We start from the raw sequence: 57,671 nt of genomic DNA on the forward strand, positions 1-57,671 counted from the left end.
GATCGCTAACTAACAGAAAAGTACTGGCAGCCTTGCCCAGTTGGGAATTGTGCGATCCGGGGATCGAACGAACCCTCCGATTACGCCTACGCTACGGTTCGTCCGGATAGAACTCGTCGAACAACATCTCGACGCGTCGCTCTATGTCGTCACGAATATCGCGGACAGTGTCGAGGTCTTGCCCGTACGGATGTCTAACGCCCAGTCTCTAACGTCGACGTTCTCCGCGTCCAGTTCCAGCGTCGAACAGCCCATCGTGGCGACGACATCGCACGATTCGAACTCGTCAGTCGAAACCCCCCGCGGTGTCCGGTTCGAGAGATCGATGTCTCGCTCACGCATGACCGTGATCACTTCGTCGTGAACGCTTTCAGCCGGGTGTGAACCGCCGGTAAGGATCTCGATATTGTCCCCTCATTCTCGCCGGTCGCGTTCCCGCTCAGCGAACGCAGCCGACATCTGGCTACGCCCCGCATTCTGTACACACACAACCCCCAACTTCGTCGATGATGCTGTATCCATGGACAATTCCCTCTTTGATACCGTGTTAAGCGCTCCTATGAGTATCGGCGCCCAGATCCAGATCGCCTGTTCGCCCTCTTTGACGTAGCGGTCGAACTCGTTTCGCCAGGTGTTGTACCCTGCAACCTTCGTCGCCTCCGGACACTGGAGTTCGATGAGGAGCGTATTTCGGTGTGAGTAGTCGTGGAATCGAGACTGGACGTCGAGCCACTGCTGGAACTCTTCGGTCGCCGTGGCTTCGTCGACGAGGTCGATGAGATCCTCGACCCATTCTTCTATCGTGCTGTGCATCTCGTCGCGTCGGGTGTCGGTGTCGCTGAACGACACCGGTGGGTAGTCACTCGTCGCCATGATTTCCGTCGAGACGTCCCGATTCGGAACGCCCCGCACCCTGTCAGGGGCCGATAAAATGTACTGAGCGCAGAGTGGTTCGTGAGCTCTACTCAATCGAACCCGTCGCAAGCAAGTTCTCGCGAACCGCGTCACGGCTGGTCATCAGTTCCCGTTATCGCTGATATTCGTCAGGGTACCAGTTCGTCGCAGTCCGAATCGAATTCGATGACGAGGAGCAGTACGAGCGGTTGAAAGCGTTGAAGAAACACCGTGGATTGACGTGGAAAGGATTGCTTCTCGAAGGCGAGAAGAAGGTTCGGGAGGATATCCCGGAGTAAGCGTCTAACGTGGTTCGTGAAATGTAGTGTCGGATTCACGCCCGGCCTAAAGGCCGGGGTTCTCTCCGTGAATCAGGTAGGTGCCATGAGGCCCGCTTTCATCGCGTCGGAGAACCCTGTCAGTGACGAGACGCTGAAGAACGCGAGTGGTCGGTTCGTGTGACCACTCCGCTTCTGAGGCGATCCAGTTCTCCGTCCTGGGCTCTGAGAGCTGACGAGCGACCATCCGAACTCGGTCTTCCCCCGTGGTCTGGTTCTTGAGAAGCCCTCTATGTTTATCGTCTTCGTTCTCCGCCATGCGCCAGCTTTCGAGTTGTATCTTGATATCGGTTGAGGAGATTCATCGTATTTCGAACTGCTGGTATAGGGGTTGACCGGGATACTATTGGAGTCACCGACGGCGCATCGAGCAACTTCTGAAGAGGGCTGTGGACTGCCGGTCAGTTACGCACGACTTCAGTCGTGGGTCACTGACAAACGCGCTCCGTGTCGTAGTTGTGGACCGTGACGTCGATAGTCCACGACGCTTGCTCGTAGTCTGGGTTCCCGACGACCAGAACCGGGGCCTGCTCTCGCAGGTGCACGTGGTATCGGCCGGTGTTTGGGAACCGATACTCTTCCTCGATTCGGTCGCGGAACCCCGATTGATACTCGCCCTCGATATCGGAGTCTGCCGGCTTGATATGAAGTCTGACTTCCGCCTCGTCGTTAGTCTCCGTTGCCGAGACGACCGACACCTCCAGTACGTCGCCCGCATCGACCTCGATGTACCACTCTTTTTCGTAGAAACTTGTCAGTCCCTCACCACGAAAGATCGGGATTGAACCGCGTCTAACCCGTTCGTTGCGACAGTTTTCGCCCCCGCTATCGCTGCTACAGCCCGCGGTCGCGACGGCCACCAGCAGCGCTCCCATTCGCAACACACGGCGACGCGACTTCGGGGTGCTGTCGCCAGGGAGAGAATTCATATTCAATCAATATAGTCCAAATGTCATAACAGTATCTTCTGTTGAGGTGGCCCGCTCACGTGTGTGACGACTGGGTGACAGAGGAAGGTGACTTTGAGAGGGACTACTGAGGGAGAGTGAGTTGTCGTTGGACGAACCCATAGAATCATGCTTGTTGTCACGTCATCTATTGCCGATGCGACTGCTGTGCTCAGTGTATGAACAAGAGGGAGTCACTGAAGCTTCCGAGGTGTGTTGGACGTGCGACAACGGATAGTAGGAGTCGGGCTGGCCGCGATGAGCGTCTTTACCTCACAGCCAGTAGTACGCCTTCTTTCATCTGCTGAGTTACCAGAGGTCGGCATCACGCTCTTGATCATCGCTCTAAGCACGTCCAATGATGGCGTGATCGGAGTGCAACTTTCCTGGGTCTTTCTCGGCTACCTCGTCTACGCGCTTGTTCCGAAACTGTATCCCAAAGAGATGCAACGACTATCAGTGACGGTCGGGTTCCGAGCCCTCACTGCGGTACTGACGGTGTATTTTGGCCTCGCTTTGACTGTCGGGTTGGGCCTGAGTCCCTCACAAGTTGCGTTTGGTCTCGTTGAGAGCGGAGTCGTTCTGGGCAATTTTTGGCGCGGAGTGATCGTCGGGACACTCGCATTCAGCATCTATCTCTCAGTTCTCCGTGATGAGCATCTCTTTGATGAAGAGAGTGTCGTGTTTCGAGCCTACTTGACGTTCGATACGTTCTCCGACGAGGCGATTGCATCCGAAAAACGCACGCTTAGAGCGGCACGGGAATTGCCGGACCACGTGCGTCGTATCGTACTCTCGTTGTACGACATTCCCTCAGGTGTTATCTTCGTCGGTCCCTGCTTTGGGGTTGGAATCGTCATTGGTGTCCTGAACACGTACTATCCCGTTCCGGAAGCGCTCTTTCTCTTCGGCGTCGTCGTGAGCTTCATCCCCACTGGTGGGCGAATCACTCGGGTTCGTACGAATCTTGAATCTCGCCTGGTAGATAATACTGTCAACTCAATCCGCAATTTCAAAGGGATGCTGATGGTGGTCGTGAGCGGGCTTGGACTCGGGTTCTGTGCGTACGTGTTAATCGGCAACCTTGGACTGACTACTGACACCGTTGGCAATCTCCTCGAGATAATCAGTGGGCAAGGATTCGACCACCCATCCGATGAGGCCGGTTGGACCGTTGCACGCAGTGCAGCCCTGAGTGCTGTGCTGCTGACCCCGTTCGTTTACAGCCTCATCGGGTTGCTGTATTGGTCTCGGCAGTTCTCACGGATACCAACGTTCGCTGAATATTGGGAGAGTGAAACGTACGACCTGCCCCCACCGGACGTACCCTCATCCCTCGCTACTCGGCCGAGGGGTGGCCTGCTTTTCGCCAACAGTCTGCTCCTGCTCGCCTCAGTGTTTGTCTGGCAGTTCTTCGATGAAAGTGCGTCACTCCTGGTGCTCGTAGGGTTCGATGTCGTCTGGTTCTTTCTTCTGTTTTTGGTACTGCAGTCGGTTCGCTACAGTTTCCACGGCGACCCGCAGCCGATCGAATCGGATGGTGAAGTCGTGTTTCTCGCTGCTATTGGACAGGCAATTTCGATTGCGTTCGCCGAAGGCCTGCTCAAAGGATACTTCTCAGATATCCTCGGGTCATATCCCGATGACGTGGAACTGGTCGTCGCGGTTATGGTTGGATTGCTCCTGATGATGATCATCATGCTGGCTAATGTCTGGGAGATGCCAGACAGACTTGCCGAACGGACTCACGAAGGGCAGACTGAGTCAGAAGAGAGTCTGTGGGCCTTGGTCGGGATTTGCGTCGTTCTGTTTTTTGTTTTCTATGCCGCGGCCGTTGTGGGGCTTGCTTCGTCACTTGACGTGGGTATCTACCTACTCGTAGTCGCGTATGTGCTGTTGCTGTGGTATATCGAATCTCACGTTATCCCTGACAGTGCGGGTGACGATGTGGACGCTTGACAACCGTCCCGGCCTGAAACGTGACTACGAGACAAGCGCCTTTCAGAGATCAAGCAGCCTGCGAAGTCGAGAGAGGAGTCCAACCTGCATGCCGAAGATTCGTTCCATCTCCTCGTCGCTGAGCTCGAAGTCGAAGGTGTCGAAGTCCTCTTCGATACGAGTCCGGCTCGAAGCCTTGGGAATCGCGGTGACCATCTCTTGTTGACTCAATCAGCGGAGTGCGACCTGCGCTGGCGGTCTTTCCGTACTGCTCGCCAATCTCCTTGAAAACCTCGTTTCCGATGACTCTCCCCTTGTCCAGTGGAGTGTACACGGTCAGAACGATACCGTTCTCGATGCAGAACTCGAGTATCTCGAACGAGGACTGTGATGGGATCAGAAAGACGGTCGTTGCGAGGGAGATCGTCCCGAGTAAAAATCTAGTTTATATTGAATATAAAAGAACTAGTATTTAATCGATGCGAGATTGCCTACGTGAGCCGTTTTGAGACGCTCACCAGTGTCTGCTTACGCCAAGTGAGACACCTGCAGCCGATGCAACCTCTTTTTGAGTCCTTTCCTCGCATTCTACCAGATAAATAACCGCTGCTGCTACGCCTGCTGGATTCCGTCCGATACTCAGGCCGGCTCTCTGAGATGCTCGTGTCAGTGTGATGTCACTAGTGACTGTAGCCTCATCACAGCCGAGTGCACTGCAAATTCCCTCCACATAGGCCTCTGGAAGGCATTCTGTATCCTGAATTTGAAGCTCGCGTTGGATCTGTTTGGTGAGTTTTCCGATAATCCGAGGGTTCTCTCCGGTCCGAGAGGCGATTCGATTAATCGGGAGTGGCTCCCCCACCTGTCTGGTTGCCAAACACACCACGGCATTGATTTACCTCCTCTGTTCGCCGTCCCTCAATCAGACCCTGCTGGACCGCCTCTGCGTAGATTTCCGCAGCCTGCAACCGTACGTCAGACGAGAGATTGGCCCGCTCTCCGATGAACTCAAGATACTCGAGTGACATAGCAAGTCGGTGCTCTGTACTGTTCCGCGCCTTGTGAAACTCTGACCATCTCGGTTTCTTCTCCGGAACCTCTGCTACATCCACACCAACGTTTCTATGCTCACGGAGAGTCTCATCTAACCGTTCTTGATGAATAACGAATCCACACGCGTTACAGAACGCATCAATCTGCTCAAAGGATTCATCAACAGGGCTCTCCTCGCACGCAGGGCAAACTAACCCACAATCCATGACGAATTTGCTGGGCACCATTTAATCACTCGACCCTTGAGTTTCGCTGAGACGATCCTGACTACGTAGCACCTGAGAATGTTGAACCGATGGTGAGGGTCCCCCCAGAGAAGCTGGCACTCCATCTGCAGCACAACTCGGACAATCCGGTAACCATGACAGCGATTGCTCCCACTCAATCTCTCCCCACAGCTGTCGCTCTCCACATGCTTCGCAAATCCAGTCGTACACACCATGAGATCGGGCAAGGTCCGGATACTCACCTGCGATTTCTGGCGTAAGCTTTGTCTCCGGGTAAGCCTCTAAATACTCGACGAGCTTCTTCCGTGGATACTCGATTAACCCCGGGAGTAACCCGACTGAGCCTACATCATTGTAACTCGTCTCACCCTGTCCGCAGCGCTCTCGGTATGAACAGAACTCACACTCCCACTGAAACGTCGGGTTCGGCGGTGGAAGTTCACTGTCCAGTCGATACGTGGTGTGCTGTACCGCCCACTCAACGACGGTGTCTGTCCAGAACTCCGGATCGAACTCCACATGAAAACACCTGAGGTCAAGCGACGTTCGTCCACCGTAGAGAATGACCGCGTCAGTGACCGACCGGTCGTACTTCTCAGACAACCCCCACATATACGCATGCGCCTGCGCACGATGATGTCGATTCGGCGCGTCCACATTCTCCACCGACTGCTTCGTCTTAATCTCAGTCAGCAGCAGTGGCTCTCCACAACGAGACTCACTTCGGTTATTCCTTACTGATGGACTTGCTTCGCACCCTGTGCCTCTGGAGAGCGGCTTGAGTGAAATCCTGCGGTTTACGCGGAGTTGGTGGTCCGTGAGCGAACTTGTGAACTCGCATAGGCTCTGATAGCGCTGATGGTACTTACTCAATCAGCCATTGACAGACTCAGTACTCTCGTCTTCATCCTGTGCGTCTGGTTCGTATAAAATATCGACAGTCGGTCGATTTGTCGCCACAAGCAGAACCGCAAGTTGAAGATTTTTTCCAGGGGACACAACTTGCCTCTGTGAGTCATAGATTATTATCCCCGCATCTGTGAGCGTGGGAAGATGCGTCTGAGAAAGCGCATTGTACGCGTTTCGATAGGGCTCCCCTGTCGCCTGCTCAACCGGGAGATCGTGCTCCCACGCGGTGATTTGACTTGCGAGAAACCGGACTGAGATTGCTTTGTTCTCTCTTTCAGCCATAAGTTGAATTACACGACGACGGCGAGCAGCTCGTAGTGCGTGATGAATAATGGACAGGTGTTTCTCCACCGTGTCTTCGTCACTCATCTTCTGATCACCCCTTCACTGATGTCTGCGAGGAGGTGTCCTGACCCGAACCGTCGCCCGTGAACGTTCTCGAGTTCGCCATTGGTCGTGATTATCTCCTTCGTGCGTGCTAATTAATTTACTCCTTTGAAAGAGCAAATTCCTAACACAGCTCCGACTCGCTATCCGGGTGATGAGTGATGGTGCAGGTCGGCCTCCGTCCGTTTCAAACAAAGAGATTCTTGACGTATTTCGAGAAGCAGCTGATCCAGTTCTCACGACATCCGAAGTGGCTGCTGAACTCCCAATCGAACGGCGTGGTCTTCTAGACCGGCTCAAGAATCTGGAAGCGGACGGAACGTTACAGTCGAAGTCTGTTGGAGGACGGAGTGTCGTCTGGTGGCATCCGAAATATACGAAGAAGATGCAACCCACAGAGGACGAATAGCGTATTCAGGTCCGCCATGAAATCTTGACTTCGTATCAGAAGTTGGTTATCGTATCTGACACGGCGTATTTACATTCAAATACTTGTTCGCAGACAGAACACTCATACATGGCGACACAAGAGGCAATCAAACCGCACCTCGCAGACGGAGAAACAATCAACAGTGCCCGCGCCAGCGGCACCGACGCCATCGTCGTCACCGACCGACGCATCCTCGACATCAAACAACACAACGCTAACTCCGGACGCGAGCACCAATTCGTTAACAGCACCCTGTTCACAGGCGATAACGTCGCCGGTGTCCGCATCACCGAGATCGGCAAGGAACCAGTCGACATCGAACGCATCCTTCTCGCCGTCTTCGTCGGCATTGGAGGCGTCATCGCAGGCTTTCTCGCCAACGAAATCATCCCAGACATCGGCAATCTACTAGCCGTCTTCATCGGACTCACAGGCCTCGCAATCGCCGTCGCGATGACATACGAAGCATTCCAAACCGAAGATGGACACATCAAGATCTCACTGCTCTCACTCAATGGTGACACGTTTGAGGCGCTGACCCTCGCCGAGGACGAAGCCGACGTCGCCGCCTCAATTTCGGAAGCAGTCGGCAACGCTCATCCGGCTTAATACGACGCAATCCCCCTTCGTAACCTCAATGAGAACTTGTGCTAGTCAATCATCTGGACGTCTCAGAGATGGGACGACGACCACCGTAAAGAGGCGCGTCATGACGTCGTCACACATATTAACCAACACGATGTCCTGTCTGCCAATTCTGTTGGTTAAGGTGATGACTGCCGAAAGGTACAGACGACTGAGTGATTTGTAACCACACCAATTGAACGATGAATACCGACTCCCTTTGCTTCCAGCTATTCCTATCCCGTTGTCAATTAGTTAAGCTCGCCGCATTTAAGCCTGGTCTGTTAGCCAGGGTTGATGAGAATGAGTAGTATTCATTCATTGAAACAACAGAACCGTTGGATTGCCTGGCGATTTCCCCGGTGTAACTCGCTCAACTGCAATAAACCACAGGAGCAGGGATGCGGTTCATGTCCCCTCAAAGAGAGACCAAAACCGACCGCGCCGATCCAAGCCTCTGACTGCACAGAATACGCATCGATGGAGGACCCCACAACTTGGGTCAGTTACGACGAAGCAGTCATCTACCACAAGCGCTCGGACACGACGACAGACGGTGTCGCGTACATGCTCTCACCGTCCGAACCAACAGTCGGACTCGTTCTCAAACGCTGCCACGACCCCGAGACAGGTACCATCGACACGTGGGCGCGAGAAATCGTTGATCGAGTAGACACATACACCGAGATTTCGGAAACCGGGACTGGTCTTCGACTGTTCGCAGCGACGACTGATCCGAATTCCTCAGGATCGACCTAGGTGGCGACATCTGAGCTATCAAGGAGTCTTGATATTGAACAAGATCAAATCTCAATACACGAAGACGCCACCTACCTCATCTACACCCGACAGCAGTTACCTGGCACTCCAGATGAAGTTCAAACCCGTCCTGAAGCCATCAACGAAATTTGCGCGACATATCTTAATGTAGACGACCGAGGTAGTGTTGTTCACTCATGACCTCTACTCAGCGTAGGCTAGACCGACGTCATTTGGCATAGCGACATCAAACTGGCCTACCGAGAAATACGACTACATCGACAGTCACATTAGGTGAGTATACGACCCAACGGCTGAGTTCGAATGAGCGACGACGGCCCTCGCGACTACGACAAAGAGTTCACCGTCCAAGTTGACCGCTGGGCCCGCCGTCGACTCGGAATCGACGTTGAACGGGGGAAGGTAACACGCTTTGTCGTACAACTCGAGTACCTCGTTGACCCGCTCGTCGATGAGTGGGCGACCGTCGTTCGATACGATCACGATGAAGAAGGAAGCGACGAAGCGACGCACGACGTCACCGAGGAGGGGTTACACATCGACATCTACCGCGCCGGCCAGAAGATCGATAGCCACGAACTCACTCCGCCGCTCTCAGCGAATCAGGCACTCGATGCTGCCGAAGACCATTTGAACACGCACCTGAATGGGTACATACGGAGATTTGAACAATGGCACGGGATCAATCGCGACGCCCCATGACCGACGCCAAAATCGAGGAACTGCGCGAGAAGATGCAGGATCAGCGCAGCGACATTCGCGATTACCTCGAAAGCGAAGGCGTCGACGTGAGTTCGTGGGAGGTCCCGGATGAGGCCAGTGCCGATTCTGACGCCGAACGTGATACAGCTGATTCTGACTGAACGCGAACCGGACTGACGTCGTTGAGCGGCAGAGAGACCGAGATGGTCGTGCAGGGGGGCCGCTCGGTGGCGCCTATACAGTGAACTGTTGAATTCCGACCCTGGTTCCGACTAAACCGAAGTAACCGGCATGGCTTTCAGAAGCAATGGGCTGGAGATGCGCCAGTTCTTGTTTCCAGAGAGCTCCCATTAACTCAGGGTGCTGGTCGTATCCAAATTGAACTGCTTGACGGCTTCGTCGGATCAATTTATCATGCTCCCGAAGAGAATACCTGCGAACGCAACTTCAATAAGGAGGATAACGATGAGCAGACTATGAGACGAGACCCCGCTACCACAGAGACCGATCATCCCGAATGTCACTAAGCCTAGGCCCATCAGGAGAATACCGGCCTGCCGTGGACCAATCATCTCGCGCACGTTCTTTATCATACCCCAATCAATTCACACAGGTAATCTATAGTAGTAATTGAAAGAGATCACTCAGCCAGTGAGGTCTCTCGTACGCCTGCTGAGAGACCGAGAGCACTGAATTCGGTGTGAAGAATCTTCAAACACATAGTTACGGACGCTGGTATAGATCAAGGAGGTGGATTTGAGCTGGTGAGACGGTAGTTTCCTACTTTCGCATCGTCCGTTGCTTCCCACAGCCGGAGCAGCGGAGTGTCACACTATGTCTCCCTTCACTGACGACCGAATACCCCTTTCTTCGTCCAGTGATGGTTTTTTTCATTCTCTGTCCACAACTTGTGCATTGGGCTTTGAATCCCATACTCTGTTATGACAATCAGTTTTTCATAAGTATATGGGTAATATGATTTTCTTAATCAGTTACTTAGTGGGATCAACGTCGGACTTCGGTGCTTCGTAGTCTAATCCGAAACCGATGATGGGACCCTTGTTGATTGCGAGATATTTGTTTGACGAAGTCAAGACATTCGCTAGGATCTAGATAGATGAGATCATTGAACGACTGACAGAGTCTGATCTCCTCGAACCGGTGACAGACACGAGACTGTCCAGAGTGACTCCTGCACATGAACTCAATGATTCAAGATTTATGCCCAGGTAACCGAAAGAAAATAAGCTGGCTATCTTCAAACGCCGGACAGGCGAACGATGATAGCTTTGCCCTCCTCTCCGCAGGTATGTATGAATCCCTCGTCCTTCCATCAGCGCTCACGAAGTCATGCGAGCGTCGCACTGATGCTGGCCGGGTGTGCAGTCATGATCGATGGAACCAATGATCCTTTTGTTTTGGTTGGATTGGTCATCGTAGCGGCGTTAATAACTCTCAATCTCTGTGCGTGGGACACACTGTGACCGACCCGTTCAGCAACCAATTCGGAAAGGGACGGATCCCTCCCGCTAAGCGTCTCGTAGGCGATTATAAAACCAAGATCGTGCTGGCTCTGTCGGCTGCGCTATTCATTGGTTCTTTTGTTTACCTGTCGTACCGGTACCAGACGTTCCTCCTGTATGGAGGTGACTTCGGCGACTACGTCCACCTTTTCTCAACAACGGTCCATGGGACCGGATTTCTTCAGCAGGCGAAATTCCGCGCAGGGCTTAGTTCCTATTGGGGGGCACACTTCGCCGTCACGCTCCTCGGCCTCGTTCCTGTGTTCGCACTCTTCCAGACACCGTACACCCTGCTCGCAGCTCAGTCGCTCGCCCTCGCCACGAGTGTGTCGGTTCTCTGGGCCGCCGCTCGGAGTCAACTCGCAGACGACCGGGTTGCGGGTCTGGTTGTCGTCTCGTACGCACTGAATCCGTACCTCTGGTCGGCGTGGGGGAACGGGTTTTACGAACAGGCAGTGCTCCCCGCGCTCGTGTTTGGCACGTACTACGCATACCGCAAGCGCTCCTTCTACGCGTTTCTCGGTGGGGTCGCTCTAATCGCGCTGACTAACGAGTTCGCGACACTGATGCTAGGTGGATTCCTTGCTGGGCTAGCGCTGGTGGCGTTCCGTCGGAACCGTCTCCGTAGTGAGGGACGTCTCTTCGTCATCTGCTTCGCCATCGTTGTCGCGGTCAAGTTCGTCTCCGGAGTGGTCATCTCGTACTTCAACGACACACCAGGCATACCGATGGCCTCCCTCGCAGCTCCACTCGCTCCTGTCATTGAGGGACCACGGACGACCGTCACTACCCTCCTTGGCACGGTTGTATCGAATCCAGACCTTCTGATGGAATTGTTCACGCTCAGCCTCTCAGGAAAGGTCTTGGGTCTGTTCTTCGTGCTCATCCCTGTGTTCTTCGTCGCGGCCCTCGATGAGACGACGCTCGGTGCGCTCGCGCCGTTCTTGATTTTCGGCTGGCTGTTCGCCGGCAAGTCCGGCTACTACCAGTTCGCCGGCCACTACCCGCTCTACGTCCTGCCCTTCCTCTACGTCGGTCTGATCCGTGTTTTCGACCGACTCTCAGTCACCATCCCCTCCCGGGAACTATTCGCCCGAATGACGATTCTCGTCTTGGTGATCTCGGCCGGTGTCGGTATCGTCGCCCTTCAGGGACCGTTTGGCCTCGGAGAGATCAAAGCACCGGGTGAACGTAATCGGTTGGTGGATGATGCCATCGACACCGTACCCCGAGACGCGACACTCGTCACACAAAACGACGTCTATCCGCTTGTTTCGGCCCGTCCGACCGCTAGGTACGTCGCCGCACCAGCGCAGTTCGAGCGCTATCAGGAGGAGCACGGCGTGGTGCGCCCGGACTATATCCTCGTGGATCACCACTCGAAGTTCTGGTCGCAAAAACTCACGGAGGGCTTCGGTGACCGTCTCGGGACGGAGTATGGCCGCTACCGGGCTGAAGGAGAGATTGTCCTCTGGAAGCGAGGGTACAGTGGACCGGTACAGCCACTGTCGAACACCACAGCGACGAACGCTGACTGATTCCTTCGACTATCGTCTTCGACTGCCGTGAACTGCAGTAATTTGACCTGTCTCTCTTGGACCCTTCTTCGGCACGCCTTGAACCCCCACGCTGTTCTTCTTGTCCAATCGAGACTCTCGTCAGCGTCGCCACTCCACACCTGGTCATTAAAAAAACCGCGAACGAAAGAACCAGTTCCGCTGGTCAGTCGGCCTTCAATTCTAGCCGCGCCGGTACGCGAGCAACGCCGCGCCGAAAAGCGCGACGAGTGCCACGACACTACCGAACCCAGGCATTGAGGTAGATGTCGTCTGCGTCGGCGTACTGGGCTCAGGAGTCTCTGTCGGCGTACTGGGCTCAGCCGTTTCTGTTGGCGTGCTAGGCTCAGGCGTCTCCGTCGGTGTCTCCGTCACGGGCGTCTCCGACGGCGTGTTGAGCACATTGACTAACTCGAACTCAACCGTGGCCGAAGTCTCATCGTCGGTCGCTCGCAGTGTGTACGTCCCGGTTTCGACGTCAGACAGGTCGAGTGACGCTGACCACTCGTTAGCCGTTCCGTTGACCTCCGTGTCTGTCGAGGTGACTACGTTGTCATTCGCATCTAAGACTTCGATGAAGACGACAGTTTCGTCTTCGCGGTTTGAGGTGCCCGAGACGGTAACCTCTCCTTGAGCGACCTGTCCGTCAGTGGTGAAGTCCTCGACTGAGAGCTGCGGGTTCTCTGCCTGGAGCGTCAGCTCGATTACTTGGTCATCCACGCCTGCGCCTGTGTACGCTTCTTTGATGATCGCGACAGCTTGCTGTGGTACTTCATCGCCGGTGATTTCACCGCCGACGTTCGCATTGTCGGCATTCTCCGCGGCATAGGTTCCGTCTCGGCCTTCACCCACGACGATGAACGTATGCGTGCCACGGTCATCGATGCCGTCGAATTCCTCGCTGAACTCTTCATCGTCGACGTCGGCTGAAACGAATTGGACGTTCCCGCGCGGCCCAACCTTGTAGATTCGGATATTGTTACCCTGTCCGAGCGCCGTGCCCGACACGGTGACGCCATCACCAACGTTGGCAGCAATTTGCTGACTCGACAGCTGTGCGGTTAGATCACCCTCAACCGACCGCACGTCGAAGGCTGCCTCAGTTTCGAGATCGCCGAACTCGTTGTCCGTGAGTGTCTCGGGGAACTGGTCGTTGGAATTAAGCGCTTCTTCGTTAACGATTGCGAGACGGTAGCTGTTGGGGATGTGGAGTGGGCTTGACGCGGTCAGTTCGAGAACAAATCTTCCGTCGGTGTCGATGTCGACGGGATTCTCGTCACCTTCGAGACGCTCCCAATCATCGTCGATGCGGGCATAGGCTGCAACCTCGTCGGATTCGATAGCCGTGCCTTCGACGGTGAAGTCCTCACTGACCCGGACGACGTCCGGTGCGGACGTGATGTTGATCGACTGTTCCTCAACTGAGAGTTCGGTGCTATCCTCGGCAGTAGTGTTGATATCTGTTCCTGGTGCTAGTTCCACGTCGATAGTGTCGGTGTCGAGGTGTGTGGTCTGGATGCGAGCCGAAGCCTCGCCGTCGTCACCGAGCGCGAGTGCGGCAGCAACCCATTCCGTGCCCTCGTCATCGGTCGCGTTGGTTACACCGGGCGGATTCTCAACGTCACCGGTCTGTGGGAAGACGTCGTTCGGGTCACTGTAACTGTCCAGCAGGGCGCTCCGCTCAATACGGATGTGAACCGTCTCACCAGGGTTGCCGGTTGCAGTGGCGACTACCGAGTCACCCTGTGTGGCTGTCGTTTGGCCCAACGTGAGGGTATTCTCCTGATCAGTGATGGTGAACGTAACGGAACGTGTGGTCCCGTCAAGGTCATCTTCACCTTCAACCGTCAGTGTGTATTCGCCTGAATCGAGGTCGGTGAGACCGGTGAGGGTGGCAACGTCATCAGAGGTTTCCAATTCAAGATCGGTACCGAGCTGATCTTGAATCTCGAAACCATCCTCGTCTTCGACCGTAATCGTGACGTTTTCGTACTGTGCGAAGTTCCACTCAGCGGTCACGTTCAGCGTGTCCTGGTCGTTTGTAACGGTGCTATTGGTCACGTCAGCACCGTTCGGGATTTCCAACGTGACATCCGAGATTTCGGGTTCTTGAACGCTGACGAGGAGCTGGCCGTCGGACTGATTGGAGTAGCCACCCTGTTCGAAGCCGTTGGATGTCGTTACATCGGCACTCTCGAGATTATTGACGCTTGCGAGTCCTCCGTCTGCCTCGCCAGCAACACCGATGAAGCTGGTTGTGAGGCCGGGGACCTCAGAGAGATTGACGTCTTCATCTCCAAGGTATACTGTTGTGGGTGCCGTGTTTCCGGCGAAGTTGTTTTGCGCACTGGCTGTACCGGCGAACGTGATGGTTCCTCCGAAAATGGAGGTCACCATCAGCGCTGTAAGTACGATCGCGCGTAACTTGTCGTTGGGACCGATCATGATTGTGTGGAGTGCGAGTTAACAACGCACCTTTCGTCCACTCGTCGAACGCGGTACAGTGGAGGTACTCAGCTACGCTGTAATGGGAAGGGACCCGCCAAGATTTGAACGGGTCTTACATATATGCCTTGTGCGGTCAGAGATTTTATGATACCGTTGGTACTGAGAGCTTCTCTCATAGAGTCCGTAAACCGGTCCTCACACGGTCTCTAATCACAACAACCCTTCCGGGTGCAGCGGTGAGCACGTATTGCTCACGAACACTCTCGGAGATGACGGACGAATCGACGAGCGCTCACTTCCTCACCACAATCCGGGCACTTACGAAGCGGATCCTTGCCAGCGTCTTCAGGGGCCTGTTGATGCGACTTGATCCCATGTTCCGCCGCGCACTGCTTCCACGCCTTTACCCACTCTTCGTCGTAATCCGCTGCGATACGGCGCGTGATAGAGCTCTGTGATAACTCCGTGAGCCACTCAGCATTCGCTGCAACCCAGGTTTCGACAACTACAACGGGGTTATGACTCGGTAAATATACCACTGGGGCTGCTTTCGCCGACCCGAACAAGCCACGTCGAGGCGAAAATACCCTGACTGTGGGGTCACGAGTAACAACCCAGTCCTCTACAGGCACTTCCGGTCGCGGTGTCGGTCCGTGTTCTTCCAGATAGGCCTTGAGCTTGTCTCCCCCTGACTGTTCTTCCGACGAACCCATATTCGAACATGCACCTTTGAGTGAATAAATCCCCTCTCCGGAGTCTATTTTCGTCCTTTGACGAACCGCGATAAGCAATCCACCTACTACTTTTTGACGTCCCACTCTACAGAACCGGAAAGTGCTTCGGCGGTTGCCTTTCTAAGGAAAACCCCGTTCTCTCGAACTTTCGCTGATTCACCCGTCACAGTCTCAATAAGCACCGCAAGCGACTGTAAGTACGTTTGGGATCGTTCTTCTCGGATGTCGATTGTCCCTTTCTCACTCACCGACCCGCGGAGCGCAACGTACAATTCGACGAACTCTCGTTGGCATTCAGGATGGTTTGAGAGATGTTCAGGAATCGTAAACTCTGCTTCCGTCTTCCGACCTTTCGGAACTCCAAGTACGTAGAGAGCCCTCCCCAGCAGGAGATTATGTTCTGCTGGTTCGATCATCGTGGCCCGCTGTGGGTCGTTCTCGCTCACCAATTTCGTCTTCCCACAGAGGACTTCAAATGCTGTTTCGATGCTATTGCGGGTCGCATCGTCCAAATCGTCATCAATTGTGATCCGTACCTCAAACGACTGCGAAAGTGTTCCGCCACTGAGAATTCCTGCGATGATGAGATTGAACGCTCGCCCGATTTCGGAGTTCCATGAAGCGTCGAACCAGCCCAGCGCGTCCGCCGTTTCGATCTGCCTCACTACTGTCTGTTTACGTCCGTTGTACCATCGTTTCACCCGGTTTGGAGGCAAGCCGAAGGTGGTTGCTGCATCGGTCCAGGTTGCTTCCGGGTTTCGATCAGCGTACTCTACGACCAGTAAATACTGGTCAACGGCCTCCCATCCACTCTCGAACCCCTGTGGTGAATAGGTGTTCGCGAGCGCCTGCGGGGAGAGGACGGAATCAGTCATTACGCCGGAACTGTACGTGGAGGATGAAATGGCTACGGATTCCATTGTTAATCATAACCGGTCGGGATTCACAACACCGGGAGATACTGGCTGATTCGGCGTACTTGTAATTTTGAGATTTCACTCACGCCTCTCGCTCTCAGACCTGAACCAGCGATCACTCGATCTGTGTGGGGTGTCCAACGAAACTCCGATTACCAACCAACGAGATTGGGTAGTTTGATGGGCTCAAAACGACTGGTGGTTCCATTGTGTTCTAAGCCGCTTCGGTGGCTTATTGTAGCTGCTGTAGTAATTACCATCTTGATCTTTTCAGTGGTGACTCCTCCGGTAAATATGCAATCTCCAGGCCAATCAGACAAAGTGCTTCACTTTCTCGCGTACTTTGGCCTCGCTGGAACACTCGCGTACGCAACAATTGAATTTCAGGCACGTCCCCGACTCAGGACACTTGTCGTTTTTGGCGGCGCATTCGGTGTCGGGCTAGGGATTGAAATTCTTCAAGGAACTCTTTCGTACCGATTCTTCACCATCGGCGATATAGTGGCAAACAGTCTGGGTGCGGGTTTGATGCTTTTGTGGTTACCACTCGAACAGTACATAGAATACATTCCTCTGAGAGATTACGTCTCTGTAACAGAGGGATGATTTTAAATTAAGATTCAGTTGGTATCCGGTGTGATGTTATCAGTCAACAGAGAACCATCATTGAGAATAACAATTCAATCTAGCTCTTTTATCGGCTTATCGTAACAATCGATATTGTTTATGAATATCTACTGCTTACTAACAGTCACAACCATGGCATTCTTTACAATGTCGTCCACTGCTCTGATACATGTCTGAGTTGGGGACGCGGGTGCGTATTGCTGCACACAAGTCGGCCGTCGGAGCACTACTCTCCAGCGTGAGTGAGAGTCGATTCGTCTCACTGATACAAGATTCGAGTGTTCAACTTGGACACATCATTCGACGCTCGTACCTCTATCGGTGGCTAGCAACAGAGCCTGGGCGCGAGGTCGTTGTCATCGACCTTTACGAGACATGGACCGCCGGGCCTATGCTTAGACTGACTAATCAAATTGTTAACCGCCTTACTCCCTACTGGAGGCGATCAGCACTTAGCCGTGGTCTCAAGCGAGTAATGACTGGGGTGGAACAGGCGGCCGAGACGCGAGCCGGTCAGTTAATCACGCGAGTACTTTTTCCACCCTCGGATTCTGGGACTCCCGATAAGGAACACCGCTCAGAGTGACTCATTTATTTTTATAACGTGGACCGGAGTGATTTTTGACAGATTAGACAGATGAGGCTGTTTAGCTGAATATCTAACCGTATCAACCAATTTCCCCCACTTGATTTACACCCGTCATGAGCCGAACAGGCAGTAACTCTGTTCCGGAACGGTTTTGCGTGTTCCACAATTGGGTCTGCGTAACGTTCACTATGTTGGGTGGTGGCTGATGGAGATACTTGATGAGGATGGCAATCTACTTGGAGTCGTCAACATTGTTGACGCATTCGTAATTATATTCATTCTTGCGGTCATCATAGGCGGCGTTACACTCGTGTTTGGTGAGGATAACGCTGATGAGGAGCCAACTCTTGGGACGACTCACGTTACGCTTGATTTTGGCACTCAACCGGCATTCATCGCCTCGGAAATCAATACTGGAGATACCTACTCTGCAGGCGGAAACAGCCAGCTCACGCTGACTGATGTTTACTTTGCGTCACAGGGTAACGGTACCCGTATTATCGCTCGTGCAGCACTACAGGCCCCTGTAAGTGGTGACAGCATTTCGTATAGCGATGCACCCCCACGGCTTGGCCGAACGCTCGAGGTCACGACCGACCGATATCAAGTGAGTGGACAGATCCAGTCAGTTGGGCAGAATGAGTCCCTTGTACGCGAGGATTCAGCTGTGGTGCTGGAGAGTGTAATGGGAACTGCGGAGGCTCGTGAGGTGACGGCGGGAGATCAAGTGCGACTCGGTGGACGAACTGTCGCAACTATTGAGAACGTAAATAAATTTGCTACACAAGACCCCGATCAAACGCGTCTCGTGGTCGGGGTGTCCTTGCAGACCCTCGCATTGAATGGGCAACAACAATTCGGGACGACCCCGATTCAGCAGGGCACAGCAATTATGCTTGACACCGGCGAGTACACCTTCTCGGGCCCAATTCAGCGTGTAGGGACTTCGCAACCACTTGAATCAGTTACCACTCGAACAGTAAAAGTTCAGATGAGCGATATTCGGGAAGAACGGGCCAGTGCAATTCAGCCAGGGATGACTGAGCAGAACGGTGACTTGACTACTGCACGGGTGACTGACGTGGAAATAAGACCTTCACCCATGATCTTGACCGCGGACAACGGGTCGGTGAACGTCGCCGAGCATCCTGTCAACCGAGATGTGGTGATTACTATGGAGCTACGAATGCAGGAGACGAGAAACGGTGTTAGATTCAAGGGCCAGTCGTTACGTCAGGGCAGTACCGTCGTTTTCGACCTCGGGACGATTAGTATCGAAGCATCCGTTGTCAATGTTAGTGCCTAGCTGGGAAGCGGTATCCGTCCGATACGGTATGGGCAGTGGGAGGTCAGTTTACAACCAAAGCTGGACATTGAATTCACTCCACTACCGTGTAGGAACTAATCACACGGGTTTGTTTGAGCCCATACAGTCGCTTGATTATTACTCTCCAAAAATGAGATGGTGTGAGGCAAATCAACCGTGAGCAATCTCTCTGTACTACTTCCAGTAGCTGCCACAAGTGATACAGATGGGTTACGGCGAGCTCATCGAAGTGTTACTGAACAAACCTCGCCTCCCGACGAGATCGTCTTAGTAACGAATCAGCCGCTCACAGATGATGTTGAGACTGCGATTAACAATATAGTTGCCATGAACTCAAATAGTCGCCACGAACACATTCCTGGTGCCCGGGGATTAGGTGGTGTACTTGAATCTGGTCTCGAAAAGTGCTCCAAACCATTTGTTGCACGAATGGACGCTGATGATATAGCGAAACCCGAGCGATTTGCTGATCAGCTTGTCGTCCTCAGAGAAACAGGAGCTGATATTGTTGGGTCTCACCTTGCGGAATTTCGTGACGACCCTGAGCGGCCAGAGCGGATACGTAAGGTGCCAGTGACACATGATGAAATTGCTGGGTGGATGCCGTGGCGGTGTCCAATGAACCATCCCACAGTGATGTTTGATCGCGAAGCCGTTCTTGACGTGGGAGGGTATCGTACTTTTCCGATGATGGAGGACTGGGATTTGTGGGCCCGATGTCTCGCTGCTGGACTTCGATTCCGAAACTTGGATCGGGTGTTAGTCCACGCAAAGATCTGTGGTCTCAACGACCGTAGAGGCGGTTTAGACTATGTGCGTGCTGAGGTCCGGATGGCACAGGAACTTCGAAAACTGGGTATTTCATCTCGACGTGATATGATACGACATCTCAGTCTTCGCGGTCCACCGCGGCTGTTACCACCGAAACTCCGTGAGAGAGTCTATCAGAGGTTCGCCCGGTGATGGTTATGTTCTCCTAACCGGTTCCAGATCCGTTATTTAAGACGGAGTTTCCCAACCGGAGCAGTGTTCGACCGACCGAAAATTTGAAATCACATCTTATATCCGAGTGTCTTGAGACGCTCATCAACCTCGTAAGCGTGTAACGTATCTCTTGCGCGATGAGGCTGTTCGGCGATTATCTCCTTCCGTATCCCGCTCGTATGTATGTGCCATGGGACGTTGGTTAGAATCTCGCTCCAGATTCCGGCTGGATGACCATATTCACGGATAGGGATGTACTCATGACGCTCTCCAAGCATTTCGCCATGATCGGCAGTTACTGCCGTCTTTCCCTGTAAGTCTGGAAGGAGGTTTTCGACGGCTTTGAGGACATGGTCGACGTTTTCACTGTACGCTTCCATTACCAGGTCCCGTGTGGATGCAGGTTCGTTTTGGACGACTTCCCGAAGGGAGGAAGAGTTGGTTTGGAAGTATTTCTTCCCCGTTGGCCCTACGAACGGATGGTGTGGTTGGATATAGTGGACAATTAGTCGCTTATTGGGGTATTTTTCGTTAGCCTGCCTCGCCACGTTCGTAATGGTATCTGCCAATACAATATTATGTTCCGGGTCAGAATACTTTCGCTCAGGACTACTCAGCAGGTCAATGAGATCGTGTACTTCTGCGTTAATTTCGTCTTTTAACTTGAGAAACCAACTATTCGCAGTTACGTACACCGTGTCGTGAAGTTGACGATCCCGGAAGTTGTATTCGATGAATTCAGGTGTGCAGGAACCGAGTGTAGTCCGCGAATAGAGCTCTCCGGGGAGTTCAGACTGCCGCTCAAAGAAGTCATATCGACAGGCATCAAGAATAAGAAGATTATCCCAATCCTTTTCAAAAATCGATTGGCCATCGGGATTACTGCCGTGGCGTCCGAATGATGAGTGTAGTAGTTGGTTAAGCTCACGGAGAACAAGCTCTGGTTCCTTTGTCGCTCGCTTTAGACCTGATAGATTGTAAGCATCCATGAGTAATAGATCTTTAATCTTGAGTTCGAGTGGTTAATTCGTTGTGAAGCATGGTATATAACCTTAAAAATGATTTTTCTAACAGATCTGAATATACGTGATTGATGTTGAATTGAAATGGCCTGTTGAGAGTTCTTTGCGGACAATACATCACTTCACCAAGGTTCCGATGCTGCTCAGTATAATGTTTTCGTTCGAATAATTTCGTTTGTAATGCCCATGAATCATAATGCTTAATCAATTTCGCGGTGTCATGAGGTGATAATGGATGTTGACGTTTCGTTGTTCGTGCAGACTCTTGAGATCGGGGGGCTCAACGAGTTGTGGTGAATCTGGCTAATGGATTTGCGTCAGCGGGTTATACAACGGACCTAGTGCTCGTGACAAAGTCTGGTGAACTTCTTTCGGAAGTGAGTGAAACGGTCCGGACTGTTGACTTAGGAGCGAGTAGAACGGCTACGAGTATTCCACAGCTCCGTCAGTATCTCCGAAATGTATCACCGTCAACGATGATTTCGGCGATGACCCACACAAACGTCGCTGCTTTGATTGCAAACGGCCTCGCTGGTGGCTCTACCAATATGATTGTTACCGAGCACGGTGACTTCGTCAAACGGTACAAGTACATGACTGAAGGTAGGAAGGAACGGTTTGTGGCCGCTATCGCGGGACTTCTCTACCCTAGAGCCGACTGTGTAGTAGCGAACTCACAAACGGTGAAAAACGGGATTGTAAACAATACAAGGGTGTCCGAGAGCTCTGTCTACGTGATTCCAAATCCGGTCGTCACAGACGATTTGAAACGGCAAAAGGAACTACCGGTAGACGAATGGTTTGAACAACTTGACGAACCGATTATAATCAGCGTGGGTCGTCTTGTCCCGAAGAAGGATTACCCGACACTACTCCAGGCGTTCAGGCAACTCCGCGAAAATACGGCGGCAACACTGGTAATCATCGGTGACGGACGGTCACGACCCGATTTAGAAGCGCTTGCTGATGAGCTAGGTATCAATGATTACGTCGTGTTCGCCGGTGAGTTGCAAAACCCCTTCCCATACATGTCACAATCTTCTGTATTTGCGCTGCCCTCAGCAACTGAGGCTTTCGGGAACGTCATTGTTGAAGCGATGGCGTGTGGCTGTCCCGTTGTCGCCACGCGAAGTTCAACCGGTCCTGTCAAAATACTAAACAACGGTGAATACGGTCGGCTAACGCCTGTCGGTGACGCAAACGCTATGGCTGAAGCCCTCCGAGCTGAGTTAGCTGCACCCACTTCGAAATCGGCCTTACAAGCGCGTGCGATGGATTTCTCTATTGATGCCGTTCTCCCTCTGTTTGAGAAACTCATTTGAAACGCTAAGCAGTCACTCGTCGACGGAGCGATGCTGGCAACATGAGCAGTCCGCACCCGTACCACGCACGAATACTGCCAGGTGAAGCCCTTACTGCAGCAAGAAAACGACGTCCAGCCTGCAGTCTTTGACCTTGATCCAGCAGTAACCGTCCGGCCATGTATTGGTACATCGATCGTTCTTTGGCAGGACGGGATTCTTGACTGACTTTTTCGGCTGCCTGAGCAATACGTTCGTCTAACGGTGTGTCTTCTTCGGCCATTTCACCGGCATATGCGGCGTAAACACTCTTAAGCTGGTCACGCCTGAATTTTTCAGGTGAGATACGATACTCGAGCAGTTGCTCTGGAAGCACATACAAAAACTGTGGACCGTATTCTCGTGCCATCCGAACCCAGAGGTCGAGATCTTGTGCGTATCTGAAGGCTGGTCTGTAACCGTCTAACGCACGGACGGAGTCTCGTCGTATCATCACCGATGGGTGGGCAACTCTAGGACCTTCTTGTTGCATTGTATCAGGGTCACGCTCACCAGAGGGGAAATTCCGGTCACCGAAATACTCCCCATTCATACCGATAACGCGAATATCACAGCCGACAACATGAACATCGGGATTCATCTCGAGAAACTCGACCTGACGCTCGAACCGCTCCGGTAGCGATCTGTCATCAGCATCCATCCGTGCGATGTATTTGCCGTTGGCCGCCTCAATCCCTCTGTTTAGAGTCGCTGGAAGCCCCTGGTTTGTCTCGTTGGTAAAATGTTCGACTCGGTCATCTAGATTCGCATACCGTTCAATGATTTCTGGTGTTCTGTCGGTTGATCCGTCGTCTATAATCAAGAACTCGAAGTCCTCGAAAGTCTGATCAAGAATACTCTCGATAGCGGTTGATAGATATTTAGCGTCGTTGTATACGCCCATGACGACCGAAATCTCCAACGACGCCTCTGTCATCTATATTTCATCTTCGAAGTAGCTCTCGATGGTTTCCGGATGATCTTCACTGTATTCGTGCATCTCATATTGATGTTCATTAGGGCGCTCTCTATCGCCAAGTTCGTATCCTTCTTTGAATCGATCGGGGTCCAACGACTCAATCTTGTAGTGGTTGTAGGTCCCAATCGGCTCAGTATCGACATGGTGAATATATCGCTGGTCAGTCCAGCGACTTTCCAGTGACTGATCGGTCCGGGTTTCACCTTCAAGGATGAGATCCCTGGTTGGCTGAATCATTGTGTCAGAAAAGATCTTATGTGGCATATTGTTGTAGGTGCGCTGTTCATAGTCTGAAGTGTACCGACTGAATGAAGTGAAAAATGTTCGTTCTTCGGCCGTGAGAAGCCCGAAGTCAGTCTCCTCTGTTGTGAGTGAAAATTTGTCAATAGTTTCGTCGGAGTAGAACTGATCAGCATCGTAAGTCATGAACCATCGCCCAGGCTCCCACTTTGTTGACTGACTAATCATGTGTGTGAAAGTCAACGCTTGATTTAATCGATAGGCAGCTATCCGTGCAGATTTGTATGTCGTATTCATTCTTGGGACAGTAAACAGATTCCGCAGCGAAGAGTGGGCGTGTCCTCGGAGCATGGACAATACGCCCCTCGGCCGCCACGGTCTTTGCGCAGAAATCATAGTTGCGTTATCTCGACTTGAGACAAAATCCGCGATTATTTTTCTAGTTCCATCTGTTGAGCGATTCTTTCGCTTCGGATCGAAACAGCCATCACAGATTATCACCTCAACAGGGTTGATTCGACGAATCTGTTCGAGCGAGGGCTCAATCCACTGCCGCTCATTCCAATACGTCGCCAGGAGTATGATATCGTTCTGTGGTATCGTCATGAACCGTCCAAGTTGTTCCGAGTTTCAGTACCAGTGAGTGAGAATCTATTGTGAAACATGGCCGTTCCACGCTTTATATTATCTGAAATAGTTATCTTGCAGTTACGTATTGAACTCAGGATCCAAACTGGCGAACAAGTGGCTGTTCTGATAGCTTCTTGACCCACGATTGCTGACGTCGGATATCTTTCCAAGAGGCTTAACTGTGTCACTCGCAGTATAAGACACCGAAAGATGGATGACAGCTCATCTAACCTCGCTTTGCAGGAAGACATTGGTCTCTTCTGGACATCTACAGCGATTCTCATTATTCTCGCTGTATTCGGTGTAGGACTCGCTGGAGTCGCAGTTGGTCCGTTTGAGGTTCCTCCGTTCATCTTGTACTTGGTTGTTCACGTGATTCTAATGATTGCGTTAATAATCTCTCGTTCGGAGTATGTCCTCGATTTTCCGGGCCCCATGCTTACGCTACTCTTCTTCGCGATGTATGTACTCGTGAGTTCTCTTTGGGCGTCTGATACCGTGTTGGCGATGAAAGAGATGAGCCTCATCGTTACATCAATTCTGACAGGGTTGTTCGTATATTGGAGTGTCTCCAGCCGACAAGTACTCTCAAAATATCTCTCAGTCCTGAAACTCTTGGCACTCATTGGAATCGTGATTGCGGTAGTTGAGATCACGACGGGAGTGCATCTCCCTGTGAGCAAACGACACGGAACTGTGTCTTATTATACAAGTACTGCGTGGTACGTTAATGAAAACGACTTCAGTATGTTTCTGTCGATGGTCTCGTTTCTATTTTTCGCAAAAGGGCTGTCGGCCGAAAGCATCAGCAGCCGAGGACTCGGCATTGTGGCCTTCTTAGCGTGTTCGATTATTCTGATAGTGAATGATGCTCGGGCTTCACTACTGGCAGTTCTCGTCGTTGGCCTAATACTAATAGGCCTCCACTCCGGACGGAACGTGCTACGTCGATTAGTCTCCAAACCATTCCGGACGCCAGTGTTTACGGCCAGTGCATTGCTTGGGGCCTCTGCTTTCGTCGGTCTCGGCTTAATAATGTCAAACCCATTTAATTCTCAGTTTTCGTATTCACTATGGTTCCGTTGGCAAGCTCTGGAGGCAGGTGTCTTCTTACTGTTCAACACAGTCGTCGGAACTGGTGTCGGAAATTTCCCAATACAATGGAGCCAGATTAACATTCCCCCCGCTGTCGAGGCAAATGCACACAACTGGTTTGTAACCCTCATCAGTGAATACGGGTTCATCGGTAGTATACTGTTCCTATTAGCATACGGAAAATGTCTTGACGGTCTCCTCAGACAATACCTCCGCTATCGGGATCCTACGGCATTAGCACTCCTCGGCTCACTATTATCGTTCAGCCTTGCTGGACTCGGTCCAAGTGATTCAATGACGTTCCAAATCCAGTGGATTGTACTCGGACTGGCGATGGCCGTCATATTCCGTGTTCCAGGGTCAGATGTTACAGTCCCAGATTAATAATACCGGAGACGGAGAGTAAGCCGCTGACGGGTTGAACGTTCTAACCAGTCTCCGACGGAAAATTCGTCCCAGAATACCGACGAGATTATGAACTCCCATGCCTCACGAAGCGATACCTGCATTCTCCGATGTCTACTAGAAAATCTACCGACCTCTCACGAAGACGGAAGCTCAGCGCACTATTGGACATCGCACGGTACAATCCACGACTAACGACTCTGATCGTCGTTCTTGGTATTGTGGCGGCAATTCTTGAAGGAGTCGGACTCAGTTTCATTCTACCGATTATTGAACTGATTCAGGCCGAAGCTCCAGCTCAGAATGCGGATGGTCTGCTCCGTGTATTCATTAATGCCTATCAGATAGTCGGTATTCCGTTTACATTGGAGTTCATCGTTCTCGGAGTTGCGGCCATCATGACAATCCGATACACGATGACCTTTGTCGTCGCTTGGCTTCGAGAGGCGCTCCGCAACTATTACATCCGCGACTTACAGATACGGGCGTTCGAAGAAACTCTTGGAGTCGAAATTGACTACTTCGACGAGGAGGGGTCCGATGACATCCTTAACGCTCTAATTACGCAAACATACTACGCTGGCAATTCCATCGTTCACGCAGTAAACCTGTTACAATTGCTCTTCCTCTCTCTGGTCTATTTCGTGGTTGCTCTCACTCTTGCACCGATTCTCACTCTCGTCGCCGTCTGTATTCTCGGTGGAATTACACTTCTATTACGGTTCATTATTGAGCCTGGGTACGAGATTGGAAACCGAGTCGCCAAAGCGAACGAACGTCGCCAAGAAGCAGCACAAGCGGGAACTCAAGGGATTAGAGATGTCCGAATATTCGGTTTGGGGAACGAATTACGAACCGATTTCATTGAGGCAGTTGAGCAATACACTACGGCTCAAATATCTCTTCGGAGGAACGAAGCAGCAATAGACAATTTCTACAATTACGCAGTTGCGATCTTCATATTCGTCTTGATTTATCTGGCCTTCACTTTCGCAGAGCTCTCTTTTGGGCAGCTTGGACTCTTCCTTATTGCAATGTTCCGACTTGGACCGAAAGTGAGTGCTGTAAACCAAAAGTTCTACCAAGTTGAAAACAATCTTCCCCACCTTATCCGCACAAACGAGTTTATCGAAGAGCTTGAATCGAATCAAGAGAAAAATACTCCTGTACGGGAAGTTCCCTCGCAAATCAATCGTGTTACGTTTGACGACGTCACGTTTTCATATGCCGATGATGAAATGGTCCTGCGCGGTATCGACTTTGAGGTTACAAAAGGAGAGTTCGTCGCGTTTGTCGGCCAGTCTGGAGCGGGAAAATCGACCATTGTCGCTCTTCTAGCTCGACTCTACGAAGTAGATGGTGGTGAGATCCGAGCGAACGATATTCCTCTCAACGAGATGGATGTCAAAGAATGGCGCGAAAGAATCGCTGTCGTGAGACAGAATCCGTTCATATTCAATGACACACTTCGGTATAACCTCACAGTGGGAAAGCGAAACGCATCAAAGGAGGACCTAAACCGTGTTTGTCAGATTGCTCAAGTTGATGAATTCCTTTGCGATCTCCCGGAAGGGTATGATACTATCTTGGGCGATGAAGGTGTCCGTCTGTCTGGTGGGCAAAAACAGCGACTTGCTCTAGCACGTGCACTGCTGAAGGATGCGGACTTGTTGCTGTTGGATGAGGCGACGAGTGATTTGGATTCGAATCTGGAACGTGAGGTTCAGACCGGTATTGAATCCATGGAACGTGACTACGCCATCATCGCGATCGCCCACCGCTTGTCGACTATCGAGAATGCCGACCATATCTACACTGTAGAGGACGGGTTAATCACGGAAAGAGGCGATCATGACGACCTCGTCAGGAACGAAGGTAAGTATGCAGAAATGTATGAAGTTCAGTCAAAGTCTAGCTCATAATAATTGTGATCGCGCCGCTGGGTGCCATACAATCTAATTGTCAAGAATCGCGTCGAGCACTTCCTGATGATCAAGATACCACTCTATTGTTTCATCAATCCCTTCAGCGAATGAATACTTCGGGCTGTATCCTACGAGCTTGTTCGCACGTGAGATGTCGGCAATATATCGGCTTACTTCTCCGGTTCGGTTGGGTTCGACGTGAACGTCCACGTTTGCTCCAACCGCGTTGACGACCGTTCGCGCCAGTTCAAGCAATGACGTTCCCTCTCCAGAAGCGATGTTGAGGGTAGTTCCCTGAACTTTCTCGAAGGAGTCAACCACATCGGCGATGCCCGAAACACAGTCGTCAATATATGTGAAATCCAGCACTTTATCTGCGCCGTAGACTGTTAAGTCACGGCCATCGACAGCTTGTGCAATAAATAATGGAACGACTCGGTTTGAGTTGTCGTACCGACCGTAGACATTGGAGAATCGGAGAAGCGACGTGTTGATACCGTAGCATTTCTCGTACGCTTTTACCATTGCTTCACCACCGATTTTACTCGCGGTATACGGGGATTCACAGGAATCAGTATATGTGTCTTCTTCATCGTAGATTAGCTTCCCATTGTTTCCGTATACCTCTCGACTGCTTGAAAAGACGAAGTCTTGAACTCCGTTACGCCGAGCAAACTCCAGCATATTAAATGTCATATCGAAGTTGTCACGTGCTCTCTCAGGGTTGCGAACTAGTTGGTGAACACGGGCATTAGCGCTAAGGTGGACAACCATATCAACATCAGTTTCAAGATCCATGACCTCATCTTCATCACGGAGGTCGACGAGTTCGGTGACGTCGTCAACTCGGTCTGACCAGCGATTTTCAGTTACATCGACACCGTGGACGTCATAGCCCGAGTCTAACAAGCGAAGTACGAGCTCTGTTCCGACAGTTCCGCTTGACCCTGTCACGAGCACTGAATTGCGAGACATATCTCGCCAGAGAATTTCGGGTCATTAATTACTTCGGCTTTTGTGTTCGTCTCCCTATCCCGCCACTCTAAGAATGCGACTTTGAAGACAGCTGAATGCTCTGAATCTAGTCTCAATCAATGTACTACCAGTGCGCCATTTTGACGACTTGACGTAATCCATTTTTAGTGGGGCCTGTAAGACTCTCTGATGCCCATGCAGACTCCGATACAGTTTTTCACCGCAGTTCAGCTTTATATTCAATCTACTTGGGCGATATTCTCCGTGAAATGGAGGGTCAAGTAACGATGGCAGACGATGCACCTGCTGCCATCACATTCGGTGACGCCGATTACTTCGCGACTATTTCGAAATCAGTGGAAAAATTCCACTCGATCTACCCGACTGGGAAAGCATACGTATACGATTGGGGCCTCACTGAGGCTCAAAGAGAGGAGTTGCGTTCATACGGTCCCACCGAAGTGATTTCTTGGGGCTGGCGAGAAATGAGTCGTCACTACGTTCTTACGTTGGGTGAGTATCTTACAGGTTCTCCAGCGTGGCGCTGGGCTGAGTCCGTGCCAATTGCTGGGGGATTCCTTCGTGAGCGGGTAGCACCGTATGTACAGCGTGAGCGGTCTGAGTGGTATTATTGTCAAAAACCATATATGATTCGGGATTGTGTGGCCCGTGGATCGGGAAGAAAGCTTATTTTTCTAGACGGAGATGCAGTAATAATCAACGAACTCCCGATACTTGCCGATGATTCAGTTGATATCGGGGTTACACTCCGACCGCATGAAGAAATTGAAGCAGCTCGTGAACGAGGAGATTATCATGTTTTGAACGCTGGCGTGCTCATTTTCAACTGCTCCGCAGAGAAGGTGCACGCATTCACCTCAGAGTGGATTGATCGAATGCATGACTGTGACCTCCCACTTAGAGAACAAAGTAGCTTGAGCAAACTCATCCAATCTATCGATCCAAATATTTATCAAAATTTCGGGAATACGGGCGTTCTTTCGGTATCTGGGCAGAACATTCGAGTCAAAATCCTTGACATGCGTGAGTACAATTATAACTGGATAGAGGACGGATGGGATCGATCAAAGAACAGAATCCTTCACTTCAAGAGCGGGCGACATGATGAGGTTGGTGATTTACTTTCCGATTTGTAGGTAGAATTTGACTATTCTCCACCTGTACGTAGCCATTGTCGACAGATACATTATCACCTAGTACAAGTCGTTCGTCATGCCCTCTGAGGTTCGGAAGGCCTTCAAAATTCTCCGTTCGGACGGACTTATCCCTCTAGTACGCAAAGGCGTTCCCTTCGTCCATGATAATTATATCTCCTCACACTTACCGCGTGCTGTCGTGCAATACAACGGTGTAGCGGTGAAGGCTGGACGTCTATTTGATACATCGTTACCGTGGCGAGAGGGCCACCGACCACAGTTTGAATCCGGGCTAATATCTGCGATCTCACGGCATGTCTCATCAGGAGACGATGTTGTAATCGTCGGTGGGGGATGGGGTGTCACTGCTGTTGCTGCCGCTAAGCAGGTTGGTGATTCTGGGTCTGTAACAGTCTTTGAGGGTGCCAAACGCGAAGTAAAGAGAGTCAAAGAGACAGTGGCGCTCAATTCTGTGTCAGATATTGTTGAAGTTCATCATGCCATTGTTGGACCGGAGATCCATCTGAAATCTGCAGCAGGAGATCCCGCTCGTGTACCACCCGATCAGTTACCCCGTTGTGATGTCTTAGAACTAGATTGTGAAGGGTCTGAAATTGATATATTAAAAAATCTCTCTTCACGACCGGAGTACGTTTTTGTGGAAACACATGGTATTTACGAGGCTCCGACCGACGAGGTTAGAAAAGTTCTCGAAGAACTAGATTACGAAATCACTCACTGTGAGATTGGGGCTGAAGACTACCGTACTGATTGCGAGGAGTACGATATCTACGTTCTAACCGGGCAACGAATTTAAATAATAATAACAGAGGGCAAGAAATATGTCAACGAACGTGTCTCGGATCCTATCTGGTCAGGCGCAGGGTAGAGTGAGAGTTGATAAACTGGTCAAGCAAGCTGCTGAATGTGAAGCACGTCTCGCAGCAATCGTCGAGGAGGTGCCATACGATGAAAAAGGCGTGTTTAACAGCGAACTCTTGTTGTTCATCAGTGTGGTTGAGATCCTTAATCCTGACAGAATCGTTGAAAGTGGACGGGCTCGCGGCCACAGTACAAAGATACTTGCTCGGTATTTCGAAGAACATGATATTGATATCGTTAGTATTGAACAAGCGAGGGGGACTGATGACGACAAGATTGCTCGAGACAAACTCGACGGCCACAGACAGGTACAGCTTAAATACGGTGATTCACGCGAAATCGTAGAACCTGTGCTAAAGCCCTCCACAGTCGTTCTGATAGACGGTCCCAAGGGAGATGAAGCGCTTAAACTGGCACTGAAGTTGTTGAAACGCGACGAGGTTGCAGCAGCCTTCGTTCACGACCTCCATCGTAATACACTTCACCGCGATTTGGGAGAGTTGTTATTCAATTATACATATTTCTCAGACGACGAAATATTTGTTGAGAAGTTTAGTCATTTAGACGATTCTTGTTGGGAAGTCCTCGGCGACGATTGGGCACCTTATCTACGGAAAGGTGAGGAGATAGAGAGTTATGCGTCGACGTTTGGGGTATTCTTCAACGGCGATCAGCCGATAGACCCGCTACGAGAGGACAATTACCGGAAGTTCCTTCAGTGGCACGAGTGCGACTTGCAATCTCACGTCAAAAGTGCTATCAAGGCACGATTGCCGTTTTAGTAAATACGGACAGTCCGAACTCGAATCCTCTATTTAATCGACGAGATATCCCATGTTTCTGAGCGACTGACGCGCCGATGGGGGTAGCTCTTTTATCCGCCGTTCGTTTGAATAGGGACGGCCCAGGGTATCCCAGAAGGCAGTGAGTTCGTCATTGAGCCGATCGGCGACAATGGGTTGATTGTCTACTACATTTGTCTCCTCGTCAGGAAGTTCGTAAAGAACCGTTCGTGAATCACTCTTCTCATATTTGTGTGTAGTTGTCCTGATCGCTGTGAGGTCTCCTCGGTGCAACCACTGAGGGTTGAACTCAGGAGCGTACTCGTCGAACCACTCAAGATGCTGTTCGACACGACTGCCCCCGCGTTGAATGAAACAGTAGTCCCGTGTCTCATGCCTCAGATCAATGCCCTGTAGTGTTGACTGATCGGCGCCAACCTCAGCTAAAAGTGTCCTGACGACATCAATCGGCTGGATTAAATCCCCCTCATATTCTGTTACATCTGTCGGTCCGGCAACGATCATTGGGACATGAGATACCGCATCATGGGTTACTAGTTTGTGAGCGTACAGTCCCCGCTCTCCAAACAATTCACCGTGATCGCCAGTTACCACCACAACAGTATTGTCAGTACGAGAGCGAACCCATTCGATGAGTTCCCCGATGCACTTATCGACGTATGCGATTGTTGCATCATACATTGCGATTAAACCATTTAATTCCACTTCTGTCAGCTCAAACGCACCGGATACGAACTCGTTCAGGTTCTCTGTCAATCGAATCGCAACGTCTCGTGCCTCTGATGCAGAAATCGAGAGATTTGACGTATATCGGTCGAGAAACGGAAGAGGTGGGGTATACGGGTGGTGGGTGTCATTGTAGTGTGCGTAGACGAAGACGCTATTATCTCTGCTGGAGTGCTGATTGAAGGCCCGTTTCACCGTTTCATTGACGAGGTATGATGTTGAGTGTTTCGTGGTATCGGCTGTTAGACCACCTCCATGACGACGGATACGCAAAAGGTACTTAATCAGATCCGTTGGATGAACTGCTTCGCGGAGTGTATCGCTGATGATGTATTGAAACTGATCGAAGCCTCTGTCCAACCCGGTCGCCGGCCCCATGTATGCGACCGTGGACACCCCCGCGGTCTCGTACTCGCGTTCACCGAGCAGCTCGGGACTGTCGGAAGATCGTCGGGGATGACATCAGACCCCATACCTGCCTGGTGATGTGATGGGTAGGTTCCCGTGAGTATCGAAGCGCTCGCCGGTCGTGTCCAGATACCGTGTGAAAAACATTTGTCGAACGAGACAGCACTAGACTCTGCTGCGATCGACTGAAGAAACGGTGTAGTATCTCGCTTATATCCGGAAAGAGAGGTATGATCGAAACGGAGACTCTCAAGTGTGAGCCATACGATGTTAGGAGGCATTGAAGAATTGTTATATCAGCTACTGGTAAATCGGTTGCGGGGTTGAGTTCAAGTGCCTCCTACTAATTGGCACAATCATCCTGTTACTACACGCTCTCGTCACACCATGGAACGACCATTGACGCAGAGGTATTCAAGAATCCGGAATAACCTCTTCGTACAGCGACTCGTAGCGCTGAGTCATAATCTCCGCGTTTAATTCAATATCGACGATTTCACGAGCTGGCACTCGTCGTTCCTTGGCAGTACCAACTACACGGTCAAGCGTCCGGGCCAACGCAGCCACGTTTGAGGTCTCAAACAATTCTCCAGCGGCGGGGTTCACACCAAGAATCTCCCGGTGAGGATTGATATCCGATAGAACAATGGGCGTACCTGTCGCCAGCGCTTCCATGACGGCGTTGGGTAGTCCCTCTGAGTGAGACGCGGAAACGAATACATCTGCTGCCTTCAAATACTGCCCCACATCTGAGACGTGGCCAAGAACCTCCACTGACTCGTTAGCGGCTGATCGACATTGATCTTTCAACGGACCATCGCCAAGAAGCAAGAGCTTCCCAGCTGAGCTCACCCCACTACGTAAAAACCCTTCAATTACTGTCACGGGATCCTTCCGCTTAATTAGTCCACCAACTGAGACGACGACCGTTTCATCGGTGTCGATACCCAACCTCTCTCTTATTCGGCGGCGCTCGGCAGGAGTAGGTGGTTGGTAAGCATATGCGTCGACACCGTTGCGGATTGCGTCCGTGGTGACTGCTCGGCCAGCATACTTCTCTCGAATCGTTTCCGAACAGGCTACCGCTCGGTCAGCACGGCGAGCGGCACGGAACTGTTGCCAAACCATCAGCCGCCCGAGTACGCTGCCATATCGTGGAATGTAATCCTCCGGTGGAAAGTTTCTGAGTGTCGTAACGTGGGGGTACCCGGCCAGACAATGGACTGCCATCGAATCTGATCTGATGCCTTGAGTGTGGATAAGATCCGGCTCAATCTGCTGTGTAATTGACTTCAACCGTGAAGGCCCTAAAATGAGTCCACTAGCTCTAGAGAGGCTAAGAGAAACGACAGGGATGTCATTCTCTTCAAATGTATATTCGTAGGATTCTGCTGGTTCAGGCGACAGCGTCACGATGTGGGGTGACCATCGGTCGCGGTTTAGGTTCGTGACGATGTTCAATAGCTGTCTAGTCGGTCCCGTTGCAGCAAGGGTTGATACGATATACTGGACACACAGTCGCTGATCAGAAATACACATGTGTTTCATCTACTGTGGACTCGTCGGGTGAGTCGACTTGTCCTTCCGCTCGAATACGATTAGTCCTCGTGTGTCGATTAACCATTCTATTATTGAATGCTTCAGTGTAGACTTCTACAGGCCGGACTCACTTTCTGAGGAGTTCTGCTACGTCTGCCAATACCTTCCACACCTGACGCAGAACTATTTTCAAATCAAACCAGAACGACTGATTGCGGATGTACTCGATGTCGTACCGAATCTTTGACTCCGGACTGGTCGACGTCACGTCGTTGATCTGTGCTAAACCAGTCAATCCCGGCTTAACAAACCAACGACGCCGCCACTGGTCTGTCTGATTCTCTAATAGGGTCTCTTCGTCTACCCACGCAGCTCGTGGACCGACTACACTCATTCTTCCTTCGAGAATCGCAAGAAACTGTGGGATTTCGTCTAGATGCGTCCGACGAAGAACCCGACCAAACCGGGTGATGTGGTTGTTTTCTGTATCATCAACCGGTTTGGCATCTTCACTTTCAGGAACCATCGTTCGGAATTTCGCCACGGTGAACGTGTCACCGAAAGCAGCCGTCCGTGTCTGTCTATAGAATATCGGACCACCACCATCCAATTTAATTCCCACCGCAATTCCCACCAGTAACGGGCTTAACACCAGCAGTGCAATCCCAGCAAACGTTAGGTCAAACGCCCGCTTCATGAGGTGATCTTGCCAGTCCCATGGCTCCAAATCAATGTCTACTAGCTCACCTTCGGCGCCCCCACTGGTCAACACCACGTCAACGTGATCTCGGTGAACTTTCGCTGCCACGCCGTGCTCATAGCACGTGTCAAGCGCGCCGAAGAACTCTGCGCGATCAGGGTGCGCGAATGCCAGCACTGCAGTTCCAACATCGTACTCAATCAGGATTTCATCTAACCGCGACAACCCCCAAGACACGCTAATTCGTCTAAATCTTTAGGCACCCCCCGTCCGCTATTTCAGGTGCGGTTAATTGGGGCTCTTGGGTTCCGAAGTATGCCGACGGAGGCGAGACGTATCCAAGAACACTCCCGTCAATCACCTCAAGAATATCTTTCATTGTCTCGGGATCGTCACCGATGATGATGGTCCGTCCACTCTTAAGATATGGTCGACGGCGAATCAGCACGAACCAGGTGGGGACTGTGATCAGCAAGATTGTACCGGAGACAATCAGGGTTGCTCGGGGTAATCGGAAAGAGAAATCGAAGTACCCGATAGTCGCCAGTGCTAACAACCCAACAGCAACACGACGAAACGCTTGTAGACCGATGTCCAGAATCCGGCGCGGCCGAGGCTTGTACAGCGGTGCTAATGCCCCAGTCAAGACAACTGCTACCGTCCCCGCTTCCACATGGTAGCTGCCAGTTCCAGTGGCGTCGAATGGTAGGTGGCCAATGATTGGTAGCCAACGGAATAACTCCTGTACAACTTCAAGTGCTGCGATAGAAACTGCTAGAAGTGCAAGAGCTGCTGTCCCTACGACACCAGCAACCCGGTACCGCAGCCCGCCGTCCATACTGTATTCTCACAATAACCCTGCGTTTAAAGGCTTGTAATCTTATCGACATCCCAGTCAGTTGTGTGTACTCAATGCTTGAGTAGCATTACTTCGATTATACACAGAATACTGCTGACTCCAGAGAGTGGCCCGAATTCTGTTTGCCGATATACACAGAAGCGAGTGTCTTATACTGTAGTTGGTGAGCATGTACTACAACAAATGGTTGATGAGACCTTGATCGCTTTCGTCGCTGGACTTCTGCAGGGTATCTTTGAGTGGCTTCCAATCTCAAGCGAGGGGAATATCGCCATTGTCCTTACGTCACTTGGAGCTACTCCCACCGCTGCCGTCTCATTCGCACTGTTTCTGCATGCAGGTACGGCAATCTCAGCGATGACATATTATCGGGGCGAAATAGCCAAAATACTCCTATCAGTCTCTGAACTGGACCTTGGACGACCGTTTTCCCAGTCAACGGCTGTCCTATCCTTTCTTTGTGTAGCAACGCTCACATCGGGAGTCGTTGGATTACTCGCGTACGCTGCGCTTGAATCGCTCGTCTCAGCAGTTACCGGCGGTCTTTTCGTCGCACTCATTGGGATATTGTTAATCGCGACAGGGTTACTCCAACGATATGCGAGGACGACCTCGCTACAGCCTCCACGCCAACCATCTGTCGTTGACGGCGTGCTTATCGGAGCGTTGCAAGGACTTGCGATACTTCCTGGTGTTTCTCGGTCTGGGACAACCGCCAGTGTATTATTGCTCCGCGGGTACGATGGCGAGACATCGCTTCGTCTCTCTTTCCTACTAAGCATCCCTGCTGCACTGGGTGGTGGGTTGCTGGGATATCTCGAATCTGGAGGACTGTCCGGTATCGGAGCAGTCCCTGCGGCCATCGCACTTGGGACTGCCGCGATAGTTGGCTATGTTACCATCGATGCACTCATGCGTCTCGTCCAGCGAATCGACTTTTGGCTCGTTTGTGTCGTCCTCGGATGTCTGGCAGTTCTTGGTGGGACCTTACTCCTCTGAACAGTCGGCAGAATTGCACCGAAACCGCTTACCGCGCTTGTACGAGGGCTCCAGATTCAACGTCATCAGTGGTAACTGACACTTTCGTATCCCGATAGTGTAGGTTCCCGCATACGGCACTATGACGCGAAATGTCCCGTTTTCTGTAACGTGCGTTCGCCGTGTGTAGGTGAACTCCGCGTTTGGAATCGAGACTTCTGTTGAGATAGTAACCGTGGATCCGGGTTCGGCTGTGCCGTTGATCACTGCTCCTTCAACGGGTCTAAAAACAACATGGGAGCGATCGTTGCTTCGATATACCGCTTGATAGTGACCGGCCCCACCGCGCTCCAGTGTCGCACTCCCAAGTGATTCATACAAAATCGCGTGGGTAGTCTGTTGGTATCCGTCTTCACCCTGACTGGGTACCGAGGTCATCACGATGTAGTCTACCCTCCCCCCTAATCTGTCATACCAAGAGTCCGGTTGTGTAGCACTCACGAACTGGGGATAGATCGATTGTGCGAATCCATACGACTCGGAGTTGCCACTGACGAACGCATTATACATCCGATTTTGGCCCCAGTCACTGAACACGTACACTGAGCTGAGACTTGACCCAGACTGTGTCGCGTGGTTCTCGACCCACGTTGCAGTCCGGTAGGCTTCGTCACTGTAGACGGATTTGTTCGTCTGCACTGGCCCTTGTATCATTCCAAACCCACCAATCAGTAAGAAAACGACCACGAGTATCCCAATCGTCTGTCTATCAGGGATGGTCAGCGGGTCAGTCACAGCGCTGGGAGGACGAGAGTCAACCGAAGTAGATGCGTCGAGTATTGTCGGACGTGGAACTGCATCGACGATGGATCCGAGATGGACGAGCGCAAGTCCGGCAAATGGTGCCAGCACAATCGAAAGTTCGCCCGCGAATCTGACTTGTATTACCGCGAGCACCGCGAATACTGATGCATAGGTCCCGATGAGTAAGAGTGCTAGTGACTCGGTTCGATAGCCTGTGTAGAGACTCCACGGAACATACGGAAGCGCAAAGAACAGTACGAATCCGAAAAAGAGGGCGGGTCCGAAAAAAGTGCCATACTGCGGGCTGAAAATTGAGATCGTCTCGGCGATTCCTTCAGTATAAGTGAGACCAACCAGACGGGCCAATTCACTTGAGAACTCAGCTGCGAACTCGGGGAGTGTCACCAAGGTAACGGCGAGAACGGTGACGCCACCAAACAATACGCCTCCGGCGGTCACTCGAGGTGAAAAGCTGTAGCGGGTTGCGACCACACCGACCAGGAAGACAACGCCAACCCCGATGAATAACAGCGTCGGGGTCAACACTACCTGCAGTGGTTGCCATCCGAGTATCAAGTGGCCGGCCCACACGAGCACACTTGCTAGTCCAAGTCCAACGGTGATTGGTGTGAGTACCGGAACTGGAGAGAAATCGTGTGCTCGAGCAGTTGTCACAGCAGCAAGGCTAAACAATGCAATAGGGAGTAAGAGGAGAGGCCCAGCGTTCCATGCTAATGTTTGGGCGGCAACGCCCACAGCAAAGACACCCATCCAAAACAGCGTGGTGGCTGAAACAACGCTACGTTCACGGGGATTACGTCTCGTGAGTGCTACGCCGCTCAAAAGCGTTAGTGCTAGCCACAGGTAATCGAACGCGTGGTGATCAGCGAAGCCAAGAGCGGTGCGGAAGACATGAACTGGCGTTATCGCCAACAGTAGAGCTGCTGCTAGTGCAATCCGGCGTTCGCCAGTCACCCGACGAGTGATTTCGTACGCAAGTGGAATCGTGAGTAGCCCGCTGACGAGAGGGTACAGTGCAAGCACCGTGTACCCAGTCGTTGCACTCCCACCCAGTACGGCCGTGATCGTCCATACGGCCGCAATAAAAAGTGGCTCACCAGCCTGAATCCCGGTAGGAACAGCCAGTGGGCCCGCTTCAGCAAGGGCTAATTGGCGGATCCAGTGACGATAAAAATACGGATCGTTACCGAGGAACACAATGTGTTCTCCGCGGAAGACACTCGGTGCCGTGTAGCCTCGGAATAGGGCCGCGAGGATGATGACGACGGCGAGAGCTCCACCCCACCGTGAGGAGAGGCTTGGAAGTGAGAGAACGAGCGACGTTTCCGAGTTACTCACGGGGGAAGCGGACGTTTCTCCATCGAGCCTTCGGCGAACAGCTTCAGGATCTGCCACTTCGTACTCACCATCTCGCTTCGCGACGATCCCTCGAGAAACCATCTCACCGAAAGCTCCTGAGTCAACGGGGACGTCATCGAACGACCACGTCTCGTGTGCTGCGTCAACGGCCAGAATTTCACGGAGGTCACTCTTTAGATGGGGTTTTTCCTCCAGAAGAGTGGCAACGGCCGTATCGACATCAGACATCTATCTGCCCTTCCAGACGCTGGATTATATGTCCCTCGGTCATCCGTAATCTTTCGCGAGTGTAGAACATTGTGGCCAGTACCACTTGCCTCATTTCATACGCACGCGTGAGCCGAGACAAAGCGCGCGCGATTGAGCTACCCAGTTTCGGTACTGAACTGGTATTTAACCGGAGTGCCCGCCACTAATAGTGCATTAGGCCTATTCTGGGGCCTAAATTCAGCAGTTCACCCGGAGCCGGTCGACGCTATATGTTTAAATTCGTGAGGGTGGTTCGCAAGGAGATTGTCGGACGTGCGAATTGCGCGACAAATACTTTGTGGCGAGGGATTTCGGCATTTGCGTTTATAACACAAAACTTATACCGGACTCGCTGTTCAAGTGTGACTGTACCCCTACCCATGGCAGCGGTACCGAGTATGCGAGGCCACACAGTGGCCGTCGGGCAGAAAGGTTCGTTGTCGACTTGCAATCCATAGCAAACCATGACAGATTCAAACAACAAAATCCGTGCTGTCGTGCTGGCAGCGCTGATGGTCACCTCCGTTTTCGCAGGGACCATCGCGTTCGCAGGTACGGCTGCCGCGGAAAACACGAACGCAGGCACTTCCGCGCCTGTGACGGTCTACCTTGGAGACTCGGTAGACATTAGTGGCGTACCGGGTGTCGAAAGTACAATGATTGGTGTCGCTGGTGACGCTGACGGGTCCACCGCAGAGGCCCAGACCAGCGGACTCACCGACATTGATTCATCGAACGGCTGGGAGACGGGTGCATACTCGAACCAGTCCGACGGTGACGTCATCATCAGTGTTCGTGAACCGACAATCTCGGATCTCACCCTCGAGACTGACAACGGCGCCGACGTGACTGACGGTACTGTCACGAACGACGCCGACAACCTGACCGTCTCGGCTGAGTGGAACTTCGCTCGGTACGAGAACCTCACCATCACCATCGAGGACGAGGAGGGTCTTGAGGTCCAGAGCCAGCTCGGCAACGTCGTTGAACTCGAGAACACCGGTGACAGCACGACGCTCACTGGTCTCGACGACCTCGACACTGGCGAGTACACCGTGACGGTCGAGGGCGAAGAGGACCTTGACGGAACCACTCGCTCTGCGACCTTCACGATCCGTGATGAGACGAACACCATCTCGCTGAGCGAGACGACCGTCACGAAGGGCGACAGCGCTGTCGCTACCGTGACCGGTGAGCCCGGTGAGCAGGTGCACGTCCGGATCGATCAGGACGACCTCGAAGACAGCTACAACGACCCGAACGACGTCTTCGCGAACACGGGCGACGTTGAGGTTGGCCCGGCTAACTTCACCGACAACGAAGGTCAGGACTGGGTCGCTGTTGTCCTTGGCCTCGGCGACGACGGTGAGGCGCAGACCCGCATCGAAACCGGTGCAATTGACACTGGTACCATTGAAATCGAGCTCGCGCAGGGCGCTGACATCAACAACAGTGCTGAGGACTCCGCAGACCTGACTGTTGAAGAGCGGTCGATCAACATCACGTCCGCGCCGAACGTCGTCCGTGTCGGCGAGGAGTTCGACATTGAGGGCACTGCGGCAGAGTCTGACGAGGTCGCAGCCTACGCCCGCATCGACGAAACGTGGGAAGTCATCAGCGGTGACGAGAACCCCGTTGACGTCGACTCGAACGGCGAGTTCCTGCTGGAGCTTGAGGCTTCCAGCCCGCTCAACCTCCCTGACAGCTACCGTGTTGCTGTCGTCAACGAAGAGGCACTTGAGGGCGGGAGCTTCCCGAACACGCTCAGCAACGACGAGTTCGGTGACCTGGACACTGAAACCACCATCACCATCCGCACGGTCGAAGGTGACCTGACGGCTCAGCTGTCCAGCCAGTCCATCGCTGCGAACGTCGGTGACGAAGTCACTGTCTCGGGAACCGCTCTCGGGCAGGGCGACGAAGTCCGCATCTACAAGGTCGGTCCGCGTGGTGACGTGCAGTTCCAGTCGACCGACATTGATGATGAAGCGTTCGAAGAGGACTTCGACAACATCAACAACCGCGGCACGCACACGTTCCTGATCGTTGGCCAGGGCCGCGACGGGAACTACGCGGCTACGGAAACCGAAGTCAACAACGAGATTACGGGTGACGAGACGCCCCAGCAGGCCGTTGAGATCCTCAACGACCTGTACTCGGGCGCTGGTGTCGACGACCAGGTCGTTGAGCTGACCCTCTCCGCGGAGAACCCGCAGCTCTCGATCAACGACTTCACCACGGACGGGCAGGTCGCCCAGGGTGAGGTCACTGTCTCGGGTACCTCGAACCGCGAGGACGGCACGACCGTCTTCATCGAGGTCCTCGGCCAGAACGAGAACGTCATCGCTTCGACTGAGGCTGAGGTCAACGGCTCGACCAGCGAGTGGGACGCCACGATCGACATGTCGGATGTCGAGACGGGCACCTACACGCTGCGTGCTGACGACGACGAATCCTCCTCGTCGCTCGAGTTCGAGCTCGTCGAGTCGGTGAGCACGCCGACCGAGGAGCCGACGCCGACCGAAGAGCCGACCGAGGAGCCGACTGACGAGGCAACGCCGACCGAGGAGCCGACTGACGAGGCAACGCCGACCGAGGAGCCGGCGACCGACGAGCCGACTGAGACGTCCACGTCGACGCCCGGCTTCGGTGTCGTCGTCGCGCTCATCGCGCTCATCGCTGCGGCGCTGCTCGCAGTCCGCCGCGACTAACTAACCACGACTGACCGGCGAAACCGGTCACAGCGGTTCCGCCTCACGGCGGTTTATTTTATTAGGAGCTATCCATGGAGTGGCAACACTACCCGAGCAAAACTCGTCAGCAACTCGATCCTCTGGGTTGACCGTGTCCGGTCCTCAAATACAGAAATACAAAACTTATTACAAAGTCTGCGCATGGCTGGGATGTACTCATTACCAATGACGACGTAACCGAGTGACCTGTCTCACTACATTGATTGACGGGTCGAAAGGATACGTTGTCGTGCAATCCAGCAAACTATGACAGACCGGAATCACAAAATTCGCGCTGCCGTTCTCGCAGCGCTGCTGGTCCTCTCCGTCTTTGCAGGGACCGTCACGTTCGTGGGCACCGCGGCTGCTATTGGAACAGACATCTCGGGTGCCTCTGTCACCAACGCACCCATAGACGACTCCAGCGCTGATCAGACAGTCCCATTCGACGCATTGAACCCTTCGAGTAGTGACGGTGCCGACCTCAGGGCCGCCAGTCGCTCAATCAATAGTGGTGGCACGGTCTACATCGGTGAGGAAGACGTTGATCTGACGTCCCTTCCCGGAGTCTCCGCCGGCAATCCCGCGATCTTCACAGGTGTCAGTGGCAGCGCCGACGGTTCGGCGGCCTCCGTCTCCGACGGTGCCTCCGCCGACATCACGTCGGCCAACAACTTCGAGCCCGGTGGCTATGACTCGCCCGCTGCTGGTGGCGGCGGCGCTGAGCTGTTCGTCGTCGAACCGCTGGTCTCGGATCTGACCATCTACTCCGGCGCCGGCACAGACAGACCGGACGTCACGGACGGTTCGATCCTCACCGACACGGACACCATCACGATCGAGGCCGACTGGAACTTTGACGACGCTGAGAACGTCTCCATCACCATTGAGGACGAGGATGGTCTCGAAGTTCAGTCGCAGCTCACCTCGAACACCGGTCTTCTTGAGTTGGGTACCTCCGGTGGAAACGTCGAACTTTCAGGCCTCTCGGACCTCGAAACGGGCGAGTACCTCGTCACGGTCAAGGGTGTTGACAATCTCGACAGCGCGTCGCGTAGTGCGACGTTCACTATCCGCGATGAATCGCAGAGCATCTCGCTGAGTGAATCGAGCGTCACACAGGGTGAGAACGTTGTCGCAACGACCATCGGGGCACCCGGTGCGTACGGTCTCGTCCGCATCGACAGCGACCATGTGGAGAACCTTCCGGATGGCGTCGAAGCGAACAGTGACGCAAGTGCTGAAAACGTCTTCGCTAACACTGGCGATGTTGCTGGGCTTCGCGGTGCAGCGTCCGTCGGCGCCACGGACGACGATTACGTTGGTGCCATCGTCGATCTTGGTGATACAGGCGATGCACAGGTCCGAATCAACACCGAGTACCTCGACACTTCGACGGTCGATGTCGAATTCGTCGAACTTGATGAGTCCAACATCGACGACAGCAACGTCGCTGCTGGCTTCGACGCAAACTCCGATGATAACGCTGAATTGACTATCGAAGACAAGGCGATCAGCATTGTATCCATCCCGAGCGTCGTTCGCGTCGGTGAGGACTTCGAGGTGGAGGGTACGGCTGCCGAGTCTGATGAAGTCGCAGCATATGCCCGTATCGACGACGACTGGGAGCTTCTCGATGGTGACGAGAACCCGGTCCGCGTCGATTCGGACGGGTCCTTTGTACTGGAACTGACCGCATCAAGCCCGATCAACCTCCCTGACAACTATCGCGTCGCCGTCGTAACTGAGGAAGCATGGGGTGTCGGCGATGCTAATGCAGACGAGTTCCCCACGACTCTCGACAGCGATGCGTTTGGTGAGCTCGAGACAAAAGAAACCGTTTCCATCCGGACGGTCGAGAGTGACCTGACGGCGCAGCTGTCCAGCCAGTCCATCGCGGCCGACGTGGACGACGAAATCACTGTTTCAGGACTGGCGCTTGGACAGGGCAATGAAGTCCGGATCTACAAGGTGGGGCCGCGCGGCGACGTGCAGTTCCAGTCAGCCAACATCGATGATGGGGAGTTCGAGGCTGATTTCTCGGCCATCTCCCACCGCGGCACTCACACCTTCCTCGTCATCGGTGAGGGCCGCGACGGGAACTACGCTGTGACCGAAACCGAAGCGACTCGCGAACTCTCGGGTGAGGAGACGCCCCGGCAGGCCGTCGCAATCATCAACGACCTGTACTCTGGTGCTGGTGTCGACGACCAGATCGTCGAACTGACCCTGCAGGCAGAGAACCCGCAACTGTCGATCGACGACTTCGCCACGGACGGACAAGTCGCTCAAGGCGAGGTCACCGTCTCGGGTACCTCGAACCGCGAGGACGGCACGACCGTCTTTATCGAGATCCTCGGCGACAACAAGAACGTGATTACCTCGAAGGAGGCCGAGGTCAACGGCTCGACCGGCGCATGGTCGGCCACACTCGATATGTCCGGCTCCGAGACTGGTACGTACACGCTGCGTGCTGATGACGATGAGACGGCGGCCTCACTCGAGTTCGAGCTCGTCGAGTCGCTGAGCACGCCGGTTGAAGGGCCTATGGAAGAGACCGAGGAGTCGACTGAATCTACGGACCAGTCGACTGGATCGACCATGACCTCTACACCGACTGAATCAACCGTGACGTCCGAACCGACTGGAACGTCCGCGTCGGCGCCTGGTTTCGGTGTCGTTGTGACCCTGGTTACGCTCATGGTCGCGGCGCTCCTTGCAATCCGACGCGACTAACCGATCCACGACTGTTCGGCGACTGCAATCACTTTGACCCGCCGTCGGACGGGTTTAGGTTACTTTGACTGCCTATTCGACAGGACATTTCCCCGCCAATCAGTGGTGAGACAGACATCGCCTGGCGTCTACGGTTCACGTCGGTGACTCTCGAGCACCACCGGACCGGTTCCGTGGCATTTATGCAACTGTGTTTGTCCTACTACAATCAATGTTGTCTCCCTGCTCGGAGAAGTTGAGACGCCGAATCCCTCTCTCGTCGCCGTATTCGATGCATACAAGGAATCGGATATGATGATGAGAACGGTTGTGACCGTGTCCATTCTCGTCGTAGCGGCTGTTGTCGGTGTCCTCGGCGCCACACCAGCAACTGGCACGGCGACCAACATCACTGGGACGGCGGTCACGCCGTCAACGGTGACGACTGGTGACGCGACAACAATCTCGGTTTCATTGACCGTTGAGGGAGTGGATACGGGCGACGGCACGACGGATGGATCTGTCACGCTCTCTGTTCCTGACGCCGTCAACCTATCGAACACGCGAACGACGGACATCTCTGTGGGACCTAACGCCTCGAATAATCGGGGCATGATTGATGTCGACGCCCGGACAGTCACTGTCTCCTGGGATGATGACACAGGCACGCCCGGTGAGAATTTCTCAATCTCCTTTGATCTCGAAGGAATAGTTGTCGGGCGAACAGGAGACACGGCTGTCACCGCCGCAGTCGATGCCGACGCCACCGGCGGTGCGGAGGTGACCGCCACTGTCGGAACCATTACCACGATTGCCTCGAAGAGCGACCGGAGTGTCACTGAGACACCCGCGACGCTGTACTTCAGCGAGCACGATGTTGACCTGACCGCGATTTCAGGAGCAAATCCTGCCGGAAGTCCACAGCGGTTCTACGGTGTCACTGGCGAGGCTGAGGGGGTATCGCACAGACAGAAGATACGCTTGCGGTCGATTTGACGGCTGCGAATGGGTTCGAGACTGGAGGATATGCTTTCGATTCGTCTGCTGAGACGCTACAAGTGAGTGTTGTCAGACCGCGGGTGTCCGATATTGAGATATCTCCGGGAGCAACAGTATCGACAGTCAACGTCGCGAATAAATCGATCCCTCGTGGAACAAGCGAACTGACTGTCGGCGTAGACACGAACTTCGAGGAGGCCGAAAACGTGACCCTCACGGTCGTTGATGAAGACGGATTGGATGTCACAGGGCAACTCACAGACTCTCCGACCGTAACCAGCAATGCAGGAAGTGTAACACTCAACGTGAGCAGTCTCGACACTGGCCTGTATAATGTGACCGCAGAAGGGGCTGATGACCTCGATACAGCTTCACGGACAGTCACTTTCCGCGTACGTGACTCAGAAAAAGTCGTTTCACTCTCAAAGACGCGCGTTACGCGTGGCGAAAGCACGATCGTTACCGTCGCCGGAGAGCCCGGTGCTGTTAGATACGTGCGCATCAGTACAACGACCCTCCGAGAGGGAGCAGTAGTCAACACCCCAACCGCACGCTCGGTGTTCGACGATACAGAGGCGGTCCAATCAATCGGGGCCGATAGCGATCTAGGTGTGGTATATGCAGTAGTCGCCCTGGATGACGACGGGTTAGCTGATCTCCGACTCCAGAGTGAACGAATCGCGACGGGGTCGGTTGACGTAGAGCTTGCTGAAAGACTGGCAGGGACATCTGAAGACGAAGCAGAACTGGAGATATTCGAGCGCCGTCTTACTATCCGCGGCCCGCAATCGGCGGCTATCGGCGAAGCTCTCACGATTTCTGGTACCGCCGTTGAGAGCGATCGCGTCAAGCTCTACGCCGCAACAGATGGCTCGTATATCCCATTGTACACTGACGAAGCTGAACTTGCTGAACCAGAAGTTGCAAACGATGGAACATGGGAAAGTGAGATCGAAACGAATCGAGTTATCAACCTCCCCGGAACCTATCGAATCGCTGCGGTCGCAGACCCAGGATCGGCGCAACTCGGAGCGACAGAATCGATCGATAGCGACACGTTCCGCATGTTCGAAGTCCGTAGTACCACATCGTTGCAGATGAGTACCGGATCACTCACGGCGAATATATCCCGGAACGAGATCGCGGCGACGGGAGACGATGTGGTGAGCATATCCGGGACAGCGGTCGGCCAAGGTGACAACGTCCGCGTGTATCTTGTCGGTCCGCGTGGGAGGTTTCTTGGAACTGATGGCACTACCGGCCAAGTAGAATCAATCGATATCGATGGAGATCGGTTCACCGAGGATTACGGCGCGTTCGACACTCGGGGCAGATATACGTTCCTCGTCATCAGCAAAGGTCGTGATGGGGAGTACGCGTCCGATTATGGATTCGGTGAGAGTGCGTTGCAGCCGGGGCTCACGTCACAACAAGCTGTTGAGATCATCAACGACGAGTACACGGGTGCTGGTGTCGACGACCAGATCGTTGAACTAACCCTCCACGCAGAGAGCCCATCACTGACAGTGGATGACTTCACTACGAACGGACAGGTTGTCGCAAGAAAGGTTACGGTTTCAGGAAACTCAAACAGAGAACGTGGCACGGATATCTTCATTGAGGTACTCAGAAATGATCACAGTGTCATCACCTCATCTGAAGCGAAAGTCGATGGTTCCAACGGCATGTGGTCAACGAAAATAGATCTATCTGCTGTCGAAACGGGTACGTACACACTACATACGAATAGTGGAGAGATCTCTACTTCGCTTGAATTCGAGCTGGTCGAATCAATAGACATTCCAACCCAAACGCCGACGAGGAAACCGGATGATGAGCGTACGACAAGATCGACCGAGATGCCGGTGGAGGAGTCAACTGAGACAACGATGAGAGAACCAAGCGATACGCCTGCAACATCGACATCGATGGTTGGTTTCGGTGTCACCACAGCTTTCATTGCGCTCTGTATCATCGTGTGCTTCGCCGCCCGTCGCAGGTGAGCTGGTCGGCTCAGTCTGTGGAGTTAGTCCTGTGGCAATCGCCCAGTTCTCACACTGATTGTCCCGGTGTGGGTACAAGGCTTGACACGGTATAGAACACCATAACCAATATATTCCTCAAGCTATACCATTATGTGGGCGCCGAGGCGCCTGGCATCAATCAGGGTATTGGTGTCTGTCATGGTTCCTTATTTCGGAGGGACCGCAATCGCAGCCCCGCTTAGGGACCGGGGCTCTTCGACCGGGACGGAGCGATTTCATCCGGAGTGGTGGCTATATTGGCGTTCGAGCCTTCGATCATGCAGATGGCGCAGATATAAAATCAACGCTCTATGATTGTTTGCGATTCTTTAGTTTTCTCCACCGCAAGAGTGCGAAGTGACAATACAGTCGGATCAAGGGTCGTGCTGTCACCACTCGTTCTCCTGATCGCCTCAAGCTTCTTCCGTGCGGAACGAAGGTGAGTACGTGCGTCTTTGGCGGCGTCTTTCGCTCGCGAAACGTGGCGGTCTTCCGTATATATCCACGCTTTACCCTGTCGCAAAAACTTGATTCCCTCTATGAAGTCCTGAAGCGCATCGTCCAATTCAGCGTACACTGCAATATCGCTCGCGAGTTGGTTGATTTTTGCTTCATACTGTTCCTCCGAGACTGATTCGATAGCAACCATGTCCTGAGCCGTGGCGGACTGGAGAAGATCACCATGTCGACGTACAGCCAACCGCTGCGTTTTCACGAAATTACCAGTATGCGAAGCCGCTACCTCGTGAGAGTCTTGCTCGAATGCTTCAAAAGCATCCATCAATTCGATGTACCCTTCGACTACTGCGAGCTGTGTTTGTATTGTGTGTCGAAGAAATTGCCAACACCGAGCCATCTGATCAGCCTGAACCCGCTGATCCTGATTGGCAGCCGAATCTGCAGCGTTTATGTAGCCATCTTGTGCCTTCGCAAGCGCGATCCGAATTCCGTACATTGAACTAACGAGATCAGTACTGGCAGCTGTAACGTCAGTGATTTCACCCCCATATTGACCGATAAACGCCTCGACGACGGCTGTGAACCGCTGATCTGCGGACTCCAACCGTTCAAGTCCATAAATCTCCTCGTCGGTTAATTTCACCTGATTTGAGGTCTCTGTGCTGGTCTCAACGGACACAGACACGTTCTCCTCAGGGGTGGGCGTAGATTCGTCAGAGATAGGAATCGCTTCCTCCACAGGAGGCGACTGTGGCGTTGGAGACAGTGGAGAGGGTGTGCTCACAACCCCTGATAATTCATCAGTAGCAAGTGCTTCTGCTTGGCCCGCCTCAGTATCAAGGGAGACACGACTAGAGCATCCTGCTGTCAACCCTAGTCCGAGCGTGGCAAGAAGATCGCGCCTATTCATGAGGGACGTATAGTGTCACGAACCGCTAAAGTATAGACCAAATAATAGTTTGCCAAGCGATTAAGCTCAAAATACCCGGATACACGGTGAATGCCCTTTTGCGGTTAGTAACCGATACACTCAGCGCGAGGAACCCTGATGGTCACGCCAAAGAGGACGTCATTGATCCGAACACGCAACTAAAGAATCACGAAACCCTATAGTGATACCAGATGATGAACGCCCTCAGAACGGTCCTTACTCTGTTAGTAGCTCTCCTCGTAGTCTCTGGAGGTGCTGTTGCAGTATCATCCCCTCGAGACCAACCCACAGATACCACTCCCCAGTTCGGGTATTCGTCGGCGAGACACTCGACATCTCCGCCGTGGAATTGACCGGTGGTGGAACAGTCGGAACCTCAAGCACTACGCTGATTGGGGTTGCCGGCGACGCTGACGGAGAGGTTCAAACAGTTCCTGACCCTACCACTGCGGATTTCAGTGACTTTTCAACCGGAACATATGGTGTCTCTGGAGATTCTGATGAAGACCCAGAACTAGTGGTGACACAGCCACGAGTGACTGAGGTCACCATTGAAAATCGAAATGGGGCGAATGTAACGAATGCGTGGGACCCATCTGGTGAGGGTCTTACCGTTACTGCGCGGTATAATTTCGCCACAGCTGATCGTCTCGACGTGACTGTTGAAGCTCCTGATGGTCTCGATATCACTGCATCAGTCGCCTCTTCGGACCGAATCACGACAGATGGTGGGTCGATTCAACTGGACCTCTCCGATCAAGAAGACGGTACCTTCCAGGTGATCCTCGAAGGCAGTGATCTTGAAGACGCTACTCGAACAGTAACCGTTCGTACGGGACCACGCGAAACCGCCACTGCTACACCATCGACGCCAACCGCTACACCGTCGCCTACGCCCACTGCAACACCGACAGAGACCCCCGACCCAACGCTATCACCAACTGAGACACCGTCACGAATCCCCTCTCCAACAGCGACACCAACGCCGACCGTGACGTCCGAACCGACATCAACAGCAACTGAGACTCCGACACCGGCGCCTACCACATCGACAACGACACCCGGGTTCGGGAGTATGATCGCGCTCTTCGCGCTTTTATCGTTGACAGCATATCTGCTACGACGAGATCAGTGAAGAGAGACTGACTCGTTGTACCCCAGTTTTTTCTCACATGATAACATGATTGACTTATATGCATCGACGGTCCCTCCTAATCGCAGCGACAACTCTCCTCTCTGGTTGCGGAGGAATTCCCTCATCAACTACAGAGACGTCAACCCCGACAGAACTCGCGACGGATTCCACGACCACCCTTCCCCCAACTTCGTCTCCAACGATTACACCTACTCAAACTGAGACACCAACTGACACAGAAACAGCGACTGAAACACGAACGTCTACTCAGACAGAAACCGAGACGCCTGATCTGACTGATCGGGAAGAGCGTGCACTCAGACTAATCAACCGTGCAATCCGAGAGCTAAACCAAGCCGTGTTCATCTATGCAAAGACCGAGGGCGGATCTTTACTCGATATTTCTGCCTCTACAGACACATTTCCACGAGTTTCAGTCGTTCAAGAAATTTCTGATGCACAGGGAGAAATTTCCGACGCAAAACCGTTGGTGAGTGACCGGCAGCGACCAACTTTCGACCAGGTAATAACTGCTCGTAAGTTTCTGTCATATTGTACACAAATCCAAACTTACATAATCGAGGCCTATAGTCAAGTCGTTAACGGCCGCGACGGGGTCGAAAACGAAAGAGAAGGCGCGATCGAATCTGCAGTAGTGGCACTGGAGGATAATACTGAAGATGCGACTAGATTTCTAACTCGTATTCGGAGTGAAACCACCGCCGAGGAGGTGTCTATCGTGCCAGCAATTCCCGCAGAGGATTATACCGCGAAAGTCGCTCAGTTCGATGCCGAGATATCGGGATTCGAAGCTCTCTCCGGTTTTTTAGAATCGATGCGTGAGGCAATCGGGGAACTCAACGACGCCCAACGGTTCGACAGAGTCGATCGCGAGCGTTCGGCGCGAGAAAGTGCACAGAGAGCCGTCGAAGATTTCGAGCGACTCTCCAGAGAGATTCAGACGTTCTTGGACAACCTTTCTGAATCTGGTGCCTCGCTTCGTGAGCTCACGAATAGCTTGATCGAGATCTCAGAAAACAAGAGAGAACTTGCAAGCGAGATACTCGAACAGAACAGCTGATTGAGTGATTCGCCACCTTCGGCATCGAAATGGACTGTGAACCACCCGAACCGCCTGAGAAACTCGAGAAATGTGTCGGTATCGACGTTGGGATTCTCAAGTACGCCCACGACACCGACGGGACCGCCGTCGGGTCGCTTGATCTCTCCGATGTACGGGAGCGACTTGAACGCGAGCAGCGGAAACTTTCGCACAAACAGCACGGGTCGAACCACTGGAAGAAGCAATGGCGGCGGGTCACGGAGTGTCACGCCGACCTCCGACAGAAGCGCCGCAACTTCCTCCACAAGCTCTCGAACTACTACGCTCGGGAGTACGACCTCGTGGCGGTGAAAGAATCGCCGTCGAACAGTCGCAACACGGCGCCGGCGACGTGGCGAACGTTCCTCTCGTTGCTCGAATGCAAGTGCGAACGCGAAGGGACGCACTTCGTGGCAGTCAACCCGAAGAGAACGATAAAAGAGTGCGCGTGGCGTGCGGTGTCTTGACGAAGAAGCCGCTGTGGGTCCGTGATCATTCGTGTCCTACCTGCGGGTTCGAGGCAGACAGGGACGCGAACGCGGCGTGGAACATTCTTTCTCGCGGTCTGGAAGACGTAGGAGTGGGACACTCCGAAAGAACGCCGTGGAGCCTGCAATCCTTGTGGATACGTCCGTATCTGCAAAGCGCGTCGTGGAATCAGAAGCCCAACCCTCAAGGAGCGAACGAAAAAGCGGTGAGCGAGTAAGGTAGGGTAGTTCACGACGACTGATGGGCTTCGTTAAGTTTGCAGCGTGTGATTCAATAGTTTGAATTACGACCGCCATTCAAGTAGAATATCTATCGCTACCCAACGTGATGAAGCCGAACGACGAGTCCATCTGGATTGATATATCCGAGAATATACGTGTCTCTGACATCTCATTGCTATTGACGGTACCGCTTGTGCTCCTGGCGGTGTACCTCCTCCCAATGTCAATGCAGCAATCGTTGCTGCTGGAGTTCGACAATCCGTCGATCATACAACTCTGGAGTTCTTCGTATGTGCACGACGGATATATACACCTCATCACAAATATCGCACTGTACGGTTTGTGTGTCTTTCCCAGTTACCTATTTCTCATACTGGCAAATGAGAGACAGCTATTTCGGTATATCTTTCTTGTATTTTTATTTATCGGCCCACCTGTAATTGCGTTGGTACTCATTATCCGCCTGCACGGGGGAACTGGAGCAGGATTTTCAGGGATTGCGGCGGCCTTCGTCGGCCTTATTCCAGTGTCGATAGTCATGTTCATTCGTAAGCGTGTCTCGAGTGCGGTGTATCCGTCGGTTGGAATGGTGTTCTTCCTTGTCGTCTTGGCAGTGGTGGGAGCGACCTACTCCGGCGTGCCTGCAGCTGTTGGCCTTCTCGTACTCTCAGGCTTGTTCCTCCACCACCACTTCCACTTGATCGGTCAGGAGGAGGTGCAGCGGCTCGTCTCTGAACTGCCGTTGATGAAGGGCTATTTTATGCTAATGGTGGTTGCCATGACATTCTTTCTAGTTTCACCAGTTTTTCTCTTTCCTGAAAATGTTATCCAGAATAATCACACTGTGAGTGCATTCGTGCACTATGTAGGCCTTTGCTTTGGGTACCTCGGATCAACACTGATTTGCATATACATAGAGTGACTTCTCCCACGACGAAAGTCGTGGGCTTTCTCCTTGATTCAGTGTAAGGGCTCTCTATCGTTACACCCAGTGGCCGTCGGGTTTCACCGACGATTATCGGTGTTTCGACCCAGTCACTCTCGACGGGTGAACAGGAACACCGCGAGGGCGACGGAGATGAGCACCGCGATGGGACCGAAGCCAGGGAATTGAGTCGATGATGCGGCCGGCGTCGGAGTCGACTCAGCGGGTTCGACGACGGTTATCCTCGCGGTTTCGGAGTCAACCCGCGCCGTGTACGTCCCCGGTGCGACGATATTGTGTACGAACTCAACTCTCGTCACACCGTTCGCCGGCACCGTGACTTCCTGGGAGCTCACGACCTCACCGAACAGCTCAAGTTCGATCGTATGCGTGTCCGCCACCGACTGGGGGTTCTCGACCGTCACCACGATGGTCGCTGCAACGTCCGTAGAGATACGGTCAGACTGGAACGAGACATCGGTCACGACCGTGTCATCGCCGGTCGGCACGGTCATGTTCGAACTGTTCGACTCCGAAGTCAGGATGGAACTGGAGTTTTCGACCGGCGTCGACGTCGGCGTCGCGGAAGCGGTCGGCGTCTCCGACTTGTTCTCGTCGGTGGAGACGTCAGGGACACCACCACCACCGCCACCTCCACCACCCGGAGCCTCGTTCTCGTCCGAGTCGTCCCCGTCAGAATCTTCGGGTGTCGAACTATCCGTCTCGGTTGATTCGTCCGTCGATGAATCGGTCGAATTCGGCGTTGCTGTCGGGGTCGATAGCCCCGTGGCCGACTGATAGTCGTGGGTGTACTGGAGATCAACGAGTGGCTCGGGAGTCACCTCTGCGGTGTCGTTGCCGAATCCGATCGTGACTGTGTTCGTCCCGGCCTGTATCCAGTCTGCATCCGCCGATAGTGAGGCCGTCTCGCCGGGAGCGAGTGTCCCAGAGTGGCTCGTCGGATTTCCGTTGACTTCGACGACCGGATCGACGGTCACGGTACGTTCGGACATCGACAGCGTATAGCTAATCTCTCCGGCCCCAGCCGCGCTGAAGCTAAGTGACGTCGCGTCGGTCGTCACCGGGAAGGAGACCGTCGAGCCGTCTGACAGCCCGCTCGCGGATGTGCCGTCGTCCGCAGACACCTCAATGTTCGTCGGCGGAACTGTCGTGAGCGTCGCCGACGAACCGGACGTTGGGTAGAACCCGAGACTGTCCTGTCGCCCGTCATTGGTCGCTCTGACTTCGAGGGTGACCTCGGACGCCGTGCCGGGGCTCCATCCGTCGAGGTTGACTATACCACACTCTACGTCACCACTCGCACTGACACTAAAACTCCCAGCATTCGTTCGATAAACCGCGCCATCCCGACTGTCGCCCCTGATGACAGATACCTCAAGCGTCGCAGTCCGTCCTTCAGCCGCAGTGTTCACACAAACGCGTGCGCTCTCGAGGGGTGTTTCGGGGGCGGAGAATACCGCGACGCCGACGTTTCCGAAGTCCAGGTCCGCAGCCTCCGTCGCGGTCGGTGACAGTGTCTCTGGTGAGGTCGTAATCGATAATCGGGGCGCTCCTGCTTCGGGCCCGGTCGGGTCGACGTTCCCACCGATTGCGAGCGTGTCTGAGTCGGATAGCCCGAAAGTGCCCCGATACGTCTGTGGGACAGTCCGTTCGACACCCGTGACGGAGATCTCGAAGTTCGTCACGGCGTCGGGATCAGACACCTCGTACTCGTAGCTGGAACCGGCTGTCGCGTTCGTGACCGTGAGCGACACACCCGAATCAGTCGACGTGAGCGACGTGTCAGATTCCGGGTCGTCGGGTGGGTCAGTCGGCTCCGGCGTGGGCGTCTCCGTTGGCGTCGGCTCCGGCGTTGATTGTGGTGGCGGTGGTGGGTCCGGGGTCTCTGTCGGCTCTTCCGTTGGTTCTTCGGTCGGAGTTTCGGTTGGTTCTTCGGTCGGAGTTTCGGTTGGTTCCTCAGTGGGCTCTTCGGTCGGTGTCTCGGTGGGTTCTTCCGTTGAGGTCTCCGTCGGCTCTTCCGTTGGTTCCTCAGTAGGTTCTTCCGTCGAGGTCTCCGTCGGCTCTTCCGTTGGTTCCTCGGTGGGTTCTTCCGTCGAGGTCTCTGTTGGTTCCTCAGTCGGCTCCGGCGTCGATTCTTGCTCAGGATCACTTGGTTCCTCAGTCTGCGTCTCCGTCGGCTCCTCTGTTGGGTCGTCGCTCTGATTGACCCCCGAATCGGGCGGGGCTGAGTCGGACGATGCAACGAGCGAGGCAGCTCCCGAGAAACTGAACACCGCAGCGGCAATCAGGAGGGCGACCACCAACCCCACCGTGGTGAAGACGTGACGGGTCATGATTCAAGAGGACCGTTCGAGACGTCCGCGACGCCTGTGATTGGTCGTGCCATACATCTCAGCCGAAGATTAAATCAGTCTTTCTATGTTTGAAATTTATTCACGAATAGCGTACAGTCTGTTATTGGGGAGTATTGGCCGGCATCACGATGCCGAGGCCGAGGTCCCGAGTCGAGGCCGGTAGCTCTGCGTCGATAAGGAAAGAGGAGCTGAAGCTTCCCCTCACTGGATCACTGTTCGACGCGTTCGTGGTCGCCTGCTTACTCGTCGACTGCGACGTATGCCATTCGCTCACGAAATCGAGCATGGCCTCCGAGCCTCAACCGACGGGAACTGATTGTCGCGGTCCTCGTGGTGCTCCGAAAGCGCCTCCTTGGCGCGATTCAATCGAGCTGTATTCGCTCGTCGTCGACGCACCAACCGAGGAACGCTCGGACGATGGTAAAGTACGGGCCGTTTGCGTGGACTGACGCGGTCGAGAGAGAGAGAGAGTCATCGTCGTCTTAGACCGCGGACGCGCCCGCGGAGATGCTGTGCATATCGACGGCAGTCAATGACCTCCAAATCCTCGAGAGTCGTGACTCCACGCTGCTCCTCGAGATACTTTTTGAACGCGTTGAGGACGATCTGGTTGTTCGCCCGGTAGTTGCCGGAGTCGAGGCTGGCCAGCCGCGCGTCGATGGCGGCGTCGAGGTCGGTTTCAGCGCTTGAACCCCGGTCTCAGCGTCTGTCATCGATTCGGATGCGGAGACGGCGGACACCCATCTCAATTTACTGTGTCTTTCTGTCCTAAGACACAGTAATGTTCAATACGTCCCTATCAGCCGATTTCGGCCGACTGACCGGCCACAGGCCCCGAACAACCGAGTCATATACTGTATAGTGCTATACAGAATACTCCAAGCAGGAGTTGAGGACGCACCCGACGAAAGATCAAATGTGACGGCACCTGATGCTGATCTTAGAGCTGTCGACAGTCAGGGTCGTGTAATTCTTGTTCCCGAAGTGGTTCACGGCCATCTACGCTATCTACTTTTCGTCGATGCTGTATCCCATCCGGACGAGTTCTACGAGCACATCCTCTCTGTTCCGCAAGGCAGCCCGATAAACCGCCTCACGTAAATCGAATTTAGGGACACTTCGTCCAACCGCAGCCTCAGCCTCCGAGAGCAACTCCCGTTCCCCGTCCACAACGTCATCATGGACAAAGAAAGTGAGCCGCTCTTCGCGTTCGAATTGGACTGACCGATCCTGGACTGCCCGACGAACGATATACGGTTGCTGACTTCCCGAACCATCCGACTCTGTCTGGGAACTACCACCAGTCATCTTACCAGAGTCAGAGGGAGCAGGTTCGGTTCCCTCGGTGGGTTCTTGTTGTTCGGCTGGCGTCGAGTTCACATTATCTGATGACGATTCGCTCGAGGTCTGTTCGTCTTGAGTGTCGGGCTTTTCGTCGGTGTCGTCACCCCAAAGGTCGTCGCCTGACCCCGATTTAAGCCCGGTCATGCTTTCACCTCCGTCTCGTCACGGTCCAATTCACCTGGATTTGGTGGGTTTGGAGCCTCGATGTTCCCTTCTGACTCTAAGTGGCGGGCGAGTCGGTCGAATTGAGCGAGGGTTTCGAGTTCGTAGTCGCGTCGCTGGTTCCGATGTTCTTGGATGTAACGATAGGCGCTACATTTCTCTCGCCAGCATCCTTCAAGCAACGATGTGCGATCGCCGAAGACGACTGGAGTGTCGAATCCTTGCTCTTCAATCTCTCCAATAATCGCTTTTTGATCGCGAGTCCCTTTCACGCGGTTCGGGACGACCGCTAACACTCCGATGTTGATTTCTAGTTGACTCTCGAGGTTCGTTACGAGGTCGTTCAAGCCACTTACCGACGCTTGCCCCTTACCCGATGGCTCGAACGGAAGAACGATATTTCTCGTCGCGTCTAGGGCATTGTAGAGGTGTGGACCGGAGCTTGCAGGTGGATCCACGATGAGAACGTCGTACTGTTTATGGATTTCTGCCTCACGAAGAACCCGCTGTAACTGGGTGTACATCGGGAATGACTCTCCGAAATCGCTCCGTGCATCGCGTTCCTTCCGGAGTGCCTCGGCTAAGTCCTCCAACCGGTTATGTTCCGGGATGATGTCGACCCCGTGTTCGACCGTCTTGATAAGATCGGTTAATTCACCACTGTTACGATTAACGAGGTGGTGAACAAGAGTGTCAACCTCGCTGTTGGCACGGTCCTGGTCGACGTCAAAGAGGTAGCTCAGGTCTCCGTCTTGCGGGTCAAGCGGAACTGCGAGCACGTCGAGTCCGGCTCTGGCGTGTGCTACGGCCAGATTTGCTGTCATCGTCGTTTTGCCGACGCCACCTGCCTCACTGTACACCGCGTACGAGAGCATAGGAAAACCCTCAGTTGCTACAAATATAAGATTACGTCAGACGCTACAAATGCACTAAACAACTGATTACAACAATTCAATCAATCATTTAATACAACTATTTGTAACAAGCGTTTGCAACATGCATTTGGAATATGCACTTGTAACAGACAA

At 53.2% G+C, this 57,671-nt stretch carries 40 protein-coding genes and 7 pseudogenes (1 of these 47 only partly in view); 25 read left to right on the plus strand and 22 right to left on the minus strand.

The features are described from left to right. On the plus strand, nucleotides 1-9 hold the 3' end of the coding sequence (locus C2R22_RS21310; protein ID WP_103427812.1) for an arsenite methyltransferase. The gene continues 831 nt to the left of window position 1, outside the view; the window shows 9 of its 840 coding nt (coding positions 832-840); its start codon lies off the left edge, out of view; it ends in the stop codon at nucleotides 7-9. 82 nt (nucleotides 10-91) lie between these two features. On the opposite strand, the pseudogene C2R22_RS21315 reads toward C2R22_RS21310, so the two are convergent. From C2R22_RS21315 to C2R22_RS21330, 4 genes and pseudogenes are all read right to left on the minus strand, one after another. Further along, a pseudogene (locus C2R22_RS21315) lies at nucleotides 92-405 on the minus strand (arsenate reductase/protein-tyrosine-phosphatase family protein). A 156-nt stretch (nucleotides 406-561) separates the two neighbouring features. Then, nucleotides 562-873 (minus strand): annotated as a pseudogene (locus C2R22_RS21320) (ArdC-like ssDNA-binding domain-containing protein); the annotation flags it as partial. Between the two features lie 396 nt (nucleotides 874-1,269). After that, nucleotides 1,270-1,491 (minus strand): annotated as a pseudogene (locus C2R22_RS21325) (DUF7342 family protein); the annotation flags it as partial. Between the two features lie 169 nt (nucleotides 1,492-1,660). Beyond that, nucleotides 1,661-2,107, minus strand: coding sequence for a hypothetical protein (locus C2R22_RS21330; protein ID WP_103427813.1), 447 nt, complete (start codon nucleotides 2,105-2,107; stop codon nucleotides 1,661-1,663). Nucleotides 2,108-2,437: 330 nt separating this feature from the next. Here C2R22_RS21330 and C2R22_RS21335 point away from each other — a divergent pair, with 330 nt between their 5' ends. Continuing rightward, on the plus strand, nucleotides 2,438-4,138 hold the full coding sequence (locus C2R22_RS21335; RefSeq protein ID WP_103427814.1) for a hypothetical protein: 1,701 nt from the start codon (nucleotides 2,438-2,440) through the stop codon (nucleotides 4,136-4,138). Nucleotides 4,139-4,180: 42 nt separating this feature from the next. On the opposite strand, the gene C2R22_RS25325 is transcribed toward C2R22_RS21335, so the two are convergent. The 3 genes from C2R22_RS25325 to C2R22_RS21340 all read right to left on the minus strand — a co-directional run bounded on the left by C2R22_RS25325 (nucleotide 4,181) and on the right by C2R22_RS21340 (nucleotide 6,675). Further along, nucleotides 4,181-4,333, minus strand: coding sequence for a hypothetical protein (locus tag C2R22_RS25325; protein ID WP_162562593.1), 153 nt, complete (start codon nucleotides 4,331-4,333; stop codon nucleotides 4,181-4,183). A 298-nt stretch (nucleotides 4,334-4,631) separates the two neighbouring features. Then, complete coding sequence (locus C2R22_RS27590; RefSeq protein ID WP_394342400.1) at nucleotides 4,632-5,003, minus strand: hypothetical protein; 372 nt, start codon at nucleotides 5,001-5,003, stop codon at nucleotides 4,632-4,634. 1,267 nt (nucleotides 5,004-6,270) lie between these two features. Further along, nucleotides 6,271-6,675 carry a DUF7344 domain-containing protein gene (locus tag C2R22_RS21340; protein ID WP_103427815.1) on the minus strand — a complete coding sequence of 135 codons (405 nt, stop codon included), beginning with the start codon at nucleotides 6,673-6,675 and terminating at the stop codon, nucleotides 6,271-6,273. A gap of 535 nt (nucleotides 6,676-7,210) precedes the next feature. On the opposite strand from C2R22_RS21340, the gene C2R22_RS21350 reads away from it, so the two are divergent. The 4 genes from C2R22_RS21350 to C2R22_RS21365 all read left to right on the plus strand — a co-directional run bounded on the left by C2R22_RS21350 (nucleotide 7,211) and on the right by C2R22_RS21365 (nucleotide 12,290). Then, a complete protein-coding gene (locus tag C2R22_RS21350) occupies nucleotides 7,211-7,732 on the plus strand; it encodes a hypothetical protein (RefSeq protein ID WP_103427816.1) in 522 nt (173 codons plus the stop codon). A 1,098-nt stretch (nucleotides 7,733-8,830) separates the two neighbouring features. Beyond that, nucleotides 8,831-9,229: a DUF7718 family protein gene (locus C2R22_RS21355; protein ID WP_103427817.1), complete on the plus strand. Its 399-nt coding sequence runs from the start codon at nucleotides 8,831-8,833 to the stop codon at nucleotides 9,227-9,229. After that, nucleotides 9,226-9,390: a hypothetical protein gene (locus C2R22_RS25330; protein WP_162562594.1), complete on the plus strand. Its 165-nt coding sequence runs from the start codon at nucleotides 9,226-9,228 to the stop codon at nucleotides 9,388-9,390. The genes C2R22_RS21355 and C2R22_RS25330 overlap by 4 nt, the downstream gene beginning before the upstream one ends. 1,319 nt (nucleotides 9,391-10,709) lie before the next feature. Further along, on the plus strand, nucleotides 10,710-12,290 hold the full coding sequence (locus C2R22_RS21365) for a DUF2079 domain-containing protein (RefSeq protein ID WP_162562595.1): 1,581 nt from the start codon (nucleotides 10,710-10,712) through the stop codon (nucleotides 12,288-12,290). A 201-nt stretch (nucleotides 12,291-12,491) separates the two neighbouring features. On the opposite strand, the gene C2R22_RS21370 is transcribed toward C2R22_RS21365, so the two are convergent. Then, nucleotides 12,492-14,753, minus strand: coding sequence for a surface glycoprotein (locus C2R22_RS21370; protein ID WP_103427820.1), 2,262 nt, complete (start codon nucleotides 14,751-14,753; stop codon nucleotides 12,492-12,494). Between the two features lie 802 nt (nucleotides 14,754-15,555). Further along, nucleotides 15,556-16,365 (minus strand): hypothetical protein, encoded by an 810-nt coding sequence (locus C2R22_RS21380; protein WP_103427822.1) that lies wholly within the window; start codon nucleotides 16,363-16,365, stop codon nucleotides 15,556-15,558. A 336-nt stretch (nucleotides 16,366-16,701) separates the two neighbouring features. Between C2R22_RS21380 and C2R22_RS27595 the strand changes: the two genes are divergently transcribed. The 3 genes from C2R22_RS27595 (at nucleotide 16,702) to C2R22_RS27600 (ending at nucleotide 19,913) form a co-directional block, all read left to right on the plus strand. Next, complete coding sequence (locus tag C2R22_RS27595) at nucleotides 16,702-17,013, plus strand: VanZ family protein (RefSeq protein WP_173862842.1); 312 nt, start codon at nucleotides 16,702-16,704, stop codon at nucleotides 17,011-17,013. 815 nt (nucleotides 17,014-17,828) lie between these two features. Then, nucleotides 17,829-18,929 carry a DUF4330 family protein gene (locus C2R22_RS21385; RefSeq protein ID WP_103427823.1) on the plus strand — a complete coding sequence of 367 codons (1,101 nt, stop codon included), beginning with the start codon at nucleotides 17,829-17,831 and terminating at the stop codon, nucleotides 18,927-18,929. A gap of 177 nt (nucleotides 18,930-19,106) precedes the next feature. Further along, nucleotides 19,107-19,913, plus strand: coding sequence for a glycosyltransferase (locus C2R22_RS27600; protein WP_103427824.1), 807 nt, complete (start codon nucleotides 19,107-19,109; stop codon nucleotides 19,911-19,913). An 89-nt stretch (nucleotides 19,914-20,002) separates the two neighbouring features. Here C2R22_RS27600 and C2R22_RS21395 read toward each other — a convergent pair whose 3' ends face one another. Further along, the gene (locus C2R22_RS21395) at nucleotides 20,003-20,923 is read right to left on the minus strand and encodes an LTA synthase family protein (protein ID WP_216824871.1); all 921 of its coding nucleotides are present in this window, start codon (nucleotides 20,921-20,923) and stop codon (nucleotides 20,003-20,005) included. Between the two features lie 320 nt (nucleotides 20,924-21,243). Between C2R22_RS21395 and C2R22_RS27275 the strand changes: the two are divergent. Continuing rightward, nucleotides 21,244-22,278, plus strand: a pseudogene (locus tag C2R22_RS27275) (glycosyltransferase); the annotation flags it as partial. A gap of 4 nt (nucleotides 22,279-22,282) precedes the next feature. On the opposite strand, the gene C2R22_RS21405 reads toward C2R22_RS27275, so the two are convergent. Both C2R22_RS21405 and C2R22_RS21410 read right to left on the minus strand, forming a co-directional pair. Next, on the minus strand, nucleotides 22,283-23,233 hold the full coding sequence (locus C2R22_RS21405) for a glycosyltransferase family 2 protein (protein ID WP_103427826.1): 951 nt from the start codon (nucleotides 23,231-23,233) through the stop codon (nucleotides 22,283-22,285). Beyond that, the gene (locus C2R22_RS21410; RefSeq protein WP_103427827.1) at nucleotides 23,234-23,701 is read right to left on the minus strand and encodes a hypothetical protein; all 468 of its coding nucleotides are present in this window, start codon (nucleotides 23,699-23,701) and stop codon (nucleotides 23,234-23,236) included. A 654-nt stretch (nucleotides 23,702-24,355) separates the two neighbouring features. On the opposite strand from C2R22_RS21410, the gene C2R22_RS25335 reads away from it, so the two are divergent. Both C2R22_RS25335 and C2R22_RS21415 read left to right on the plus strand, forming a co-directional pair. Continuing rightward, nucleotides 24,356-25,624, plus strand: coding sequence for an O-antigen ligase family protein (locus C2R22_RS25335; RefSeq protein WP_162562597.1), 1,269 nt, complete (start codon nucleotides 24,356-24,358; stop codon nucleotides 25,622-25,624). A 131-nt stretch (nucleotides 25,625-25,755) separates the two neighbouring features. Next, nucleotides 25,756-27,567 carry an ABC transporter ATP-binding protein gene (locus tag C2R22_RS21415; RefSeq protein ID WP_103427828.1) on the plus strand — a complete coding sequence of 604 codons (1,812 nt, stop codon included), beginning with the start codon at nucleotides 25,756-25,758 and terminating at the stop codon, nucleotides 27,565-27,567. A gap of 33 nt (nucleotides 27,568-27,600) precedes the next feature. On the opposite strand, the gene C2R22_RS21420 is transcribed toward C2R22_RS21415, so the two are convergent. Further along, nucleotides 27,601-28,545 carry an NAD-dependent epimerase/dehydratase family protein gene (locus C2R22_RS21420; protein WP_103427829.1) on the minus strand — a complete coding sequence of 315 codons (945 nt, stop codon included), beginning with the start codon at nucleotides 28,543-28,545 and terminating at the stop codon, nucleotides 27,601-27,603. A 287-nt stretch (nucleotides 28,546-28,832) separates the two neighbouring features. Here C2R22_RS21420 and C2R22_RS25340 point away from each other — a divergent pair, with 287 nt between their 5' ends. The 3 genes from C2R22_RS25340 (at nucleotide 28,833) to C2R22_RS25345 (ending at nucleotide 31,366) form a co-directional block, all read left to right on the plus strand. Then, a complete protein-coding gene (locus tag C2R22_RS25340) occupies nucleotides 28,833-29,702 on the plus strand; it encodes a hypothetical protein (RefSeq protein ID WP_162562598.1) in 870 nt (289 codons plus the stop codon). A gap of 199 nt (nucleotides 29,703-29,901) precedes the next feature. Then, on the plus strand, nucleotides 29,902-30,519 hold the full coding sequence (locus C2R22_RS21425) for an FkbM family methyltransferase (protein WP_162562599.1): 618 nt from the start codon (nucleotides 29,902-29,904) through the stop codon (nucleotides 30,517-30,519). A 25-nt stretch (nucleotides 30,520-30,544) separates the two neighbouring features. Then, the gene (locus tag C2R22_RS25345; RefSeq protein WP_162562600.1) at nucleotides 30,545-31,366 is read left to right on the plus strand and encodes an O-methyltransferase; all 822 of its coding nucleotides are present in this window, start codon (nucleotides 30,545-30,547) and stop codon (nucleotides 31,364-31,366) included. 33 nt (nucleotides 31,367-31,399) lie between these two features. Here C2R22_RS25345 and C2R22_RS21440 read toward each other — a convergent pair. From C2R22_RS21440 to C2R22_RS27215, 4 genes and pseudogenes are all read right to left on the minus strand, one after another. Then, nucleotides 31,400-32,802: pseudogene (locus C2R22_RS21440) on the minus strand (sulfatase). A 133-nt stretch (nucleotides 32,803-32,935) separates the two neighbouring features. Then, the gene (locus C2R22_RS21450; protein WP_103427835.1) at nucleotides 32,936-34,069 is read right to left on the minus strand and encodes a glycosyltransferase; all 1,134 of its coding nucleotides are present in this window, start codon (nucleotides 34,067-34,069) and stop codon (nucleotides 32,936-32,938) included. 118 nt (nucleotides 34,070-34,187) lie between these two features. Next, nucleotides 34,188-34,997, minus strand: a complete 810-nt coding sequence (locus tag C2R22_RS27210; protein WP_321169924.1) for a sugar transferase — start codon at nucleotides 34,995-34,997, stop codon at nucleotides 34,188-34,190. 10 nt (nucleotides 34,998-35,007) lie between these two features. After that, on the minus strand, nucleotides 35,008-35,598 hold the full coding sequence (locus C2R22_RS27215; protein ID WP_321169925.1) for a DUF1970 domain-containing protein: 591 nt from the start codon (nucleotides 35,596-35,598) through the stop codon (nucleotides 35,008-35,010). A gap of 204 nt (nucleotides 35,599-35,802) precedes the next feature. Between C2R22_RS27215 and C2R22_RS21460 the strand changes: the two genes are divergently transcribed. Then, nucleotides 35,803-36,618, plus strand: a complete 816-nt coding sequence (locus tag C2R22_RS21460) for an undecaprenyl-diphosphate phosphatase (RefSeq protein WP_103427836.1) — start codon at nucleotides 35,803-35,805, stop codon at nucleotides 36,616-36,618. Here C2R22_RS21460 and C2R22_RS21465 read toward each other — a convergent pair. Beyond that, nucleotides 36,607-39,009 carry an STT3 domain-containing protein gene (locus tag C2R22_RS21465; protein WP_103427837.1) on the minus strand — a complete coding sequence of 801 codons (2,403 nt, stop codon included), beginning with the start codon at nucleotides 39,007-39,009 and terminating at the stop codon, nucleotides 36,607-36,609. The genes C2R22_RS21460 and C2R22_RS21465 overlap by 12 nt on opposite strands. A 485-nt stretch (nucleotides 39,010-39,494) precedes the next feature. On the opposite strand from C2R22_RS21465, the pseudogene C2R22_RS27605 reads away from it, so the two are divergent. The 5 genes and pseudogenes from C2R22_RS27605 to C2R22_RS21485 form a co-directional block, all read left to right on the plus strand. Beyond that, nucleotides 39,495-39,590, plus strand: a pseudogene (locus C2R22_RS27605) (surface glycoprotein); the annotation flags it as partial. Between the two features lie 96 nt (nucleotides 39,591-39,686). Beyond that, complete coding sequence (locus C2R22_RS21470) at nucleotides 39,687-41,741, plus strand: PGF-CTERM sorting domain-containing protein (RefSeq protein WP_245903074.1); 2,055 nt, start codon at nucleotides 39,687-39,689, stop codon at nucleotides 41,739-41,741. 288 nt (nucleotides 41,742-42,029) lie between these two features. Then, a complete protein-coding gene (locus C2R22_RS21475) occupies nucleotides 42,030-44,498 on the plus strand; it encodes a PGF-CTERM sorting domain-containing protein (RefSeq protein ID WP_103427839.1) in 2,469 nt (822 codons plus the stop codon). 315 nt (nucleotides 44,499-44,813) lie between these two features. Then, nucleotides 44,814-45,473 (plus strand): hypothetical protein, encoded by a 660-nt coding sequence (locus tag C2R22_RS21480; protein WP_162562603.1) that lies wholly within the window; start codon nucleotides 44,814-44,816, stop codon nucleotides 45,471-45,473. An 83-nt stretch (nucleotides 45,474-45,556) separates the two neighbouring features. After that, on the plus strand, nucleotides 45,557-47,479 hold the full coding sequence (locus tag C2R22_RS21485; RefSeq protein WP_162562604.1) for a T9SS type A sorting domain-containing protein: 1,923 nt from the start codon (nucleotides 45,557-45,559) through the stop codon (nucleotides 47,477-47,479). A gap of 322 nt (nucleotides 47,480-47,801) precedes the next feature. Here the strand turns inward: C2R22_RS21485 and C2R22_RS21490 are convergent, their stop codons facing one another. Continuing rightward, the gene (locus C2R22_RS21490) at nucleotides 47,802-48,869 is read right to left on the minus strand and encodes a hypothetical protein (RefSeq protein ID WP_162562605.1); all 1,068 of its coding nucleotides are present in this window, start codon (nucleotides 48,867-48,869) and stop codon (nucleotides 47,802-47,804) included. 1,514 nt (nucleotides 48,870-50,383) lie between these two features. Here C2R22_RS21490 and C2R22_RS25350 point away from each other — a divergent pair. The 3 genes and pseudogenes from C2R22_RS25350 to C2R22_RS21510 all read left to right on the plus strand — a co-directional run bounded on the left by C2R22_RS25350 (nucleotide 50,384) and on the right by C2R22_RS21510 (nucleotide 52,759). Next, on the plus strand, nucleotides 50,384-51,106 hold the full coding sequence (locus C2R22_RS25350) for a hypothetical protein (RefSeq protein WP_162562606.1): 723 nt from the start codon (nucleotides 50,384-50,386) through the stop codon (nucleotides 51,104-51,106). 8 nt (nucleotides 51,107-51,114) lie between these two features. Next, nucleotides 51,115-51,825 (plus strand): annotated as a pseudogene (locus tag C2R22_RS21505) (RNA-guided endonuclease InsQ/TnpB family protein); the annotation flags it as partial. A 118-nt stretch (nucleotides 51,826-51,943) separates the two neighbouring features. Then, nucleotides 51,944-52,759, plus strand: coding sequence for a hypothetical protein (locus C2R22_RS21510; protein ID WP_103427844.1), 816 nt, complete (start codon nucleotides 51,944-51,946; stop codon nucleotides 52,757-52,759). 113 nt (nucleotides 52,760-52,872) lie between these two features. On the opposite strand, the gene C2R22_RS25960 is transcribed toward C2R22_RS21510, so the two are convergent. Then, the gene (locus C2R22_RS25960; protein ID WP_216824872.1) at nucleotides 52,873-55,116 is read right to left on the minus strand and encodes a hypothetical protein; all 2,244 of its coding nucleotides are present in this window, start codon (nucleotides 55,114-55,116) and stop codon (nucleotides 52,873-52,875) included. Nucleotides 55,117-55,644: 528 nt separating this feature from the next. Here C2R22_RS25960 and C2R22_RS25355 point away from each other — a divergent pair. Then, nucleotides 55,645-55,827: a hypothetical protein gene (locus C2R22_RS25355; protein WP_162562607.1), complete on the plus strand. Its 183-nt coding sequence runs from the start codon at nucleotides 55,645-55,647 to the stop codon at nucleotides 55,825-55,827. 318 nt (nucleotides 55,828-56,145) lie between these two features. Here C2R22_RS25355 and C2R22_RS25360 read toward each other — a convergent pair whose 3' ends face one another. Together C2R22_RS25360 and C2R22_RS21525 are read right to left on the minus strand one after the other, a co-directional pair. Beyond that, nucleotides 56,146-56,625 (minus strand): hypothetical protein, encoded by a 480-nt coding sequence (locus C2R22_RS25360; RefSeq protein WP_162562608.1) that lies wholly within the window; start codon nucleotides 56,623-56,625, stop codon nucleotides 56,146-56,148. After that, nucleotides 56,622-57,518, minus strand: coding sequence for a ParA family protein (locus tag C2R22_RS21525; protein WP_103427845.1), 897 nt, complete (start codon nucleotides 57,516-57,518; stop codon nucleotides 56,622-56,624). Before C2R22_RS21525 ends, C2R22_RS25360 begins: the two co-directional genes overlap by 4 nt. Between the last annotated feature and the right edge of the window lie 153 nt (nucleotides 57,519-57,671).

Origin of the sequence: Salinigranum rubrum, from assembly GCF_002906575.1 — an archaeon.
Taxonomy (GTDB): Archaea; Halobacteriota; Halobacteria; order Halobacteriales; family Haloferacaceae; genus Salinigranum; species Salinigranum rubrum.

Excerpts from the sequence above, each read along its gene's own strand:
- C2R22_RS21330 (WP_103427813.1), bottom strand. The coding sequence starts at position 2,107 with ATGGGAGCGCTGCTGGTGGCCGTCGCGACCGCGGGCTGTAGCAGCGAT.
- C2R22_RS21335 (WP_103427814.1), top strand. The coding sequence starts at position 2,438 with ATGAGCGTCTTTACCTCACAGCCAGTAGTACGCCTTCTTTCATCTGCT.
- C2R22_RS25325 (WP_162562593.1), bottom strand. The coding sequence starts at position 4,333 with ATGGTCACCGCGATTCCCAAGGCTTCGAGCCGGACTCGTATCGAAGAG.
- C2R22_RS21340 (WP_103427815.1), bottom strand. The coding sequence starts at position 6,675 with ATGAGTGACGAAGACACGGTGGAGAAACACCTGTCCATTATTCATCAC.
- C2R22_RS21350 (WP_103427816.1), top strand. The coding sequence starts at position 7,211 with ATGGCGACACAAGAGGCAATCAAACCGCACCTCGCAGACGGAGAAACA.
- C2R22_RS21355 (WP_103427817.1), top strand. The coding sequence starts at position 8,831 with ATGAGCGACGACGGCCCTCGCGACTACGACAAAGAGTTCACCGTCCAA.
- C2R22_RS25330 (WP_162562594.1), top strand. The coding sequence starts at position 9,226 with ATGACCGACGCCAAAATCGAGGAACTGCGCGAGAAGATGCAGGATCAG.
- C2R22_RS21370 (WP_103427820.1), bottom strand. The coding sequence starts at position 14,753 with ATGATCGGTCCCAACGACAAGTTACGCGCGATCGTACTTACAGCGCTG.
- C2R22_RS21380 (WP_103427822.1), bottom strand. The coding sequence starts at position 16,365 with ATGACTGATTCCGTCCTCTCCCCGCAGGCGCTCGCGAACACCTATTCA.
- C2R22_RS27595 (WP_173862842.1), top strand. The coding sequence starts at position 16,702 with ATGCAATCTCCAGGCCAATCAGACAAAGTGCTTCACTTTCTCGCGTAC.
- C2R22_RS21385 (WP_103427823.1), top strand. The coding sequence starts at position 17,829 with ATGGAGATACTTGATGAGGATGGCAATCTACTTGGAGTCGTCAACATT.
- C2R22_RS21395 (WP_216824871.1), bottom strand. The coding sequence starts at position 20,923 with ATGGATGCTTACAATCTATCAGGTCTAAAGCGAGCGACAAAGGAACCA.
- C2R22_RS21405 (WP_103427826.1), bottom strand. The coding sequence starts at position 23,233 with ATGACAGAGGCGTCGTTGGAGATTTCGGTCGTCATGGGCGTATACAAC.
- C2R22_RS21410 (WP_103427827.1), bottom strand. The coding sequence starts at position 23,701 with ATGACTTACGATGCTGATCAGTTCTACTCCGACGAAACTATTGACAAA.
- C2R22_RS25335 (WP_162562597.1), top strand. The coding sequence starts at position 24,356 with ATGGATGACAGCTCATCTAACCTCGCTTTGCAGGAAGACATTGGTCTC.
- C2R22_RS21415 (WP_103427828.1), top strand. The coding sequence starts at position 25,756 with ATGTCTACTAGAAAATCTACCGACCTCTCACGAAGACGGAAGCTCAGC.
- C2R22_RS21420 (WP_103427829.1), bottom strand. The coding sequence starts at position 28,545 with ATGTCTCGCAATTCAGTGCTCGTGACAGGGTCAAGCGGAACTGTCGGA.
- C2R22_RS25340 (WP_162562598.1), top strand. The coding sequence starts at position 28,833 with ATGGCAGACGATGCACCTGCTGCCATCACATTCGGTGACGCCGATTAC.
- C2R22_RS25345 (WP_162562600.1), top strand. The coding sequence starts at position 30,545 with ATGTCAACGAACGTGTCTCGGATCCTATCTGGTCAGGCGCAGGGTAGA.
- C2R22_RS21450 (WP_103427835.1), bottom strand. The coding sequence starts at position 34,069 with ATGAAACACATGTGTATTTCTGATCAGCGACTGTGTGTCCAGTATATC.
- C2R22_RS27215 (WP_321169925.1), bottom strand. The coding sequence starts at position 35,598 with ATGGACGGCGGGCTGCGGTACCGGGTTGCTGGTGTCGTAGGGACAGCA.
- C2R22_RS21460 (WP_103427836.1), top strand. The coding sequence starts at position 35,803 with ATGGTTGATGAGACCTTGATCGCTTTCGTCGCTGGACTTCTGCAGGGT.
- C2R22_RS21465 (WP_103427837.1), bottom strand. The coding sequence starts at position 39,009 with ATGTCTGATGTCGATACGGCCGTTGCCACTCTTCTGGAGGAAAAACCC.
- C2R22_RS21470 (WP_245903074.1), top strand. The coding sequence starts at position 39,687 with ATGATTGGTGTCGCTGGTGACGCTGACGGGTCCACCGCAGAGGCCCAG.
- C2R22_RS21475 (WP_103427839.1), top strand. The coding sequence starts at position 42,030 with ATGACAGACCGGAATCACAAAATTCGCGCTGCCGTTCTCGCAGCGCTG.
- C2R22_RS21490 (WP_162562605.1), bottom strand. The coding sequence starts at position 48,869 with ATGAATAGGCGCGATCTTCTTGCCACGCTCGGACTAGGGTTGACAGCA.
- C2R22_RS21510 (WP_103427844.1), top strand. The coding sequence starts at position 51,944 with ATGAAGCCGAACGACGAGTCCATCTGGATTGATATATCCGAGAATATA.
- C2R22_RS25960 (WP_216824872.1), bottom strand. The coding sequence starts at position 55,116 with ATGACCCGTCACGTCTTCACCACGGTGGGGTTGGTGGTCGCCCTCCTG.
- C2R22_RS25355 (WP_162562607.1), top strand. The coding sequence starts at position 55,645 with ATGCTGTGCATATCGACGGCAGTCAATGACCTCCAAATCCTCGAGAGT.
- C2R22_RS25360 (WP_162562608.1), bottom strand. The coding sequence starts at position 56,625 with ATGACCGGGCTTAAATCGGGGTCAGGCGACGACCTTTGGGGTGACGAC.
- C2R22_RS21525 (WP_103427845.1), bottom strand. The coding sequence starts at position 57,518 with ATGCTCTCGTACGCGGTGTACAGTGAGGCAGGTGGCGTCGGCAAAACG.